61 protein-coding genes, 1 tRNA gene and 1 pseudogene (1 of these 63 cut by a window edge) are annotated in these 56,455 nt (G+C 52.7%); 44 read left to right on the forward strand and 19 right to left on the reverse strand.

The features are described 5' to 3' along the window. On the forward strand, positions 1-1,165 hold a 1,165-nt coding region (locus AACZ86_RS08720), incomplete at its 5' end, for a M48 family metalloprotease (protein ID WP_339691471.1). Between the two features lie 80 nt (positions 1,166-1,245). Here AACZ86_RS08720 and AACZ86_RS08725 read toward each other — a convergent pair. Further along, a complete protein-coding gene (locus AACZ86_RS08725; protein ID WP_339691473.1) occupies positions 1,246-1,413 on the reverse strand; it encodes a Flp family type IVb pilin in 168 nt (55 codons plus the stop codon). Positions 1,414-1,524: 111 nt separating this feature from the next. Further along, positions 1,525-1,698, reverse strand: a complete 174-nt coding sequence (locus AACZ86_RS08730) for a Flp family type IVb pilin (RefSeq protein ID WP_339691474.1) — start codon at positions 1,696-1,698, stop codon at positions 1,525-1,527. Positions 1,699-1,790: 92 nt separating this feature from the next. Here AACZ86_RS08730 and AACZ86_RS08735 point away from each other — a divergent pair, with 92 nt between their 5' ends. Further along, positions 1,791-2,213: a (deoxy)nucleoside triphosphate pyrophosphohydrolase gene (locus AACZ86_RS08735; RefSeq protein ID WP_339691475.1), complete on the forward strand. Its 423-nt coding sequence runs from the start codon at positions 1,791-1,793 to the stop codon at positions 2,211-2,213. Between the two features lie 8 nt (positions 2,214-2,221). Here AACZ86_RS08735 and AACZ86_RS08740 read toward each other — a convergent pair whose 3' ends face one another. Next, positions 2,222-2,980 (reverse strand): methyltransferase domain-containing protein, encoded by a 759-nt coding sequence (locus AACZ86_RS08740; RefSeq protein ID WP_339691477.1) that lies wholly within the window; start codon positions 2,978-2,980, stop codon positions 2,222-2,224. 175 nt (positions 2,981-3,155) lie between these two features. Here AACZ86_RS08740 and AACZ86_RS08745 point away from each other — a divergent pair, with 175 nt between their 5' ends. The 13 genes from AACZ86_RS08745 to AACZ86_RS08805 all read left to right on the forward strand — a co-directional run bounded on the left by AACZ86_RS08745 (position 3,156) and on the right by AACZ86_RS08805 (position 12,027). Further along, entirely contained in the window at positions 3,156-3,866 is a 711-nt protein-coding gene (locus tag AACZ86_RS08745) for a ComF family protein (protein WP_339691478.1), read from the forward strand. Positions 3,867-3,944: 78 nt separating this feature from the next. Next, positions 3,945-4,202, forward strand: coding sequence for a glutaredoxin 3 (grxC, locus tag AACZ86_RS08750; protein ID WP_339691480.1), 258 nt, complete (start codon positions 3,945-3,947; stop codon positions 4,200-4,202). Positions 4,203-4,208: 6 nt separating this feature from the next. After that, the gene (locus tag AACZ86_RS08755; protein ID WP_339691482.1) at positions 4,209-5,042 is read left to right on the forward strand and encodes a carbon-nitrogen hydrolase family protein; all 834 of its coding nucleotides are present in this window, start codon (positions 4,209-4,211) and stop codon (positions 5,040-5,042) included. Continuing rightward, positions 5,039-5,533 (forward strand): DUF1178 family protein, encoded by a 495-nt coding sequence (locus AACZ86_RS08760; RefSeq protein ID WP_339691484.1) that lies wholly within the window; start codon positions 5,039-5,041, stop codon positions 5,531-5,533. The genes AACZ86_RS08755 and AACZ86_RS08760 overlap by 4 nt, the downstream gene beginning before the upstream one ends. A 237-nt stretch (positions 5,534-5,770) precedes the next feature. Next, on the forward strand, positions 5,771-7,066 hold the full coding sequence (locus AACZ86_RS08765; RefSeq protein WP_339691487.1) for a tyrosine-type recombinase/integrase: 1,296 nt from the start codon (positions 5,771-5,773) through the stop codon (positions 7,064-7,066). A 166-nt stretch (positions 7,067-7,232) separates the two neighbouring features. Continuing rightward, on the forward strand, positions 7,233-7,427 hold the full coding sequence (locus tag AACZ86_RS08770; protein ID WP_339691490.1) for a helix-turn-helix domain-containing protein: 195 nt from the start codon (positions 7,233-7,235) through the stop codon (positions 7,425-7,427). A gap of 358 nt (positions 7,428-7,785) precedes the next feature. Further along, positions 7,786-8,154 carry a hypothetical protein gene (locus AACZ86_RS08775; RefSeq protein WP_339691493.1) on the forward strand — a complete coding sequence of 123 codons (369 nt, stop codon included), beginning with the start codon at positions 7,786-7,788 and terminating at the stop codon, positions 8,152-8,154. After that, positions 8,151-9,101 carry a hypothetical protein gene (locus tag AACZ86_RS08780; RefSeq protein ID WP_339691495.1) on the forward strand — a complete coding sequence of 317 codons (951 nt, stop codon included), beginning with the start codon at positions 8,151-8,153 and terminating at the stop codon, positions 9,099-9,101. The genes AACZ86_RS08775 and AACZ86_RS08780 overlap by 4 nt, the downstream gene beginning before the upstream one ends. 89 nt (positions 9,102-9,190) lie before the next feature. Further along, entirely contained in the window at positions 9,191-9,640 is a 450-nt protein-coding gene (locus AACZ86_RS08785; RefSeq protein WP_339691497.1) for a DUF5681 domain-containing protein, read from the forward strand. A gap of 21 nt (positions 9,641-9,661) precedes the next feature. After that, positions 9,662-9,835 carry a hypothetical protein gene (locus tag AACZ86_RS08790; protein WP_339691498.1) on the forward strand — a complete coding sequence of 58 codons (174 nt, stop codon included), beginning with the start codon at positions 9,662-9,664 and terminating at the stop codon, positions 9,833-9,835. A gap of 25 nt (positions 9,836-9,860) precedes the next feature. Next, positions 9,861-10,049: a hypothetical protein gene (locus AACZ86_RS08795; protein WP_339691501.1), complete on the forward strand. Its 189-nt coding sequence runs from the start codon at positions 9,861-9,863 to the stop codon at positions 10,047-10,049. A gap of 1,276 nt (positions 10,050-11,325) precedes the next feature. Beyond that, positions 11,326-11,535, forward strand: a complete 210-nt coding sequence (locus AACZ86_RS08800; RefSeq protein ID WP_339691503.1) for a hypothetical protein — start codon at positions 11,326-11,328, stop codon at positions 11,533-11,535. Between the two features lie 415 nt (positions 11,536-11,950). Further along, positions 11,951-12,027: transfer RNA gene (locus AACZ86_RS08805), tRNA-Arg, on the forward strand. Between the two features lie 38 nt (positions 12,028-12,065). Here AACZ86_RS08805 and AACZ86_RS08810 read toward each other — a convergent pair. Further along, complete coding sequence (locus tag AACZ86_RS08810) at positions 12,066-13,370, reverse strand: sugar MFS transporter (protein ID WP_339691506.1); 1,305 nt, start codon at positions 13,368-13,370, stop codon at positions 12,066-12,068. Between the two features lie 496 nt (positions 13,371-13,866). On the opposite strand from AACZ86_RS08810, the gene AACZ86_RS08815 reads away from it, so the two are divergent. The 6 genes from AACZ86_RS08815 (at position 13,867) to eda (ending at position 20,608) form a co-directional block, all read left to right on the forward strand. Then, entirely contained in the window at positions 13,867-14,895 is a 1,029-nt protein-coding gene (locus AACZ86_RS08815; protein WP_339691509.1) for a LacI family DNA-binding transcriptional regulator, read from the forward strand. A 222-nt stretch (positions 14,896-15,117) separates the two neighbouring features. Further along, a complete protein-coding gene (gene zwf / locus AACZ86_RS08820; RefSeq protein WP_339691512.1) occupies positions 15,118-16,560 on the forward strand; it encodes a glucose-6-phosphate dehydrogenase in 1,443 nt (480 codons plus the stop codon). Beyond that, positions 16,553-17,197, forward strand: coding sequence for a 6-phosphogluconolactonase (locus tag AACZ86_RS08825; RefSeq protein WP_339691515.1), 645 nt, complete (start codon positions 16,553-16,555; stop codon positions 17,195-17,197). The genes zwf and AACZ86_RS08825 overlap by 8 nt, the downstream gene beginning before the upstream one ends. Continuing rightward, positions 17,194-19,029 (forward strand): phosphogluconate dehydratase, encoded by a 1,836-nt coding sequence (edd, locus tag AACZ86_RS08830; RefSeq protein WP_339691517.1) that lies wholly within the window; start codon positions 17,194-17,196, stop codon positions 19,027-19,029. The genes AACZ86_RS08825 and edd overlap by 4 nt, the downstream gene beginning before the upstream one ends. Further along, positions 19,029-20,000 carry a glucokinase gene (gene glk / locus AACZ86_RS08835; RefSeq protein ID WP_339691520.1) on the forward strand — a complete coding sequence of 324 codons (972 nt, stop codon included), beginning with the start codon at positions 19,029-19,031 and terminating at the stop codon, positions 19,998-20,000. The genes edd and glk overlap by 1 nt, the downstream gene beginning before the upstream one ends. Further along, positions 19,997-20,608: a bifunctional 4-hydroxy-2-oxoglutarate aldolase/2-dehydro-3-deoxy-phosphogluconate aldolase gene (gene eda, locus AACZ86_RS08840; protein WP_339691523.1), complete on the forward strand. Its 612-nt coding sequence runs from the start codon at positions 19,997-19,999 to the stop codon at positions 20,606-20,608. Before glk ends, eda begins: the two co-directional genes overlap by 4 nt. A gap of 36 nt (positions 20,609-20,644) precedes the next feature. Here the strand turns inward: eda and AACZ86_RS08845 are convergent, their stop codons facing one another. Beyond that, on the reverse strand, positions 20,645-21,745 hold the full coding sequence (locus AACZ86_RS08845; RefSeq protein WP_339691525.1) for a hypothetical protein: 1,101 nt from the start codon (positions 21,743-21,745) through the stop codon (positions 20,645-20,647). A gap of 82 nt (positions 21,746-21,827) precedes the next feature. Between AACZ86_RS08845 and cysD the strand changes: the two genes are divergently transcribed. From cysD to AACZ86_RS08885, 8 genes are all read left to right on the forward strand, one after another. Further along, on the forward strand, positions 21,828-22,742 hold the full coding sequence (gene cysD, locus AACZ86_RS08850) for a sulfate adenylyltransferase subunit CysD (protein WP_339691527.1): 915 nt from the start codon (positions 21,828-21,830) through the stop codon (positions 22,740-22,742). After that, entirely contained in the window at positions 22,742-24,667 is a 1,926-nt protein-coding gene (gene cysN, locus AACZ86_RS08855) for a sulfate adenylyltransferase subunit CysN (RefSeq protein WP_339691529.1), read from the forward strand. Before cysD ends, cysN begins: the two co-directional genes overlap by 1 nt. Further along, positions 24,664-25,407 (forward strand): 3'(2'),5'-bisphosphate nucleotidase CysQ, encoded by a 744-nt coding sequence (locus AACZ86_RS08860; protein WP_339691531.1) that lies wholly within the window; start codon positions 24,664-24,666, stop codon positions 25,405-25,407. The genes cysN and AACZ86_RS08860 overlap by 4 nt, the downstream gene beginning before the upstream one ends. Positions 25,408-25,671: 264 nt before the next feature. Continuing rightward, positions 25,672-26,187: a helix-turn-helix transcriptional regulator gene (locus AACZ86_RS08865; RefSeq protein WP_339691533.1), complete on the forward strand. Its 516-nt coding sequence runs from the start codon at positions 25,672-25,674 to the stop codon at positions 26,185-26,187. A 521-nt stretch (positions 26,188-26,708) separates the two neighbouring features. Continuing rightward, entirely contained in the window at positions 26,709-27,476 is a 768-nt protein-coding gene (locus tag AACZ86_RS08870) for a JAB domain-containing protein (RefSeq protein ID WP_339691534.1), read from the forward strand. A gap of 252 nt (positions 27,477-27,728) precedes the next feature. Beyond that, a complete protein-coding gene (locus AACZ86_RS08875) occupies positions 27,729-28,325 on the forward strand; it encodes a hypothetical protein (protein ID WP_339691535.1) in 597 nt (198 codons plus the stop codon). A 462-nt stretch (positions 28,326-28,787) separates the two neighbouring features. Beyond that, on the forward strand, positions 28,788-30,209 hold the full coding sequence (sthA, locus tag AACZ86_RS08880) for a Si-specific NAD(P)(+) transhydrogenase (RefSeq protein ID WP_339691537.1): 1,422 nt from the start codon (positions 28,788-28,790) through the stop codon (positions 30,207-30,209). Between the two features lies 1 nt (position 30,210). Beyond that, entirely contained in the window at positions 30,211-31,320 is a 1,110-nt protein-coding gene (locus AACZ86_RS08885; RefSeq protein WP_339691540.1) for a diguanylate cyclase, read from the forward strand. 537 nt (positions 31,321-31,857) lie between these two features. On the opposite strand, the pseudogene AACZ86_RS08890 reads toward AACZ86_RS08885, so the two are convergent. The 13 genes and pseudogenes from AACZ86_RS08890 to flgB form a co-directional block, all read right to left on the reverse strand. Beyond that, positions 31,858-32,703: pseudogene (locus AACZ86_RS08890) on the reverse strand (flagellar motor protein MotB); the annotation flags it as partial. Positions 32,704-32,706: 3 nt separating this feature from the next. Next, a complete protein-coding gene (motA, locus tag AACZ86_RS08895; protein WP_339691542.1) occupies positions 32,707-33,570 on the reverse strand; it encodes a flagellar motor stator protein MotA in 864 nt (287 codons plus the stop codon). Positions 33,571-33,705: 135 nt separating this feature from the next. Beyond that, positions 33,706-34,551, reverse strand: a complete 846-nt coding sequence (locus tag AACZ86_RS08900) for a flagellin (protein ID WP_339691544.1) — start codon at positions 34,549-34,551, stop codon at positions 33,706-33,708. Between the two features lie 25 nt (positions 34,552-34,576). Beyond that, complete coding sequence (gene flgK / locus AACZ86_RS08905; RefSeq protein WP_339691546.1) at positions 34,577-35,908, reverse strand: flagellar hook-associated protein FlgK; 1,332 nt, start codon at positions 35,906-35,908, stop codon at positions 34,577-34,579. Then, the gene (locus tag AACZ86_RS08910) at positions 35,901-36,200 is read right to left on the reverse strand and encodes a rod-binding protein (protein ID WP_339691547.1); all 300 of its coding nucleotides are present in this window, start codon (positions 36,198-36,200) and stop codon (positions 35,901-35,903) included. The genes flgK and AACZ86_RS08910 overlap by 8 nt, the downstream gene beginning before the upstream one ends. After that, positions 36,197-37,330 (reverse strand): flagellar basal body P-ring protein FlgI, encoded by a 1,134-nt coding sequence (locus tag AACZ86_RS08915; RefSeq protein WP_339691549.1) that lies wholly within the window; start codon positions 37,328-37,330, stop codon positions 36,197-36,199. The genes AACZ86_RS08910 and AACZ86_RS08915 overlap by 4 nt, the downstream gene beginning before the upstream one ends. A 20-nt stretch (positions 37,331-37,350) precedes the next feature. Then, complete coding sequence (locus AACZ86_RS08920; RefSeq protein ID WP_339691551.1) at positions 37,351-38,031, reverse strand: flagellar basal body L-ring protein FlgH; 681 nt, start codon at positions 38,029-38,031, stop codon at positions 37,351-37,353. Positions 38,032-38,060: 29 nt separating this feature from the next. Continuing rightward, the gene (flgG, locus tag AACZ86_RS08925; RefSeq protein ID WP_339691553.1) at positions 38,061-38,849 is read right to left on the reverse strand and encodes a flagellar basal-body rod protein FlgG; all 789 of its coding nucleotides are present in this window, start codon (positions 38,847-38,849) and stop codon (positions 38,061-38,063) included. 21 nt (positions 38,850-38,870) lie between these two features. Continuing rightward, a complete protein-coding gene (gene flgF, locus AACZ86_RS08930; RefSeq protein ID WP_339691555.1) occupies positions 38,871-39,617 on the reverse strand; it encodes a flagellar basal body rod protein FlgF in 747 nt (248 codons plus the stop codon). A 26-nt stretch (positions 39,618-39,643) separates the two neighbouring features. Beyond that, entirely contained in the window at positions 39,644-40,474 is an 831-nt protein-coding gene (locus AACZ86_RS08935) for a flagellar hook basal-body protein (protein WP_339691557.1), read from the reverse strand. Positions 40,475-40,516: 42 nt separating this feature from the next. Beyond that, positions 40,517-41,185, reverse strand: a complete 669-nt coding sequence (locus AACZ86_RS08940) for a flagellar hook capping FlgD N-terminal domain-containing protein (protein ID WP_339691559.1) — start codon at positions 41,183-41,185, stop codon at positions 40,517-40,519. Continuing rightward, on the reverse strand, positions 41,185-41,571 hold the full coding sequence (gene flgC / locus AACZ86_RS08945) for a flagellar basal body rod protein FlgC (protein WP_339691760.1): 387 nt from the start codon (positions 41,569-41,571) through the stop codon (positions 41,185-41,187). Before flgC ends, AACZ86_RS08940 begins: the two co-directional genes overlap by 1 nt. Before the next feature lie 11 nt (positions 41,572-41,582). Continuing rightward, positions 41,583-41,936 (reverse strand): flagellar basal body rod protein FlgB, encoded by a 354-nt coding sequence (gene flgB / locus AACZ86_RS08950; protein WP_339691561.1) that lies wholly within the window; start codon positions 41,934-41,936, stop codon positions 41,583-41,585. Between the two features lie 257 nt (positions 41,937-42,193). On the opposite strand from flgB, the gene AACZ86_RS08955 reads away from it, so the two are divergent. From AACZ86_RS08955 to AACZ86_RS08990, 8 genes are all read left to right on the forward strand, one after another. Continuing rightward, complete coding sequence (locus AACZ86_RS08955; RefSeq protein ID WP_339691564.1) at positions 42,194-42,877, forward strand: MotA/TolQ/ExbB proton channel family protein; 684 nt, start codon at positions 42,194-42,196, stop codon at positions 42,875-42,877. Between the two features lie 3 nt (positions 42,878-42,880). Continuing rightward, positions 42,881-43,357 carry a hypothetical protein gene (locus AACZ86_RS08960; protein WP_339691566.1) on the forward strand — a complete coding sequence of 159 codons (477 nt, stop codon included), beginning with the start codon at positions 42,881-42,883 and terminating at the stop codon, positions 43,355-43,357. 80 nt (positions 43,358-43,437) lie between these two features. Then, a complete protein-coding gene (locus tag AACZ86_RS08965) occupies positions 43,438-43,935 on the forward strand; it encodes a flagella basal body P-ring formation protein FlgA (protein ID WP_339691568.1) in 498 nt (165 codons plus the stop codon). A gap of 131 nt (positions 43,936-44,066) precedes the next feature. Continuing rightward, positions 44,067-44,357, forward strand: coding sequence for a flagellar biosynthesis anti-sigma factor FlgM (gene flgM / locus AACZ86_RS08970; RefSeq protein WP_339691570.1), 291 nt, complete (start codon positions 44,067-44,069; stop codon positions 44,355-44,357). Beyond that, positions 44,354-44,665, forward strand: coding sequence for a hypothetical protein (locus AACZ86_RS08975; protein ID WP_339691572.1), 312 nt, complete (start codon positions 44,354-44,356; stop codon positions 44,663-44,665). The genes flgM and AACZ86_RS08975 overlap by 4 nt, the downstream gene beginning before the upstream one ends. A 97-nt stretch (positions 44,666-44,762) precedes the next feature. After that, positions 44,763-45,590 carry a transglycosylase SLT domain-containing protein gene (locus AACZ86_RS08980; protein WP_339691574.1) on the forward strand — a complete coding sequence of 276 codons (828 nt, stop codon included), beginning with the start codon at positions 44,763-44,765 and terminating at the stop codon, positions 45,588-45,590. 69 nt (positions 45,591-45,659) lie between these two features. After that, complete coding sequence (gene flhA, locus AACZ86_RS08985; protein WP_339691575.1) at positions 45,660-47,705, forward strand: flagellar biosynthesis protein FlhA; 2,046 nt, start codon at positions 45,660-45,662, stop codon at positions 47,703-47,705. Positions 47,706-47,725: 20 nt separating this feature from the next. After that, positions 47,726-48,445: a sigma-70 family RNA polymerase sigma factor gene (locus AACZ86_RS08990; protein WP_339691577.1), complete on the forward strand. Its 720-nt coding sequence runs from the start codon at positions 47,726-47,728 to the stop codon at positions 48,443-48,445. 102 nt (positions 48,446-48,547) lie between these two features. Here the strand turns inward: AACZ86_RS08990 and AACZ86_RS08995 are convergent, their stop codons facing one another. Continuing rightward, complete coding sequence (locus tag AACZ86_RS08995; RefSeq protein ID WP_339691579.1) at positions 48,548-49,363, reverse strand: flagellin; 816 nt, start codon at positions 49,361-49,363, stop codon at positions 48,548-48,550. Positions 49,364-49,634: 271 nt separating this feature from the next. Here AACZ86_RS08995 and AACZ86_RS09000 point away from each other — a divergent pair, with 271 nt between their 5' ends. The 7 genes from AACZ86_RS09000 to AACZ86_RS09030 all read left to right on the forward strand — a co-directional run. Then, positions 49,635-50,936 (forward strand): sigma-54 dependent transcriptional regulator, encoded by a 1,302-nt coding sequence (locus AACZ86_RS09000; protein ID WP_339691582.1) that lies wholly within the window; start codon positions 49,635-49,637, stop codon positions 50,934-50,936. Positions 50,937-50,950: 14 nt separating this feature from the next. Further along, positions 50,951-51,310 (forward strand): flagellar hook-basal body complex protein FliE, encoded by a 360-nt coding sequence (gene fliE / locus AACZ86_RS09005; protein ID WP_339691584.1) that lies wholly within the window; start codon positions 50,951-50,953, stop codon positions 51,308-51,310. Positions 51,311-51,313: 3 nt separating this feature from the next. Next, the gene (fliF, locus tag AACZ86_RS09010) at positions 51,314-53,062 is read left to right on the forward strand and encodes a flagellar basal-body MS-ring/collar protein FliF (protein WP_339691586.1); all 1,749 of its coding nucleotides are present in this window, start codon (positions 51,314-51,316) and stop codon (positions 53,060-53,062) included. Further along, positions 53,055-54,107, forward strand: coding sequence for a FliG C-terminal domain-containing protein (locus AACZ86_RS09015; protein ID WP_339691588.1), 1,053 nt, complete (start codon positions 53,055-53,057; stop codon positions 54,105-54,107). The genes fliF and AACZ86_RS09015 overlap by 8 nt, the downstream gene beginning before the upstream one ends. Further along, on the forward strand, positions 54,100-54,783 hold the full coding sequence (locus AACZ86_RS09020) for a hypothetical protein (RefSeq protein ID WP_339691590.1): 684 nt from the start codon (positions 54,100-54,102) through the stop codon (positions 54,781-54,783). The genes AACZ86_RS09015 and AACZ86_RS09020 overlap by 8 nt, the downstream gene beginning before the upstream one ends. Continuing rightward, the gene (locus tag AACZ86_RS09025; RefSeq protein ID WP_339691592.1) at positions 54,776-56,134 is read left to right on the forward strand and encodes a FliI/YscN family ATPase; all 1,359 of its coding nucleotides are present in this window, start codon (positions 54,776-54,778) and stop codon (positions 56,132-56,134) included. The genes AACZ86_RS09020 and AACZ86_RS09025 overlap by 8 nt, the downstream gene beginning before the upstream one ends. A gap of 71 nt (positions 56,135-56,205) precedes the next feature. Further along, a protein-coding gene (locus AACZ86_RS09030) for a hypothetical protein (RefSeq protein ID WP_339691594.1) crosses the window boundary here: on the forward strand, positions 56,206-56,455 show its 5' portion. It continues 116 nt past the right edge of the window; the window shows 250 of its 366 coding nt (coding positions 1-250); it begins with the start codon at positions 56,206-56,208; the stop codon falls past the right edge of the window.

Consider the following 56,455-nt stretch of genomic DNA (forward strand, 5'->3'; position numbering starts at 1 on the left):
TTATGTCTATCTCACGCGTCAGTTGATGGCGCTGATGAACGACGAAGCGGAGATGGCTGGCGTTCTGGGTCATGAAGTCGGTCATGTTGCCGCAAGACACAGCGAGAAACGGCAGAAGGCTGCGTCCCGCAACAGCATTCTGGGCATTCTGGGCCAGATAGGGACTCAGGTCCTGCTGGGAGATTCCGCCATTGGTCGGATTGGACAGGAAGTTTTTGGAACCGGCAGTCAGTTGTTGACGCTAAAATATTCGCGTAAACAGGAATATGAAGCCGACGATCTTGGAATCCGTTATCTAGCTTCGGCGGGATATGATCCCCAGGCGCTCTCGTCGATGCTATATTCCCTCGCCGCACAATCGGCGATCGATGTGCGCGCTGCTGGCCGTGACGCCCGTAGCTCGCCCGAGTGGGCAAGCACACACCCTGATCCAGCGCGCAGAGTATCTCGCGCCGCAACGAACGCCGGTAAATTGACCAGATCTGGTGGCGTCCGCAACCGAGACCAGTTTCTGCAAAAACTCGATGGAATCCTCTACGGCGACGATCCCAAGCAAGGCGTAATCGAAGGAAATAGTTTTCTCCACCCCGACCTGAAGCTGAAATTCACGATCCCGAGCGGTTTCGCGATGCAAAACGGCGCGCGGGCGGTCTCGATTACTGGTTCAAGTGGACAGGGACAATTTACGACTGCAGCCTATAACGGCAACATGGCATCCTATATTGATGCTGCGTTCCAGAGTCTTGCAGGCAAAGGTAAATCGATTTCTCACGGGACGATCGAAAGAACAATGGTGAACGGCCTGCCTGCATCCTATGCGACGGCGCGGGTCGACAGCGAAAATGGACAAGTGGACGTGACGGTCTTCGCCTATGAATTTTCAAAAAACAGCGCTTATCATTTCGCAACGATTGTTCCCGCCGGAAGCGCTTCGGTGTTTTCGCCGATGTATCAGAGCATCACAAGAATTTCAGCAACCGAAGCGGCGGCGATCAAGCCACGCAAGGTTGATGTTGTGACGGTAAAAAGCGGCGATACGATTTCAAGTCTGTCTTCAAGAATGGCGTATTCCGACTACCAGCAGGAGCGCTTTCTGGTTCTCAACCGGCTCCGTGCGACGGACGGGTTGCGGGCTGGGCAACAGGTAAAAATCATTACCTATTGATTATAGCGGACACAAAAAAGGACGGCAGCTATAAGCTGCCGTCCTCTTGTTTGGAATAATCCGAAGATTAAACCGAAGCTTTAGCTGCCCTGCATGGAGCTATCGACTTCGCCGAAGGTGTTGCTGAGGGTGTTGCCCAGCGAACCCATTGCAACAATAGCTGCAACAGCGATCAAAGCAGCGATCAGGCCATATTCAATAGCCGTTGCGCCTTCTTCATTCTTAAACATTTTACGTACGAGTTTCATGTCTGGTCTCCTAGATTTGACAAATTCACTTACCCAATTGAACAAATTTATGTTCAATATTCATCGGCTTATAGTAGAAACCTTATCAAAGTATTAAGTGCGGCAGCATATTTATGAAGCTTCAGTTACCTCGCCGGCAACTCCAGTCCACATATTGGTTGTTGTATTGGCAACACCGGAAATCGCAACCAACGCGGTCAGCGCGATGAGAGCCAGTATTAGGCCATATTCAACAGCTGTCGCACCCTTGTCAGAGAGATATAATTTTTTGAATAAGTCAATCATGTCTCTCTCTACGCGGATAAAGTTCTGTTAAGTCGTGAACAACACCGTTTTCACAGAAAGGGATTAACAAAATCCTTACACCGCATAAAATAATGGAAAAAAATCCGACATATCTGTTTGTGACCGCCGCTGCGCTGATTGACCAGAATGGCAGAATTCTGGTCCAAAAGAGGCCAAAAGGCAAACCGATGGCTGGGCTATGGGAATTCCCGGGAGGTAAGGTTGAAGCGGGTGAAACACCGGAAGCCGCGTTGATTCGCGAGTTGAATGAAGAACTGGCTATCAGCGTCAAAGAAGCGGATATCGAGCCTGTGGCTTTTGCCAGCGAGGCGCTGGAAGAACGGCACTTGGTTCTCCTTCTATATATATGTCGTAAATGGTCGGGACATGTCCAGAGCCCGGATTCCTTAGATTTGCGATGGCTGTCGGTGGAGGCAATCCGAGACCTTGAGATGCCGCCGGCAGATGGTCCCTTGGTTCAAATGCTGGCTAACGCGCTTCGGGATCCGGGCTAACCATTTGATCAGTTCTCGCTCGGCCGGGAAAGTGTTGTTTTGAGCGATACCTGCCCACTACCACGACGCGCCGGTTTCGGTTGGTCGGGGTGAGCTGCCCATGCACAAAGATACAATATAGTGACGCTTTCCGAGAATTTTCCGTCCGTGCCGGAATGAGATGCGAACAACGAATATATGCGATTATAGACATCTCGTCCAATCAGGGAGAGGCTACCGGTCATGATATTGCTTCCGCCGACATCTCTTATGTCGGAAATCAGACGATGGAGGCTTGAATAGTTCAGGCGCAGGTGGTCGCTGTCCGCCACCGGCAAGGTCAACCCTGCGCGCGCCATTAGATCGCCGGCCGTTCGGACATCGATTTGGGGATGAATATGGGCTGAAACCCGGTCGCCCTCGGCCTGCATGATGATAGATTTGAGGGAGGGGAAACTCTCTGCACTCACTAAAGCGGCCAATAGGAGTCCATCCGGAACCAATATCCGCCGGCACAAAACTAGCGCGCCAGGCAGGTCATTGATGGTGTCCAGAGAACCCATATTGATAATCAAATCGAAGCTATGATCGGCGAATGGCAAGCGATCATCATCGCATATTACACCGCCGAGTGCTTCTGCAGCCCGTGCGCTGGAGTCCGCGAACACCACTTTCATGCCACGCGTTTGTAGCTCTTTTCCAAGTCCTTCCGCAGGCAACCCGATAATCAAGGCCCGTTGAAATGTGCGTTTGACCACATCCAGCCGTTCCATAATTTCTTCGACCATGATCTGCGACAGAAAATCCTTGCCCTTTGCTCTTGCATAGGCACGATCGCGGACGATACGCCTGCGTTTGCGGTTAAAAACTTCGGGAACATTGACTGTATCGGTCATAGGGTCTTGTCGCTTTAGGAGCGCTGGACAAAAAGATCAAATGCCGTCGCTACCCATCTTTCGTTCGTTGATCGATTTTGCGTTGCCGCCAAGATGTCCGTTGTGCGGCGTCACGGTAGAAACAGATAACCGGTTCTGCCTGTCGTGCTGGCGACAGCTGGATTTTTTGGCAAAGCCCTGGTGCGTCGCCTGTGGGCTGCCTTTCCCCTTTGATGGTCCAGACAATAGCCTTTGTGGAAAATGTCTTGCCGAACCGCCGATGCACGATGGAGTCAGGGCTGTAGTGCGCTATGATGATCAGAGTTCGTTGATCGCGATGCGCTTGAAATATGGTACCCGGTTGGGGCTGGCAAGATTGATCGCTGAACATCTGCAAAAATTTGTCGGGGAGTGTTCGGACAAGGCAATCATCGTTCCGGTGCCGCTGCACCGGTCACGGCTATGGCGTCGCGGTTTTAACCAGTCGGTGCTGATTGGCAGGGAGCTTGCCCGATGTACAGGCATCAGAATGGACTGTAATGCCATTATTCGTCTTAAGGCTACTCCTCCTTTGAGAGGTATGAGCGGAAAAGAGAGGCGTAGGACGGTCGACGCGGCTTTTGCGCTTCACAGCGATGCGCGAATGACCGTCGCCGGGAAGTCGGTCTTGCTCGTCGACGACGTTTATACGAGCGGATCGACCAGCAATGCCTGTGCCCGGCTGTTAAAAAGAGCGGGTGCGGAACAAGTGCTCGTTTTCTGCTGGGCTAGGGTTATAAGCAACTTCGAAAATGATTGAATTCTTGAACAGAAAGCATTTGCTTGAAATCGTTCCGCCTGCAACCCATTTTCAGAGTGATGGTAGAAAGATCGAAACATGTCGAAAGTTGAAATATATACAAAATTTACCTGCGGTTTCTGCTTCCGGGCCAAGGCCTTGCTCGAAAAAAAGAATGTAAGTTTCGAAGAGACTGACATCACAATGGGCGGGGAGAAACGGACGGAAATGATCCAGCGCGCCGGTGGCAGGACAACCGTGCCCCAGATATTTATAGACGACCGCCATATCGGAGGGTCGGACGATTTGTCCGCCCTCGACCGTTCCGGCGAACTTGATGCGCTTCTGGCAGGCTGAACTGATTTGAGAATCGCGCTTGCCCAATTGCGCAGTGGCATTGATCCAGCTGAAAATGCCAGGCTCCTCACTTCGCTCATAGCAGAAGCTGCCGCTGGCGGCGCCAAAATGGTTTTTACGCCCGAGATGAGCGGATTGCTGGACCGGGATCGATCGCGGGCGGCTAACGTGATTCGCGATGAATCGGATGATGTCGTACTGTCGACAATTCAAACCGAAGCCAGAAATGCCGGGATCTGGGTGCAGCTCGGGTCTCTTGCAGTGAAAACCTCCGACAATCGGGACGAGAAATGGGTCAATCGTTCCTACCTGATCAACCCTGACGGTGAAATTACCGCGCGATACGACAAGATTCACTTGTTTGATGTCGATCTTGATCCCGATGAGTCGCTGCGGGAATCGTCCGCATATGCCGGTGGCCACAACGCGATTGTGGCGGCGATACCCGGTGCAATGCTTGGATTGTCTATATGCTATGATCTTCGTTTCCCTGCCTTATACGAAGCGCTGACCAACGCGGGTGCTGACATATTGTCTGTTCCTGCCGCGTTTACGGTTCCGACCGGAAGAGCGCATTGGGAAATATTGTTGCGAGCGCGCGCGATCGAGGCCGGTGCCTTTGTTGTGGCGGCTGCGCAATATGGCTTGCATGAGGACGGGCGCTCTACCTACGGTCACTCGATGGTGGTTGATCCCTGGGGTGCAATATTGCTCGATATGGGTGAGGGGATCGGGCTAGGTTTTTGCGACCTTGATTTGGGGAAAGTGGTGGAGGTGCGGTCGCGTGTCCCCGCTGTTGCCAATCGCAAGCGGTTCGAACCACCGGTAAAAATCACATGATAATTTTCGATTTGATATGCGCCGATGGCGCGCATCGCTTCGAGGGCTGGTTTGGATCCTCGCAGGATTATGCGGAACAACAGGAACGCGGATTGCTGGACTGTCCGGTCTGCGGCAGCAACAATATTGCCAAGGCCGCCATGGCGCCCAATGTGGGCAGGAAAGGCAATCAGGAGCCGGTAGCGGCTAAACCGGAGGATAATCGGTCCGCACCACAGACGTCAAAACCGGTGTCCAACACGGTTACGGTCCCGGCAGAATATAAGGAAATGATCGGCAAGCTGGTCAAGGCGCAAGAAAAATTGCTCGTCAATTCCGAATGGGTAGGCGATAAATTTGCCGCGCGTGCCCGCGATATCCATTATGGTGATGCGGATGAAAAACCCATTCATGGTACGGCATCACCAGAAGAAGTTGTTGATCTGGCGGAAGAGGGTATCGCAGCACTGCCTCTGCCCATCCCGATTATACCACCTGAATCGAAAAATTGATTCTGGCAAGCGTCCGCTTATGTGGCTAAACGCGCAAACATAACGCGCCCGTAGCTCAGTCGGATAGAGCATCAGATTCCTAATCTTAGAACTTTTGCTGCCGGTCTTACTCATCAGTCGCCGAGAGGCATAAAATATACTGGTTATACGTTGTTTATCTATCCGCACACATTCATTTGTAGTTACATGATGTCTAAAACATGGTAATCCGGTGCTTATCTGAAGTGAGGGCAGGCCATGGCTGTTGGGAAGATTACGAAGACAACTGTTGATGCTGTGACGGTTCCTGAAGCAGGGAAGCGGGCCTATCTTTGGGATGATACGCTCAAGGGCTTTGGCCTGATGGTGACGGACAAGGGCAAGCGCTCGTATATTATACAATATAGGATCGGGGGCAGGGGCAAGCCCTCAAGGCGCGTTACCATCGGAGGCCATGGCAATCCGTGGACAGCTAAAACCGCTCGGGATTATGCTGCTGAACTGCTGGAACAGGTCCGGCGCAAAGTGGATCCTTTTGAGGCGCGCAAAGCTGTCCAGGAACAGGAGCGCCAGAATAAGGCCGCTTTAGATGTTATCGCCGCCCAACATGACAAGTTGGCCTTCAGCGTCATTGCAGACGCATATATTGAGGCCGCGAAAGCTGGAACGCTACCGGGCAAGAAGGGCCGCGTTCTGAAGTCATGGGCGAATATCAAGGGCGTGATCGACAAAGACCTTTCCCCCGCCTTCGGAAGCAAGCCGCTGCCTTCTATCTCGGCTGATGATATTAACGAGCTGATCGAACGGGTCGGGGGAAGAAGCCCATCCTCTGGTCGTCATGCCTATAGCGCGGTTTCTGCTGTGTTTGCATTCGCGACAAAGCAGCAAAGGCGAATATTCCCGCCTTCGGCGTCTCCTATGGCCGACGTCTCGCCTCCTGCGCCTGCAGGTGAACGCGACCACTATTTGAATGACAACGAATTGCGGGTTCTGTGGCTGGCGACGGACGACCTCGGCTGGCCGTTCGGTGAAGTCTACAAGCTGCTGATCCTGACGGGGCAACGGCTCCGCGAAGTGGCGGAAGCGCCTTGGACGGAATTTGATTTGGATAAGCGGCAATGGTTGGTGTCTGGCAACAGGTCAAAGAACGACAGGCCGAACCTTGTTCAATTGAGCGACACGGCTTTAGAGATTGTCACGGCGCTTCCTCGCTTGGCATCTGACGGGCAGTTTTTGTTTACGACTACGGGCGATAGTCCGGTTTCGGGCTTCTCACGCGCAAAGGCTCGGATCGATGTTCTGGTAGAAAAACGAGCTAAGAGCGAAGGCTTCAAGTTCAGGCCGTGGCGCGTTCATGATTTGCGGAGAACAATGGCTAGGGGCTGTCAAGAATTAGGCTTCAAGCTGGAAGTGATTGAAGAAGTCATAAACCACAAGTCCGGCTCTCGTGCTGGCATCGTTGGGACATATCAAGTCTACGAATTTCAACCGGAAAAGCGTGCGGCGTGGCAAGCTTGGGAAGAAAAAGTTCTTTCAATTTCCGGCCGCAACTGATCGCCGAATAAGACCGCTATCTGGCGTCGAACCGCGAAAAAATACCTCTAATTTTGAGTACATGAACAGTCCGTCTGTGTCCGTTATTTTCGAACCGTCGCCGCAACAATCATGTGCGGCTGATGCGGTTCCAAGCGCGTTCTTGGTACAGAAAGGCAAAATAGCAATGCAACAATATCTTCGCACCCCTGAATCAGCAAACTATCTAGGTATCGGACAATCAACACTGGCGAAACTGCGCGTGGCTGGTGGCGGCCCCAAATTCAGACGGCTCGGCAAGAGAACGGTCGTTTATTCGACCGATGACCTGGACGCTTGGACAGCCGAGCAAACGCACTTCTCTACCAGCGAGGCCGCTTAGTGCGCGCAAGCTTCCCCACAAAAGAAAAAGGCCGCTCCGTGCAGGAACGACCTTCTCACAATATCTTTGTAGACAATTGCTTTACCACAAGCCGCGCTATCATGGGCCAAATTGCCCGACTAATCAATAGCGGTTTTGGCTTTGTCTGCATGGATTCCATCAAAGGAATATTATCCATGGACTATGCAACTCGGCGCGCTGCTGCGCTCGAAATCCTCACGACAAGCGAAACCTTAACAAGGAAGGCGGGAAGCTTTTTAGGCCAATGCGTTGCTGATGAATGTCCTTTGTCTGAACGGCAAGAGACTTGGCTGGGGCAATTAGCTAGCCGCGCTGGCGTAGAATGGGAGGCCGCGTAATGACCGATCGTATAGAACCTGCCGCATATCCAGACGGCCCAGGCTATCGCAAGGACAGCGAATCTTCAAAGGACGGGGCTATCATGGCCGCCGCGGATAAGGCGACACAAGAACAGATGCTGATGCCGCTGGTTGTCAAGGCTGGTCCTCATGGTGTGACTTGGTTTGAAGCGTCCGAGACGGTTGGCGATGCTATCCGGCCTGACACGGTACGCGCTCGGCTGTCCAGCTTGAAAAAGGCTGGTAAGCTGGCGATGCTGCCGACGCGCCGAATGGGTGGTTATGGGGTCCGTATATCGCCCTATGTCCTGCCTCAATTCGTGACCAAGCCTGACAATCGCCAAGCTGATCTGTTGGCGTCGATATGAGTCAGAAACACAAGAACGCACCCCATCGCGTAGACAGGCGCGGTGGGCTTTATTTAATGGTCCCCCAAGCCGTCTATGACAGCGTAGCCTATCGAACGGCCAGCGTTCGGGCAAAGGTGCTGTTATTCGGCTTCATGCGGCGGCTGAACGGCTTTAACAACGGCAAGCTGACTTATTCGGCGCGGGAGATGTGCGACGACCTTGGCGCGCATTATTCGCGGGTGCAGGAAGCCTTGGAAGAGTTGATTGCTGGTGGCTTCGTTGTCCTGACAAAATCGCATCCAAAAGTTAGCAGGCTGGCGAATGAATGGCGGTTGACCTTCGCGGCTTATGGACTGCACGAAAACCCTATTCCGGCAACGAATGAATATAAGGATGTCAGCCCAAAATCCATAAAGGCAGTGCGGCGTCATCATGCTGAAAAAAGGAAACGTTTCCAAAAAGGGAAACAAACCCGCGTTGATACTGTATCCACAGTCAGGGCCGTTTCTGTTGATACTGTGTCCACAGAAGGGAAACACTCTGTTGATACTGTATCCACAGTCGATAACGGAAAAGTGCCAAAAACGTCTTCCAGCTCTGTGGATACTGTCGCAACACATATATCTAACCATGATGGGGGCCATAGTTCATTGCCTGCGACCATTACCAAAGCGGCTGAACATTTCCCTGACGCCTCGCCATACATGGACGTGACCGAGTTAAGGGATTTCACACTGGCTTATCTCTCGTGGGCTGGTACCGGATCGCAAACCAATTTGGGCAAGGCGGCAAAAATACCGGGCGGCACGTTGTCAAAGTTCCTTGGTGGCCGTGGCATGTCGACCGATAAATTGGCGGCGCTCCATTTGGCGGCGCATCGAGCATGGCCGGTTAAAGACCGTAAAGGCTATTGGCCTCCTGCCTCTTTAACGCTCGTGGCCATGGATGGCAGGCACATTGGCTGAATGTCTGCAAGAGTGTGAAGCGTGGCAAAATGCGGAAGTGCCTCGCAATTTTGGATTATGATATTGTGAACAGAACGGAAGGCAATCGAGTGACGAAAACACCTGCAAGTGCAGACGAAAAGCAGGATGGGAAATTTCGGCCAGGACAATCGGGCAATCCCGCTGGCAAGAAGCCCGGAACGCGTAATCGTATCACGCTGGCCGTTGAGGGCCTGCTAGGCGACAAGCACAAGGAATTGACCACGGCGGCAATCGATGCGGCCCTAGCTGGTGACGTTCAAGCCCTGCGCCTGTGCCTCACCATGATAGCCCCGCCGCGCAAGGATTCCCCTATCACAATGGAGTTGCCAAAGATTGAGACGGTGCAAGACGCCGTAGCCGCTTCGCAGAATGTTCTAGCGGCTGTCGCGGCTGGTGAGGTGACGCCGGACGAAGCGGCTCGGGTCATGGCCTTGCTGACCGCTCACAAGCAGCTTGTTGAAACCGGCGACATAGAACGGCGGCTGGCGATAATCGAGGAAAACAGGGCCGCGAATTAATCAGTTAGGAAGGATTGGAAAATGAGAAACTTCGGAAGTCGGTTAGACAAGATTGAAAAGGGCAGGGGCAAGGCGTTCGCTTTCCTGATCCGTGACGAAAACGAGACGCAGGAAGACGCTATTGCCAGGTACCGCGCCAAACATGGGAACGAGCGGGCGGTAGTCTGTGGTGAACCACTAGACGCGCTGCTTTAGAAAGCAATGAACGGGAGTTGATAAAATGAGATCCATTGAACGCAGATTGAAGCTTGTCGAGCGCCGAACGATTGGTGCGTTTACTCCGTCGGTTGTTGTGCTGTGCAAGCCAGCCGAGGAAACGGAAGCCGAGGCCGTGGCGCGCTATGAGGCCATCAACGGCCCTGTTGCGAATCCCGATGATATTATACTGGTTAGGTTTATTGCGGCCTGATTGCCGAATAATTTTGTCAGGCCCTAAAAGGGTACGCTCCTGAATTATGCGAGGCCCTAAAAGGGGCTGGATTGCAGGCACAAAAAAGCCCCGCCACCTTTCGCTAGTGACGGGGCTTTGTGTTGCCGGTTCGGTTTAGGCTTTTTCCAGTTCCTCGAAGGCATTTCTCAAGGCGGTGGCGTCCCCTAGATCAGTTGACTTGCAGGCGGCGAACGCTGCGGCCTGATCGACGGCAAGACATTCGTTGCCTGCCTGCATTAGTGCCAACGTGTCGGCAACCCGATGACAAAATCGAAAGTGCGCGGACAAAAGCTTACATGGCGACGCTCGTTTTCGGGATTCTATCGATTGTAGCTTTCGCAATCGGAACTGTCTGCGTTTTCATCAACTAACGCGAATCCGCTTCCCATTGCGTTCTCTTTCTGTTCTCATGCTCGAATGGGTATGAGCAAACATAAACCGATTCTGCCAAAGGCGTACCAGACGGTCGGGCAAATGCGCCTGCAGGGAGTAAATATAAAGGCTTACTGCGAGAAGTGCCGCAACACGTTCCGCGTTGACCTAGTGGCCCTGATAATGGTCAGGGGGCCGGATTATAGTCTGATCGACCAGCACCCGCCTTGCCGGATTATTGATTGCAAGGGCCGGTGCAGCTTTCTGGTGTCGGCGGATACCAATACGCCAATGATTACTCTGGACCGATGGGGAGCTAATTAGTGGGGGTGCTTCACCGGTTTGGGAGCGCCTGCCTGGCTCAACAACAGATTATATTCTGAACGGTGCATCGATAAAACCTTTGCCAGCCGGCCATTTAGCCGTCTTGTCATGTCGGTTGTGCCCATTTAATTGATGATGATCCCAACATAGACGCTGCAAATGTTGACTATGATTTCGGAGCGCAGTTCCATCCACCTTCACGCGATACTCAGGTAACGATCGCAGAGTATGGTGCGTTTCTGTGGCTAATTGAGAGCAGCCCTCAATTGCCCCGCAAAGCGTACCCTCCGGAATTAATCTCCATGCCTTGGCCATAGCTTATTCTCCTAGTTAAAATTTATTACTATTTGTGAGAAATAAGAAATTTGCATTGCCGCATGGTTAAAGTTTAGCAATTATTACAGATGCTAATTGTAGCCGTAGGAGCAACGTCAATTTTGACTCAAAAGGTGCAGGCTCTCAAGCAATGACTAGGCCAGCCTCCATATGCTCATGGATTGTGCTACGATTGTTGATCGAGCAGGCGTAAACCAAGATTTTGACGCTATCCGGCTTGGCAATGGGCGGAACTGAAAGCGTTGCTCGCTTTGGTGAGAGCATGGCCAACAATGTATCAGGCATTTACGACAAGCAAGGTGATACCAAGGCCAGCGGGACCCTATTCCGCTCAGGCATCAACGCGCAGAACTGGAATAACGCCGGATCATTCCTTGACGATATTGCAAACGGTCCCGGCGGCATTTTTAAAAAGATGGGGTTGGGTTTCTAATGAGAGCAGCGGTCCACAATACACCAATTCAATTTCGGGCAAATTCGGCGATTGTTGACGCTGCCTATCAAAAGGCGCGGCATGAGGGAATGAGCCTGTCCGAGCTAATCCGTAGCGCGCTGCGCCGCGAAGTTAGCGAATATCTTAACTGCCAGACCGGAGGTTGTGCCTGACAGCCAGCCGAGCCAAGCGCCGTTAGCGTAGAAAGTCGTCGCGCTCACCTAGCATGAACGCAGTAAGCGCTAAGCTAATCCTGCTTTGCCGATTGAATGACGGAAGATATTCTGCTTTACGGATCGCAATGAAGGTACGGCCACTGAATTTTAACCTCGGGCTTAACTGGTGCTTATCCAGTTGGAAAAAGGGCTTTGGCGGTTTCGGGGTTATCTAAATAAATGGCCGTTTCTCTAGGTATGCGCCCGTAGCTCAGTCGGATAGAGCATCAGATTCCTAATCTGGGGGCCACAGGTTCGAATCCTGTCGGGCGCACCATTTTCCTGATCTGATTTCGCCGGGTGCCGCGAACCAAATCAAGCGATTTTTAGTCGCTGGCGTTCGGTGTAGAGGCCGTAGGATGCGATGACCACATAGCAGGTCACTGGCACCAGCAGCGCTGCAGTCAAGCTCGTGATGTCGGCAACAAAACCGTAGCAGGCAGGAAGTATGGCGCCACCGACAATTGCCGTCGCCAATATTCCCGAGGCTTGTGCGGCCTTGTCGGATTTCATGCCTTCGGTCGCGAGGCTGAATATGGTGGGAAACATGATCGAGTTGAACAGGCCGACGAGTGTCAGTGTCCAGCCGGACAGCGTGCCGCTGCTGAATGCGGATATTGCGATAAGCGTGATAGCGACGCCTGCAAAGGTCATCAGCACCTTGCCGGGTTTGAAAATGCGCAGAAGAAATGCGCCAACGAAACGGCCGACCAGTGCGCCGCCCCAGTAATAGCCGAGCAAGGCAGCTGCCGATTCATCGGGAAGGTTCATTACCCGTTCCTGTCCCAGATAGGCGACAAGATTGCTGCCGATCGTTACTTCCGCACCGACATATAGAAAGATGCACAATGCACCAAATCGTAGGCGTTTGTCGCTGATGAAGAGACTCCACGTGCCCTCCACCTTGACCGCTTCGGTTTCGGTCTGGTCCATGACTTTGCGGAACATGAAGAAAAATGCGGCAATTGCGATCATCGCGACGGCCACGGCGATATAGATGTGGGTAATGACGGTCGCTTCCGACACGCGGAATGCCTCGAGTGCGGACCCCGACAGGGTTGTTGGGTCAACGTCGGATTTTTCCCCCAATATGTAGCGCGCACCAAAACTGACGATGAGAAATGCGCCGAGCGAGTTGAACATTTGTGCGAAGGTGAGACGACTATGCGACGTTTCCGGCGGGCCAAGTGTTGTCACCAGCGGGTTCATTGCCACTTGCAGCAGCGTAATCCCGCCCCCGATCAGAAATAACGCTCCGAGAAAGTTTATATATACGCCGCTGTTGGCGGCAGGGATGAACAGTAGGGATGCTAGCGCGATAATCAGAAATCCGAGGATGAATCCCCGAATAAATCCGATTTTTCGCAACAGCATGCCGGAAGGAATCGAGAAGAGGGCGTAGCTCATGAAGAACGCGAATTGCACGAGATTGGCTTCAAAATTGGAAAGCTGGAACATCGCCTTGAATTTGGCAACCAGCGCATCGTTGATGTTGGTCACGCCAGCCAGGAGAAAGAAGACCGCGAAAACCAATAATAATACCAGAGTCGTCTTGCCGCCGGCGCTGCTATAATTTGCTGACGCTTCCACATTTGATGCGTTTGGAATTGGTGCTGCCAATGTCTCTCTCCCGATTTATTTTTTTTGAAACATATCCTGACAAGGTTGTCATTGCAATCAGATTCGCGTCGTCATTTGTGTAAGCGTTTTGGACAATGTCCAAAAACGAAGGTCGATCAGGCGGGATATATGGTTGCTGGGAGAGATGAGGGGGCCGGAATCTGTCGTACCATCTGCCATGCAATTTTGCGTCCCGCATGTCGTCCAGTGGCGGGATATGAGATCATGAATATAATATGGGAACTCGATATCTACGAGTGAGGCGGTGCAGGGCTGCGATTCGGTCAAATCTTGCTCGAGACACATGCCTATAGGCTATATCGGCGGCAAACTTGACTTTTACCTGATATCGCGTTGGTCAAATCAGCGGATAATCGTTGCGCAAATCGACAGTCTCACTAATAAGTTATGACAAGGTTGTCGGTTGGGGGTCCGCGGCTTGACAAGCTGGAGAGAAACGGGGCTATGGGCCACGTAATCAACCGGAGGAAAATGAATGACCCAAACATCACGCCGATCGACAATGGTTGATGTTGCCCGCGAAGCTGGCGTGTCATTAAAGACGGTATCTCGGGTTCTGAACGAAGAAAATTATGTGCGGGAAGAAACGCGACTGGCGGTACTCGAAGTTGCGGAAAAGCTTAACTATAAGCTTAATCAGGCGGCCCGGACCTTGCGCGGCGGGTCGGCCCAGATTGTTGCTCTGCTGGTCGATAACCCGAGTCCCAGTTACCTTGAAAATGTTCACCTCGGTGCCCTTAAGCAATGTCATGATCTTTCCATGCAACTGGTTCTCGATGAATGTTCGGATGGCGTGGAGGGTGTTAGGCGGATATTGCAGACTCTTTCACCCGTTGGGCTGATAGTCACGCCACCGCTTTGTGATAATCCGGAAGTCATTGATTTGCTGGAATCGCAGCATATCAGCTATGTTCTCGTTGCTCCGAGCGACCCGAATGCTGTTCGTTTGTCGGTGAATATTGACGACGTCGCTGCTGCGAGGGAAATCACGGAATATCTTCTGAATCTTGGCCATCGCAGGATCGGTTATATTCGCGGACATCCCGACCACAGTGCATCCGGCAAGCGTTACCAAGGCTATTGCGAGGCGCTCGCCAAATATGGTCTGGAGCCTGATGAAGATTTGATCCGCCAAGGATTTTTTGACTATTCGAGCGGTTTGCAAGCCGCTGAATCGCTGCTCGATATGGAAATACCCCCGACCGCGATTTTTGCCAGCAACGATGACATGGCCGCCGCAACAATTGCAGCGGCCTATCGCAGGCATATCGATGTACCGCAGCAACTGTCGATCGTCGGCTTTGATGATGCCCCCATCGCGGCCATCATCAGTCCTCAGTTGACCACGGTACGCCAGCCCATATCGGAACTTGCTGCACGCGCGGTGAGTCTTTTGTCCGACAATATTTCCCGCCGGTTGACGGGAGAAAAAGATGAAAACACCATTTTTCTCGACCATTCGGTGATCGAGCGGGATTCCGCTGCGCCGCCGCTGGCGCAATAGCTCTATTCTTTTACAGCCTGCCGGCTGCGGATTGCAGCCCTTATGGACAGATGCCGACCTGACTGCGTGAAAACTGTTTCGGTGCCCGCGCCGTTGCAATCCATGTTCAATTGTTCGACAAAATATATTTGCGCGATTGCCTTTTAATGACAACGCTGTCATAGAGTTTGAAAGATGGAAAACCTTTGTCTTGAAACCGTGATAGGGGCTGATTGGTAGAAAATGAACAGTTCGGCTACATTATTGCTATTCGGGGCAACCGGAGATTTGTCCAAGCGTATGCTTTTGCCTTCGCTCTATGCACTGCACGAAGATGAGTTGATCGCTGATGATGTAAGGATTGTCGGCACCGCGCGCAGCGAATTGGACGATCAGAAATTCCGGGACATGGCTGCATCGGCGCTGGAACAATATCTGCCGGATGATCGCAAAAACAAGAACATGATATCCAGCTTTTTGAACCGTCTGTCCTATCAGCAACTGGATGCTTCATCGACGGAGGGTTTTGGCGATCTGGCCGAGAAAATTGGCGATATTTCAGGTGGTCTGGCGATTTTTCTTTCAACTGCACCGTCGCTATTCGAGGCGACGATCGCGGGATTGAAAGCAGCCGGATTGACTGGTGAAAATGTCCGGATCGGTCTTGAAAAGCCGCTGGGCAATGATCTGCAATCGTCCAATGCGATCAACGACGCAGTAGCAGAGGCTTTTCCGGAGGATCGCATCTTCCGGATCGACCATTATCTCGGCAAGGAAACTGTCCAGAATCTGATGGCCTTGCGTTTTGCCAATTTGATGTTCGAGCCGCTATGGAATTCCAACGGTATCGATCATATCGAGATTACGGTTGCCGAAACCGTGGGTCTTGAAGGGCGTCACGGCTTTTATGAAAAAACCGGCGCACTACGCGACATGGTGCAAAATCATATTCTGCAGCTTGTCGGTCTGATCGCGATGGAGCCGCCGGCGAATCTCGACGCCACCTCGGTTCGCGACGAGAAGGTCAAAGTGTTGCGTTCCTTGCGGCCGGTGATCGCCGACAATGTTGTTCGCGGGCAATATGGCGATGGCGCGGTCAAAGGCGAGGCGGTTTCGTCTTATCAGGAAAATCTCGGCGAAAGCTCGGAAACGGAAACCTTTGTCGCGTTGAAGGTGTTTGTAGACAATTGGCGCTGGCAGGGCGTGCCATTCTACGTCCGGACCGGCAAGCGGCTCGCGGAGCGCCGCAGCGAAATTGTCGTACAGTTTAAGAGTGTGCCTCATAATATCTTTGCCGGTGGCGGGACCAAGTTAAACGCCAATCGCCTCGTCATTCGTTTGCAACCGGAGGAATATGTCCGGCTCCAGGTTATGGCAAAAGAGCCAGGACTGGATCGCGACGGTATCGTGTTGCGTGAAGTGCCGCTTGATCTGTCGCTGACCCAGGCATTTTCAAAAACCCGCAAACGCATCGCCTATGAAAGGCTGTTGATTGATCTGATTGAAGGCGACCCGACTTTGTTTGTCCGGCGGGATGAGGTCGAGGCGCAATGGCATTGGATCGATGCGATCCGGAAGGTTTGGGAAGAGAATCATATTGGCGTCAAATCATATGGTTCCGGTAGCTGGGGGCCATCTGCTGCGATTGCGCTAACCGAACGGGATGGAGTGAGCTGGAATGATTGATACAGGAACTGCAATATCCGCTTCCGCCTCGATCAGCTGGGCCGTCAAGACCGATGCGCAAAGCGTGGCGGATCATGTCGCCAAGATCGTCGAGCAACCGGGCAAGCATCGTATCGCGGTGCCCGGCGGCAACACGCCGATCGAGATTTTCGATATCCTCTCCCGCCAGACCTTGCCGTGGGGAACGGTGACAATCACCTTGACCGACGACCGGATCGTCCCGGTAAGGCATCCGGCAAGCAATCAGGCTAAACTCGCGAGAGCCTTCGACGCAACCGCTGCCCATGTCGATCCACTGGTTCGCGGAGAGCAAGTCCCGCCGTTTGATTTGGTCTGGCTGGGCATGGGCGCCGATGGGCATATCGCTTCTCTATTTCCGAATATGACCTGCGATGAGCAGGAGGCACCGGCGGTCATCCACACCGTTCCTGACCCGTTGCCGGTGGAAGCGCCGTTTGAACGGCTGAGCCTGAATATGGCCGCGCTGACGGCAACAAAGGAAATCATTCTGGTGGTTCGCGGCTGCGACAAGAAGAATATTCTTGAAGCAGCCATCGCCGGCGATACCGATGTACCGGTGGCGACGCTGTTCCGCAGAGCGAACTGCCCCATCACGATATTCTGGAGTCGCTCATGACGCTGAACACGACAGTCGAAAAAGTTACCGACAGGATCATCGAGCGGTCGCGATCGTCGCGCAGTGCCTATCTCGACCTGATCGACAAGCAGCGCGAAGCCGGGGTCCACCGGCCCACTTTGTCCTGCGGAAATCTTGCCCATGGGTTTGCCGCTAGCGGCGACGACAAGGCCGCTATTCGCGGCGGCAAGGCGATGAATATCGGTGTGGTCACCGCCTATAATGACATGCTTTCAGCCCACCAGCCTTATGGTCGCTATCCGGAGCAGATAAAGATATTCGCCCGCGAGAAAGGGGCGACCGCCCAGATTGCCGGCGGCGTTCCGGCGATGTGCGACGGTGTAACCCAGGGCCAGGACAGTATGGAGCTGTCGCTATTCAGCCGCGATGTGATCGCGATGAGCACCGCGATTGCGCTCAGTCACGGCATGTTCGAAGGCGCGCTGCTGCTCGGCATTTGCGACAAAATCGTGCCCGGATTGCTGATCGGTGCGCTCCGTTTTGGTCATCTGCCGACGATTTTGGTTCCGGCCGGACCGATGCCTTCCGGTCTTGCCAACAAGGAAAAGATTCGCGTTCGTCAGCTGTTTGCCGAAGGCAAGATCGGCGAAGAAGAACTGCTCGATGCCGAGAGCGCCAGCTATCACGGCGCCGGAACCTGCACCTTTTTCGGAACAGCCAACTCCAACCAGATGATGATGGAGATGATGGGACTGCATATTCCGGGCAGCAGCTTTGTGAATCCCGGCAACAAGCTTCGCCAGGAACTGACCCGTGCGGCGGTGCATCGGGTGACCGAAATCGGATGGGGTGTTGGGGAGGATGCTGCTGCGGACTACCGACCGTTGGGCCATTGCATTGATGAAAAGGCGATCGTCAACGCGGTCGTAGGATTGCTTGCAACTGGCGGTTCCACCAATCATGTGCTGCATCTCCCCGCGATTGCGAGAGCGGCCGGCATCATTCTGGACTGGGATGATATGGATGAACTGTCCAAAGCGGTGCCGCTGATCGCGGCGATTTATCCCAATGGTGCTGGCGACGTGAACTATTTTGCGGCGGCGGGCGGCATGCCCTTTGTCATCCGTGAGTTGGTCGATGCCGGGCTGGCGCACGGTGATATCAAAACCGTTTACGGCGCATCGCTGAGAGACGGCGCGCAGGAGCCTTATATTGCTGAAGATAAGCTCGCGTTCAAAGATGCTCCCGCCGCCAGTTTGGACGAAACTATATTAAAGCCTGTGAGCGATCCGTTTAAACCCGACGGCGGCCTGCGTCTCCTGAAAGGCAATTTGGGCAGAGCAACGATGAAAACCAGCGCGGTCGATGAATCCCGCTGGACCATCGATGCGCCGGCTCGGGTTTTTGACGATCAGAATGATGTGATGACCGCTTTCAAGGCAGGCGAACTGGAAAGGGACGTCGTGGTCGTCGTCCGATTCCAGGGGCCTGCAGCAAACGGGATGCCGGAACTTCACAAATTGAGTTCGCCATTGGGTGTCTTGCAAGACAGGGGTTTCAAAGTTGCCTTCGTCACAGATGGAAGAATGTCCGGCGCCAGTGGCAAAATTCCGTCTGCGATCCATGTCTCTCCGGAAGCCTATAAGGGCGGACCACTGAGCAAATTGCGGGACGGCGATCTGATAAGAGTTTGCGCGCAAGAGGGGGCGCTCGAGATATTGACCGACGAAGCAGATTGGGAAAGTCGCCCCATCGCGCCGCCGCCCCCGCGACCACTGGGCACAGGGCGAGAGCTTTTTGCGATGCTGCGGCACCATTGTGACGAGGCTGAAAAGGGCGGCTCTGCGATGTTGAGCGAGGCAGGGCTGTAATGACCCGGGAAATCATGGTGGCCGATATTGGAGGTACCCACGCCAGATTTGCCATTGCTGTCGTAGAGAACAGGCATATCGCGCGTCTCGATCACCAGATCACAATGAATAGCGCAGATCACGCGAGCCTTCAAATCGCGTGGGAGGCTTATGGAGAGCAGGTAGGACGCAAGCTGCCGTCGGATGGCGCCATAGCCGTGGCTGGGCCGGTTGGCGGCGATGTGCTGCACCTGACCAACAACAGCTGGATGATCCGCCCCCACTTGATCAAGGAAAAACTGAGGCTGGAGCGTTATAGTCTGGTCAATGATTTTGGTGCTGTCGGTCATGCCGTCGCGTTATTGGCGGATCAGCATTTCGAGCATATTTGCGGACCGGACATAGCGCTCAACGACAAGGGATTGATAACGGTTCTCGGTCCCGGCACCGGAATGGGTGTTGCCCACGTTATGCGGCTGGACGGTGATTACCAAGTGACCGAAACCGAAGGCGGACATATCGACTTTTCGCCGCATGATGAAGTTGAAGATCTTTTACTAAGGCATTTGCGGAAAGAACATGGGCGCGTCTCTGTTGAACGGGTGGTCGCGGGACCGGGTCTGCAAACCATTTACCACGTGCTCGCCGAAATCGAGGGCCAGGCGTCCAAACGGATGGACGACAAGGCTCTGTGGCAACTGGCGCTGTCGGGCGAAGATAGTCTGGCATCGGCCGCGTTTGACAGATTCTGCCTGTGTCTCGGCGCATTCGCCGGTGATATCACGCTGGCGCAAGGTGCGCGGTCGGTGGTGATTGCGGGCGGACTTGGTAGCCGGATCGCTCATCGCTTGGCATCATCCGGATTCCGCGAACGGTTCAAAGCCAAGGGCCGCTTCCAGTCGTTGATGGAGCAGATTCCGGTCAAACAACTGCTGCATGAACAACCTGGCCTCTATGGCGCCGCCGGTGCCTTCATCAAGGAACATCAATGAAACCGATCGAGCGGATCATGCGGACGGCGCCGGTCATACCGGTGCTGGTGATCAATCATGTCGCCGACGCCATGCCAATAGCCCGGGCTTTGGTTGAAGGCGGTCTCAATGTTCTGGAAGTCACCTTGCGAACCGATGCCGCGTTGGAAGCGATCGCGGAAATGACGCAAGTAGAAGGCGCTATCGTGGGTGCCGGTACGGTGACAAACCCGGCCCAGATGAACGCTGTATTATCTGCAGGTGCCGAATTCATCGTATCGCCAGGCCTGACGGAAAACCTCGGTCGAGCCGCAGTTGCAGCGGACATACCGTTTCTCCCCGGTATCGCCAATGCCGGAGACATCATGCGCGGGATGGATCTCGGGCTTGAGCATTTCAAGTTTTTCCCGGCGGTAGCGGCGGGTGGCATTCCATCACTAAAAGCGCTCGCTGGACCATTTGGCGGATGCAGATTCTGTCCAACCGGCGGTATTGCCGAAGCTTCAATGGCCGACTGGCTGGCGCTATCGCAGGTCCTCTGCGTGGGCGGAAGCTGGGTTGTACCAGCGGGGCCGGTTGATAGCGATTTGATAAGAGCGAATGCCAAGGCGGCCTTGCAAGCCAGCTGATGTATTTGACGCGTTGCAGTTCCGTCAGTCTGTGTCCTAGGTCAGCGCCACGATACTCGCCAGAATGAGGCGCACAAGATCGGCCTGACCGCGCGTGCCGGTCTTGGCATATATCCGCTTTGAATAGAGCCTTGTGGTTTCATGGGTCAGGCCCAGCAGAATTGCTGCTTCCCTGATCGTCACGCCGTGGCTGATATGCAGGGCAAGCCGGGCTTCCTGAATGGTAAGGCCGAAAAGATTGGCCAGATGGTCGCTGCGCTCGGCGCTGTTGGATCGCTCGCCGTGGACAAAGGCGATGGCAACCGGCTGAATCGCGCCCGGTAGGTCTGCTGGTGGATTGGTGAGCAGCATATCCAGCCATGGCTCGTCCGACAGATGCACGGTCCGCACCACGCTTTCCCCAGCCTGACGCATTTTCAGAAATTGGCGCAAGACTCCCTGGGCATCGGCGCGCTCGGCTATCAGCCGCCCGTCGGGCGATTTTCGCAGGGTTTGCCCTTCTTGCACAAAGGCTTCCGCCTGCTCGCTCATGTCAATGATCCGGCCGGAGCCGTCGAGCATGAACCAGCCGAAATTGAGCCGCATGATTGCATCGGCGGATATTCCTGCCTTCAATCTTTGCCGCTCGAGTTCGGAATGGGTGCCGGCGGCAATTGCCAGATGACTGGCGAGGGCGCCCAGCAGCGCGCCGTCGCTGGCAGAGAAATTGCTGTCCTTGCGGCCAAGAGAAATCCAGATTTGCCCGCCATTGGGTTCTGCCACCCGCATGATGCGGGCAAAGCGAACATCGGGGTCCCGCAGGAACAGCGCTTTGAACCGGCTTTGGCGCGGGTCATTGGGATCGAGGAACTCGTCGAGGGAATAGACCCGGTTGAGCCGCATGACATAATGCGGAAGTGCCGCGACCTTCCCGAAGTCCTTCTGGTATATTTCATTTATATCGCCGGAACCCTGTTTGGCGGCCGGAATCTGGACTGATTGCAGCCAGTCATGGTCACCCTGAAAAAACAGATTGGCATAGTCCGCTGCGGTTCTGCGCTTTAGCTGCGCGAGAAAATTTTCCCATGGCGGCGCGCCCAGCGTACCGCGGTGCAGAGCCGCAATCAGATCATGTTCTTCGCTCAATATCACCGACATTCGTCACGCATATCCCATATGGGAACTGCATGCAAATCAGAAGCGCGTAATAAGCTTCCAATCCTTCCAATTGGACGATCATATGACCCGTATTTTGACCCATTTAGAACGGCTTGAAGCCGAAGCCATACATATCATGCGTGAAGTCGTCGCCGAGGCGCAAAAGCCGGTGATGATGTATAGCGTCGGCAAGGATAGCGCGGTTCTGCTGCATCTCGCGAAAAAGGCCTTTTATCCATCTCCTCCTCCATTTCCGTTGCTCCACGTCGATACGACCTGGAAATTCAAGGACATGTACGCGCTGCGCGAAAAGGCGGCACAGGATGCGGGGATGGAATTGATCGTCCATCATAATGCAGAAGCCAAAGAACGCGGCATCAACCCGTTTGATCATGGCCCGCTCCATACCGACATGTGGAAAACTGAAGGCCTGAAGCAGGCGCTCGATCTATACGGTTTTGACGTTGCTTTCGGTGGCGCGCGGCGTGACGAAGAGAAGAGCCGCGCGAAAGAGCGCGTATTCTCTTTCCGCACTGCCAGCCACGGCTGGGACCCCAAGAACCAGCGCCCCGAATTGTGGAATCTCTACAACGCCAAGAAAGCCAAGGGAGAAAGCATCCGCGTTTTCCCGATCAGCAACTGGACCGAACTGGATATCTGGCAATATATCATGGCTGAGAATATCGAGATCGTGCCGCTCTATTTTGCCGCGATGCGCCCGACCTATATGCACGAAGGCAGCCTGTTCATGGCCGACGATATCGACCGTCTGGAGCAGGTGATGGGGCACAAGCCCGAAATCACCAGCCGGTCGGTCCGTTTCCGCACGCTGGGATGTTTCCCGCTGACCGGAGCCGTCGAAAGCACCGCATCGACCCTAGCGGAAGTGGTGCAGGAAATGCTGCTCACCACCACCAGCGAACGGCAGGGCCGGGTGATCGACAAGGATGAAGGTGGCGCCGGCATGGAGAAGAAGAAGCAGGAGGGCTATTTCTGATGACCGATGGAACCGGAAAAGACCCGATCTACAAGACCGATGCGCTGATCGGAGAGGATATTGACGCCTATCTCGCCCAGCATCAGAACAAGGAGCTGCTCCGCTTCATCACCTGCGGCAGCGTGGATGACGGCAAGAGCACGCTGATTGGCCGGTTGCTCTACGACAGCAAGATGATCTTCGAGGACCAGCTGGCTGCGCTGGAAGCGGATAGCAAGAAGTCGGGCACCCAAGGCCAGGAGATAGATTTCGCGCTGCTGGTGGATGGTCTCGCTGCCGAGCGCGAGCAGGGCATCACCATCGATGTCGCCTACCGGTTTTTTGCGACGGAAAAGCGCAAGTTCATCGTCGCCGATACCCCGGGCCACGAACAATATACCCGCAATATGGTGACCGGTGCGTCGACCGCCGATGCCGCGGTCATATTGATCGATGCGCGCAAAGGCGTGCTGGTCCAGACGCGGCGTCATTCCTATCTTGCCCATCTGCTCGGGATCAAGAATCTGGTTCTGGCGGTGAACAAAATGGACCTGGTGGATTATGACCAGGACATTTTTGACAATATCGTCAGGGAATATGGCGAGTTTGCTGCAGAAATCGGCATAGACGGCTTCACTGCGATCCCGATCTCGGGCTTCAAGGGCGACAATATAACCGACGCGCCATCGACAAATATGCCTTGGTACGACGGGCGGGCGCTGATCGCCCATCTCGAGAATATCGAGATCGCGACCAATGCCGCGCAGGAAAAACTGTTTCGCATGCCGGTGCAATGGGTCAATCGCCCCAATCTCGATTTTCGCGGCTTCTCCGGCCTGATTTCCTCCGGTATCGTCAAGCAGGGCGATCCCGTCCGGATCGTACCGTCGGGCAAGAACAGCGTCGTCAAAAGCATTGTCACTCTGGATGGCGATCTGGATGAAGCGGTAGCTGGACAGTCCGTCACTATTCTCCTTGAGGATGAAGTCGACTGTTCGCGCGGTGACGTGATTGCTTCCGCTGGCGATCCGCCCGAAATTTCCGACCAGTTCGAATCCACTATTGTCTGGATGAGTGACGAAGCGCTCAAACCCGGGCGTAGCTATTGGCTCAAACTGGCCACACAGACGGTCAGCGTATCGGTGCAGGAACCAAAATATGAAATCAATATCAACACGATGGAACGGCTTGCTGCCAAGACACTGGAGCTGAACGCCATTGGTGTTGCCGAAGTGCATACCGACAAACCGATCGTGTTCGAACCTTATGCCGACAGCCGGGCGCTCGGCGGCTTCATTCTGGTCGACAAGATCACCAATGCGACGGTAGCTGCCGGCATGTTGCATTTCAGCCTGCGCCGCGCCGCCAACGTCCACTGGCAGGCGACGACAATCACGCGGGAAGAACATGGGGCGCTGAAAAACCAGACACCGCGCGTCTTGTGGTTCACCGGCCTCTCGGGATCGGGCAAGTCGACCATCGCCAACGAGGTGGAAAAGAGCCTCAATCTGATGAACCGCCATACGTTCCTGCTCGACGGGGATAATGTACGCCATGGCCTCAACAAGGATCTCGGCTTTACCGAAGCGGACCGGATCGAGAATATCCGGCGCGTCGGCGAAGTAGCAAAATTGATGACCGATGCTGGCCTGATCGTCCTGACCGCCTTCATCAGTCCGTTCCGCGCGGAACGGAAAATGGTGCGTGAAATGCTGCCCGAGGCCGAGTTTATCGAAATTTTCGTCGATACGCCGCTGGCTGTTGCTGAAGAACGCGACGTGAAGGGCCTCTACAAGAAAGCCCGCAGCGGTCAGCTGAAAAACTTCACCGGTATCGACAGCCCTTATGAGCCGCCGGAAAATCCTGAAATCGTGGTGAATACGGTTGAGATGACGCCCGCAGAAGCGGCCGAATATATCATCCGCCAGATCATGCCGCTGAAATGAGTGATATTATGACCGACGCAGAGCTTGCCGCCGATCTCGCGCTATCAGCCGGCCGGATTTTGGTGGAATTACGCGAAAGCGGCAAGTTCGAGGGTAAAGCTCTTGGCAAAGCCGGGGACGAGGCGGCCAACGCGTTTCTGGTCCGTGCCTTGCGCGAACAGCGGCCAGACGACGGTCTGCTTTCGGAAGAAAGCAAGGACACCGCCGCTCGGCTAGATAAATCGCGTGTCTGGATCGTCGATCCGGTCGACGGCACACGGGAATATGGGGAAGGGCGGTCGGATTGGGCCGTCCATGTTGCCCTGGCCATCGATGGGGTTGCCACGATCGGTGCCGTCGCCTTACCCGGTCTCAACGATGGACTTGTTCTCCGCACAGATAAAATTGATCAATTCCCGGGCTATGACGGTCCGCCACGTCTGGTAGTCAGTCGGACGCGTCCGGCAGCCGAGGCGGTATCGGTTGCTGAGCGGCTTGGCGGGGAACTGGTACCCATGGGCTCCGCCGGTGCCAAAGCGATGGCCGTGGTTCGGGGAGAGGCTGAAATATATCTTCATTCCGGCGGCCAGTTCGAATGGGACAGCTGTGCGCCGGTTGCGGTTGCACTGGCTTATGGCCTACACTGCTCGCGGATCGACGGTTCGCCGCTCGTCTATAATCAGCAAGACACCTATATGCCCGACCTGTTGATATGCAGGTCGGAATGGGCAGACAAAGTGTTTGAGTTGTTAAAAGACTGAGTGAACGGACGGTCCTAATTCCTACAGGTTCGGCCTTCTTAGGAGCGATCTCCTGCAATATAGAATAACCACCAGGTGCAACCTCACAACAAGTTCGTCTGTCGCCAATATACCGGGCAGCATTTCACCCATCAATTGATCCTCTTTATCTCCTTGATTTTCGAGTTCCATTTTGCGCTTGGCATTTCCGCGATTACGCGCTGTGTTAGTTGCGTTCATTTCATCGTGTGGGTATAGGCGGGAAGAACTTATGGGGCAGTAGTTTTGGAAGATTTTGCGCTAGAATCCTCGCGTGTGGCAAATCTGACGGCCAAGCAGCGAGAATGTTTGCATCTGGTGGTTCTTAGAAAGTCCTCCAAGGAAATTGCGCGAATTCTGGATATCTCCAAACCGGCGGTCGATCAACGTTTGGTCAGCGCTCGACGCGTGCTGGGGGCATCAACCCGAGATGAAGCCGCATTAATCTATGCCAGAGCATCTGGTGCCTATGACCGGATACTATATGATCCGGTAGGTGTTCCCTTCGATGCTACTTTCGGTGCAGAAGAACCTCAGGACGAGTGTTCAGGTTCATCCATGCTCGAAGAATTATCAAGTCCTTATGACTTTGATGCCGCGCATGATGTGAACTTTTGGCCGCAAATCCTGAAGGAACCCGAGGGTAGCTGGGGCACTGTTCAGAGAATTGCCATTATTGTGGTTTTGACTATCGGAATTTTGGCAATTGTGTTGATCGGCCTGTCAGTCTCTCAGTCTCTTTCTAGTCTGTTGGCAGCATAACCAGCCATTAGGCTCTTACTTTTTGAAACAGCAAAAATCCGCGATTTGCGGAGCGGGGAAATTATGCCTTATCAGATCAGAATAGCCTCCCGTCAAATCATGCAATATCTGCCGAAAACAGAGGCTTCCATTGATCGGGTTCTAATCTCCGGATCGGGATTGGATGTCCGTGAAACATATCCGCCAGTTCAGGCATCTGGTGACACGGCAAGTGGAGTTTTGTTGCCCCTTGAACGATCAAAGGTTGACTGCGATGCTTCGGAATGTTTCCTTTAGGGGATGCGAACATCCGTTTTTTTTCTCCTCTTCTGTATCATCTGCTTTTATGCATTGTATCGGGGAGGGGCGCCGGAGCGCTGGGTCGCGTGTGTCGTCATTTGCATGTTGGTATTGGACCCGGTCGTCCATATCGTTACTCCGCTGGAATATGCCAAACTGGATCCCGGGCATTTGGTCATCGATTTGGCAGCGTGGATCGGCTTTCTCGCAATTGCACTTCGTGCAAATAGGTTTTGGCCATTATGCGTAGTTTCACTTCAGACAATCGCGCTAGTGGCTCACGTCACAAGGATGCTCGACGTGACGATTCAACCAAAAGCCTATATGATCATGCAAATAGCTTCTTCCTATCCATTGCTGGTCGCGCTGATGATCGGGACGTTTTACCACCGGAAAAGACTGACGGCCATCGGGACCGACATATCCTGGCGCAGCTCATAGAGATTCTCGAGCCGGACGATGCCGCCAGACTGTCAACCGAGTTGCTTGATGAATTTGGCTCAATCGGCCGCTTGATGGGTGAGTCTGAAGCCGCGCTGGCTCGGGTTCTCAGGGACAATAGAGCCATAATAAGGTTGCTCAAGGCAACAGAAAAAATCACGCTCGTCAGTCTTCAAAATCAACTACCTCGAAAACTGATTTCCGCTACCGATCAGAGGCTTGTGAGATATCTAAGGGCCTGTATGGGTTCGCGGACTACAGAGATAATGCGGGTATTATTCTTGGATAGTTCGAACCACCTGCTGGGGGATCAAGAATTTGGCGCTGGATCTCCGCAGCGGATGTTTGTTCAGCCCCGGTCTATCGTGAAACGGGCGTTGGAGTTCGACGCTAGCGGCATAATATTGGCGCACAATCATCCTGGCGGAACCATAACGCCAAGCAAGTCAGATATAGAATTCACAAAGTCCATCAAAGCATTGTGCATGGAACTCGAAATTCGATTGCATGACCATATCATCATTACACGCGATCAGTGGGCCAGCTTTAGAAAGTTACGGATAATATGACTCTCGAGGTGCAAGCCAGAAAGGCTGCCTTTGCGAAGACAGAGCTGAATAAGCGGCTGAACTGAAATCCATTTTTCTCGATTCGCATATTTGCCGATGCTCTGGCATGGGCAATCCGGCTTGAAGTCTATGTCACGGCAGTCGAAAATCACGGTAATTTTGATAATAATTGATTCTCGCATACTTCTTGCTACCTCAATATGAGATTTTGATGTGCATATCTGAATATTCCGCTCAGCTTCAGGAATGATAATGGAATTTACCTATAAAGAGATTCAGGATATCCTGTCGCATAAGCACCATATTGCCAGTACCAGCCGGACTGCGTTTCGCGGGCGGATTCAGCACATGCAGCGTCTTGGTTTTCCCTCTGGCGTCAATACAGGCAAGGGAAGGCCGGCGTCCTATACTTGGCGGGAGCTGTTGCTCATGGGACTGGCTTTTGAATATCTCGAAATCGGATCGACCCCCGATCGCTCGATTGCGGAAATCATCAAGATTGAAGACATGTTACTGACGGGACTTTCGAAGGTTATTTTGGCAACCGAGCAGCCCGATGCATCTGAGCAGGCCAATCATTTTCTATTTGCGGAATTGTCTGCATTGCTGACGTTGAGGGCTGAAGACAGCTGGCATCAACAATGTAAAATACTCTCGTTCGGAGATATTAAGCAGATATTGTCTTCAGAAGGGAACGACGCATATAGATCTCCCTACGCCATAATTGATTTGCGACAATTTTTGGGCGGGATGTTCACGAGCGTCGGAGAAATTTGCGGATTAAACAATCAGATTATGGCAAAAGACATAAAATTATGGGCATCAAGGCAATTGTCTGACGTTTTGTAACTAGGGCATGCTTTGCTTTCTGTGAGCGCCATTACCATGAGGTTGGCGAACCATTCATCAACAGACTTCGGGAATGACGGGCCGGGGTCTCGCTGCGCGCAGCGCTATTGACTCTGCGTTTTTGATTCAAGAGCAGTGCCGGTGGAGTGGGCCTGCATTACACAATAATCTCTATCGGATCCATATGAGCGCGCTTGAGGGTGCTTCTGAGGCACGCAGAATAGAAGCAGAATGAGCTTCTTGAATTTATGAAATGTAGTGACGGTTCAAATAATCAGCATCTGGCCAATATTATGAGGCCCATGAGCGGCAACCTTGTCGGTTTAGACGCCCGATTTCTCTGCTTCTGAACTATCCAGCGCTAGTTGTTTCAATCCGTTGATAGCTTCTTGAATTTAGATTGCCGTATTATTTTAAGATTTTTCCCATTCGCCGTTAACCACAACGGGAAGGGAACCAAATATGGTTAAATTTGACTATGATTTCGTGGTGATCGGAGGAGGACCCGCTGGTCGCCGAGCAGCGATCCAGGCCTCTAAGCTTGGAAAATCCGTTGCCCTGGTCGATGATCAAAAGTCGATCGGTGGCGTGTCGGTTCACACCGGTACACTGCCATCGAAAACCATTCGGGAATCGGTCCTCTCGGTCACTGGTTGGCGAGATCAGCATTTTAAATCCCGGCAGCCCCGCAACGGAATCAAGATGATGCAGGATTCCATCAATTCTCGCCTTGTCACGACATTGGGAGATGAAGTCGAGGACATCGACAGCCAGCTTGCGCGGAATAATGTCACGATCCTGCAAGGGAAAGCGAAGTTCTCAGGCCTCCACAAATTGGCGATCCAGCAGAACGTCAGAGGTAGAAAAACAAGTTTTTCGATCTCGGCCAGCAAGTTTCTGATCGCCGTGGGTACCAAGCCGTTCCGACCCAAAAGCATCCCATTCAATGGGACTACCGTGATAGATAGTGATAGTGTCGCCGCGAATTTGCCGATGCCGAAAAGCATAACGGTCGTTGGCGGGGGCGTTATCGGTCTGGAATATGCAACAATTTTTTCGACATTGGACATTCCGGTAACGGTCGTGGAAGCACGCGAACGGATTCTGGAGTTCATCGATCACGATATTGTCGCCAATTTTGTCCATCAGCTTACGGACCGTGGCATCGGCCTTCGATTAGGTCGAACGATCGATAAGATATCGCTTGATGACCACGGTCATCCGAATATTTTATTGGATGATGGTCGACAACTTCGTTCCGGAATGCTCTTGTTCACTGCCGGCCGCGTAGGCGCGGTGGACAGCCTTGGATTGGAAAAAGTAGGGCTAAAATGCGACAGTCGTGGCCGGCTGGTTGTCAACAAAGAAACCCTGCAAACTAGCCAGCCACATATTTATGCCGCCGGCGATATCATCGGCTTCCCGGCATTGGCCTCCACATCGATGGAACAGGGGCGGCGCGCCGCCTGCCATGCTTTTGGCGAACCAATTAACAGTTCGGCCAACAGCTTTCCGTTGGGTATATATTCGATTCCTGAAATAGCCAGTATCGGTCTGTCGGAAGAAGACGCAAGACAACAAGGGTTCCAGGTAGAAATTGGTATTGCACGTTTTCAGGAAACGTCTCGCGGACATATTCTGGGCAGCTGTCAAGGGATGCTCAAATGCATTTTTGATCTCAACAATCGAATGCTGCTCGGTGTCCATATCGTTGGAGAAGGTGCAACCGAATTAATCCATATCGGACAAGCGGTGATCAATCTAAACGGTGGAATTGACTATCTGTCTGACAATGTCTTTAATTTCCCGACGCTAGCCGAAGCCTATAAAGTGGCGGCTCTGGATGCCTACAACCGAATGCCAAAGCCCAGATTGAGGGCGTGACGTGAAAATTGATATCAAGAATATACTGAGCTCGTACCGACGCGAACAACGTCATGGCCAAGCATGTCCGGTCTGTACTGACAATGATAGCGAATATGCGCCGTTGGTGGAAATCACCAATTTTCTGGCGCACCATAATTTGTCGTTGAACGCGAAAAATTTCGAGCAGGCATGGGAATATATTTGCGGTAACAACAAGGAATTAAAGGCTGAACTGGACAAGGCGTCATCTGCGTCTGAACTAAATAATCAATCCGCACTCGAAATATATGATAAATATTTTAATGTTGATATCAATGTGCGGATCGAGAAAATCTTTCAGGAAGCGATCGTCCAAATTCGTAGCACGACGCAAATTATCAGTGTCGGCAACGACAACGCGATCAAACACGAAAGTCAGTTGATCGAACAAGCCGACAATATCCGGGGCGAAAGCGGTGGTATTGATAAAGCCATTCAGAAGCTGCTCGACCTATCCCGTATGATGGTTGAATCAACACGCGAGAACCGCGAACAGATATCACAAACAAACGAGAAGCTAGCCGAGCTGCAAAAAGACCTCGAAGTTGCCAGGAACGAAGCCGACCACGACAAATTGACGCGACTTCCCAATCGTCGGAAATTTGACCGGGATCTCGATGCCGTTTTCCAACGGTTGCACGATGATGAAGGGGCATTTGTCTTGGCATTTGTCGATGTCGATCATTTCAAACGCATAAACGACACTTTCGGCCACGAATGCGGTGATCGCGTGCTTCGAATGATCGCAAACCAGTTGTCTCAACTTTCCGATAATCGTTGCAGTATATCCCGTTACGGCGGTGAGGAATTTGCAATTTTGATCGAGGACGATGATGTCGACAATATATTCCGGAAGATCGATGACTGCCGGAGCGGGTTGGCGAGCAAGTCACTTGTCGACGTGGCATCGGGGCGTCCTATCGGCCAGGTCACATTCTCCGTAGGGATGGCCCAATGTCTGCCCTCTGATACGAAACAGTCAATTCTCAGAAAGGCTGATATCGCGCTGTACAACGCGAAGTCAGGCGGCCGGAATATAGTGCGTAAATTTTCTAGTGAATTTGAGGAACGTCGGGTTTCCGACAGCTAATATTAACAAAGCTATATTCCTACGGATTGTTGACGCCTCATCCTGATTTCAGGGATATCTCCCTAAACTCTGAACTTCTCCGCCAGATATTGGAATGGCGATGTCGCTCGGGCGCTGGAAGGCAAGGTCGCCTTATGTTCACGCCAAGGGCCATCAGATCTCAAAATGCCGGGTTCCCGGAAAGACCTCTGTCGGCAAATCACCGCGCGTTTCTGGAACGCCAAATATCGCATGTCCGGAAGCAAGATAGACTGGATGGCAGGGTCTCCATATGCAATTGGGTAGGACGAGAAAATCGTCCTACCCAATCCTGAAGAGCGCATACCAGGTGCACTGCATTCACCAAGGCTGGGGCCTGCGGGGGCCGGACAACCTCGGTAGAAAGTTTTCAACCTTTCCAAGTCCACGCTATCCGAATCCACGCGCCTTAGATCAATTGTTATCCAACCCGATTTGGTGAGATACAGAGATATTATACCCAAAATGGAGATAAGCTTGCAGGCCCCTTGATAGCGCTGCGTTCTATTAATCCCGTTTCATCGTAATGGAAATGCGCCTGTTTCGGTCGTCCATACGGTCATTCGGGTTATAAGGCTCAGTGTCCGCCACACCTTCGATTCGAGCCATTCGGGTATTCAGTACACCTTGATGCACGATTTCCTTGCGGGTCGCTTCAGCTCTGGCCGAAGAGAGCAGCCAGTTGTTCATGCTTTTTCCGCTTGCGTAGGGCAGGCTGTCGGTATGCCCCCTGATAACCAGAAGATTGTCGACAGTATCGATGATTTTGGCAACCTCTCCGATTAGTATTCTGGCCTGCGGGTTGAGTTCGTCGGTGGCTAGCGCAAACATGCTGAAATCCGCCTCATCGATCAGATCTATTCGCAACCCTTCATCGGTATCGGTGAACCGGATGTTTTTGAGTAAAGCCAGCCTCTTTGGGTTATCCTTCAACCTATCCCGGATTTTCTTTTCGAATTCCCTTGCATCCAAGGCTTTGCTGTTCCTGCTTTTTTTGCCTTTGTCGTCCAGAGTGCCCGTTGCATCACGTGGAATGTTGATTGACTGCCTGCCGGTTTGAGCGGCTTTGTGCGGCAAATTGTCTTTATCAGTCAGGGATTGTCCGCCGAATATCCCGTCGGAACCAGCACCATTCTCCTGCATCTGAACAAGTGTGGGTGCGAAATAGTCCGCCAGCGCCTTGCGCTGCTTTTCGTTGGTTGCTCCCAACAGCCACATCAGCAGAAAAAATGCCATCATCGCGGTCACGAAATCGGCATAGGCCACTTTCCATGCGCCGCCATGATGACCGGCATGCGCCTCCACGATTATTTTTCTGACGATGATTGGGGGTTGATTGGAGCCCGGAGTAGCGTTCTTTGCCATGGATCAACGCGCCCTTATCGCATCAAATACGTCAGCAAAACTGGGCTGGTTGGCATGCTGTAGACTGGTGCGCGCCGCTTCGATGATCAAAGGTTGGGGGTGTCCATGCAGGCTGGCAATTATGATCTGTTTTGCAACGTGATAGATGGTGCCATCGCTTTCTATCACCGACCGCGCACGCTGGGCCATCGGCCCAGCAAAGCCGTAGGCGAGCAGAACACCTAAAAACGTTCCCACCAGCGCAGAGCCAATCATCGCGCCGAGAACTGCAGGCGGCTGGTCGATCGCACCCATCGTTTTGACCACGCCTAGAACAGCCGCAACGATACCAAGGGCTGGCAACGCATCGGCTAGACCCTGCAGGTTGTCTGCGGGAGCAATGGCTTCATGATGATGGGTTTTGATGCTTTGGTCCATAACGTCTTCCACCGCATAGGGATCCAGTGTGCCGGAAGAAACCACGACCAGGCGCAAGCTGTCCGCGATCAAATGGACAAGCGTCTCATCTTTGAGCAGCTTTGGATATTCGCTGAAAATCGGTGAAGCCTTTGGATCTTCGATGTGCGGTTCCAGGGCAACGGGCCCTTCGCTTTTTAAGATCTTCGTCAGCTTGGACACCAGCAAAATGCAATCCATGAAGTCCTGCTTGACGTAGGTTGGTCCCTTGAACACTTTCCCGAAACCACCCAGAAGTGCTTTCAATTGCGCACCGGAATTGCCGATGATCAATGCACCCACCGCAGAACCGCCGATAATGCCCATTTCAATTGGCAACGCATGCAAAACCACGCCCATGTCACCACCTGACAGCGTGAAAACGCCAAAAACCATGACAAGTAGAACAACAATACCAACTGCGGCAAACATATATTAATTCCCCATCAACGGATCCGGATTGTGATGCTGGCCCCCATTCCAGCCGATGCAGGAAGCAAACATTATAACGATGAACGGAACAAACGGCCTTTGGTTAAGGGCCAAATAACAATGAAACCCGGGCGCTTAGCTGATCAGCCGAATAAGCGAGATGCTGCTAGAAGTGGCATATAGTTTCTGTGCCGCTTCCAGATTAATCAACAGGGATTGGAAACGGGAGATTGCCTCTGGAACATCGGTGTTTTCCAGTGCAGACCGTCGCTCGGTCGATGTGAGCTGCGATTGATGCAGTCGGTCTTCTTGCTGATCGAGGCGATTGACCATCAAACCTTGGCTGGCAACCAGATTCGAAAAATGGTTGATCAGTGAGTCTCCTGCATCGAGTTGCAAGGTTCGGTCGCCTGCTGTGCCGGTCCGGACGGCATCAATCATTGTGGTCATAATGGTGTCGAGATCACTGGTGACTCCACCGACATCTATGGACTGGGTCACTGTTTGGAAATTGGGCGATGGTGTTACCAACACGTTCGTATCAATCCTCATCTGGATCGGATCACCAGTGTGAAATAATTTCCCGCCATAGCTATCTTCAGCCTGAGCAAGTTGATTAAACTGATCACGGAGACTCTCGAGTTCAATTGCAATGACTTCGCGATCTGTTGCGGAGAGAGTCTCGTTGTTAGCCAAGATGACCAGTTCTTTGACGCGAATGGCTCCGCTGGCCATAGTGTCCAGCGAGGATTCTGCTTGCTGTGCCATGATGCCAGCACGGCCAATGTTGTTGAGCCACGAACTTTCAATCGCGGACTTGCGACCGAGGCTCGATATCTCGAGCCAACTCGAGGGCGCCTCTGATGGTCGTGTGAAGCTCTTGCCACTTGCAATGGATTCTTCTGCCTTGCCGATAAGCGCAGACAGATCGGCTTGTCTTTGAATGCTATCGTTGGGTCTGTTTCTGTTGATAGATTCCATGTTTTGTTCCTTCTCGCGGGACCAACTAAAAGATTCCCAATATGGTTTGCATCGTTTCCTTTGCGACTTGAATGATGCGGGCCGCCGCTTCGTAAGATTGTTGTAACCGGATAAGGTCCGCTGCTTCGCGATCAAGATCGACGGTCGCAATATTGTCACGTGCTTCGCGCGTGGCTTGGTCGAAAGCTGTTGAGGCTGCGCTTTCGCTGCGGGCAGCTAACAATTTCTGCGCTTGTCCGAGCGCTATTGTTTCATAGCCTTGCTCTGTACCCGTCGCGGTACGCAAGTCTACAAACGCCAGAATATTGCCATTTGCCGCGCCGCCCGGGGAAGCCAAAGCCAAGCTGTTTGCCGATAGTCCGGTTGTCGACAGGGATGCGGCGGTACCGGCATGGGCGATGACCGCTGCGCCGGGCACTCCTGCATCGGTCAATCCGTTGGCTTGCCAGCCATTGATCTCTGCGGCAAATTGCACCGCCAGGCTGTCCAGATCATTGTTGAGGCTGACCAGGCTTGATTGTGCTCGTTGTAGTCCACCCAAGGTTCCATTGCTTGGTGCTGCCTGCACGATTCCACCAATTTCGATATCAAAACTGGCTCCAGCACCAGCGACAAATGTAACTGGGCTGACGACATTGAACGCCACCAAACTGGTGCCATTGCGGGAAATATCTGCGGTGCCTTTATTACCAAAGCTGATTTGAACATCCAGCTTTTCGGTAATGACGGTCAGGGCAGCATCGCGCTGGTCGAGTAATACCGCTTGCTGAGAAGTGCCGATCCCTGCGGGGAGCAATTTCTGATTAATTTGTGCGAGTTCGTTTAGCGCCGTGTTTAACTCAGCGGCCTCCTGAGATGCAGCGCCATTGATCAGATTGACGGTGGACGACAGATTGAGAGCTGTTTGATTGAAGCGCTCTACGGTGGCTTCAATATCGGTTACAAATTGATTGCGCAACGCCGGTTCAAATGGAATTGCGGAAAGTTCTTCCGCGGTACCAAAAAGTTTTGTCAACTGAGTGCCGAGATCGGCATCATTGTTGGAAAGTGCGATTTCTCCCTGGTTGAGCCATTGCACTAGAACTTCACCGCTAACGCGATTGGCTCCGGTTTGCCGTGTCGCCGCTTCCAGGAACTGGTCGCTGGAGCGGGTTATCCCATTGACTGTAACGCTGCCGGTTCCGGTAGAATTGATATAAATCGGATTATTGGCGGCCGAGATCGTCGTATCACTGATGTTCAGCGTCCGTCTGACGTAATCCGGATTGTCTGCATTGGCGACGTTGGATCCGACGACGTCCAATGCGCGAGAGCTGGTCAAAATCGCTGATCGACCAATATTGAGAAGGTCAGACATCCTTGTTCTCCAAATCGCGAGTTAGCAGCTGTGCTATGCCGAAAACTCCCTTTTGGGCCATGGATTCAGCAATCTTGGCATCTTGCATGTCGCGAAATTGCTCCATTCCCTGGCCGTCAAATAGCCCTTCACCCAGCGACGAGGTTCGCATCGTTGTCAGCATCTGCCGCACAAATATGGCTTCGAAGTCAGCCGCCATTGACTGGATTTCTGCTTGTCTCTTGTCGGCCACAGGATTTGCTGACGCCGTGGAAGAGGCTGCGGAACTCGGGGTGGGTAAAATCGCGGTCATATGATGATCAACTCTGCTGACAATGCACCAGCCTGCTTCAAGCCCTCCAATATTGCTGTTAAGTCAGACGGTGGAACACCGAGAGTATTAATAGTCTCGACGATTTCAGCTAGAGAGGCGCGTCGTCCAATTTCGAATGCAGGGTTGGTGTGTTCATCCACGGTAATGTCGCTGTCCTGTTCCGTCGCGGTCTTGCCACGGCTGAATGGTGCAGGCTGAACGACTGTCGGATTTTCCTCGACGCGTACGGTCAGTTTTCCGTGACTGACTGCTGCCGGACCGATACGCACGGCACCATTGATGACGACCGTTCCGGTTCGCGCATTAACGATTATCCGGGCGGGTGCATCCGCCGGTTTCACGATCAGATTTTCTATTTTTCCCATCAACATCACGCGTTCCTGTGCGCCGAGTGGTGCGGCAATTCGTACGGTTACAGCGTCAGCTGCAATCGCCAATTGTGCATTCAGGGCTTCGTTGATGGCATCGGCGACACGCAGCGATGTGGTCAGGTCGGCGTCGGTCAGATTGAAGCTTAGAAAGGGCTCGCTTTCAAATCCCGTGGCAACAGTTCTTTCGATCGAAGCTCCGCCGGAAATCCGGCCGACAGAAGGGATGTTAATCGTGACCTTGGAACCATCTGCAGCGGTCACACCCAAACCACCGACCGCTAAATTTCCTTGTGCCATGGCGTAAATCTGCTGATCGGCACCATAGAGCGGCATCAAGATCAATGTACCGCCGCGCAGCGATTTCGCCTTGCCAATAGCAGATACGGTAATATCGAGGCGCTGGCCGGGCTTTGCAAAGGCAGGCATTTCCGCCGTGACCATTACCGCCGCTGCATTTTTGGAAGCCGGATTGACGCCGGGGGGCAGGGCCAGACCAAAGCGGTTAGTGACACCTTTCAGGCCAATTGTGGCATATTCCAGACTATCATCTCCGGTTCCGGCAAGTCCGACGACGATGCCGTAACCAACCAGCTGGTTGGTCCGTAGACCAGCAAAGTTTCCGATGTCTTTAATCCGTTCGGCCTGGGCGGGCTGGGTGACAATCACAGCTGCCGACACCAGCGCCAGCAAGGTAGCAAGCCATCGGATCGATCGAAATATTGTTGATGATTGGGTCATATGATCTCTTCTGGCTGGAGCTAAAATGGAGATACGAACGAGAAGAATTTCTGCAGCCAGCCCTGTTTGCTTGCGGATGCAATTTCTCCGGTACCGCCGTAGACGATCTTGGCATCGGCGACTTTTGTCGATGGGATGGTATTGTCAGAGGACACGTCAATGGCCCGGATAAGTCCGCTAAATTGGGTATGTTCTTCGCCGCGGTTCAGCGATGTGAGCTTTTGACCTCGGACCAGCATTGTTCCGTTCGGATAGCTTTCCGCAACCGTCACGCTGATCTGGCCTTGCAGGCTGTTCGATTGACCGGCGCTGCCGCTACCGGAAAAATTCTGGCTGCCGCTTGTTGCCACATCACTGGGTGAAAATAGCGAGAAGAGGCCAGTTGTCGGTGGGGCTAGGGAAAAGCCGCCATCACGATCCTTGGACGCGCTGTTGGATTTTGAAGCGCGTGTTTGTTCGACAAGCAATATGCTGATTATGTCACCTTTCCGGCTTGCCCTTGTTCCACTTGTCAGGGCGGAATAGCCGGAAGTCACCTGAAAGATCGCGCCGTTTGCAGCGACAGGTTCCTGCTGCGGAGTAGCTACGACGGGAGCAAAGTCTTGCGTTGAGATTCCCGAATTTGAGCCCATGCAACTGACCAGCAGAAATGGCGTCACACCGATCAGCAAGCTTCGTTTTGAAAACGGATTATATGTCATGATGGATACGCTTCTTTCTTGCACTGAAATTAGATTTGCTGGTTCACGAACTGCAACATTTCGTCGGTCGCAGAGATCATTTTGGAATTGACCTCATAAGCGCGTTGTGTCTCGATCATGTTGACCAGCTCTTCGACAATATTGACGTTGGACCCTTCGAGAGCACCTTGGCGGATATTGCCAAGTCCTTCCTGTCCACCTGGGCCCACTTGGGGTGCGCCGCTTGCCGCTGTTTCGGTTAGGATATTATTGCCAACCGAAAGGAGCCCGGACGGGTTGGTAAAATTAGCCAGCTCAATCTGTCCGAGTTCGCTTGGTTCACTTTGGCCGTCCAAAGAAGCCGAGACCACACCATTGTTACCAATGGTCACTGCCGTCGCGCCTTGTGGAACCTGGATCGCGGGTATCAGAGGCAAACCATCGCTTGTGACCATATTGCCTTCTGCGGTCAGGCTGAAATTGCCAGCTCTGGTATAGCCCGTCGAGCCGTCCGGCCTTTCGACCTGGAAATAGCCGGATCCTTCGATTGCCAGATCCATGGCATTTTCTGTAGTCTGCAGCGTACCTTGAGTGGCGATCTTGCCTATGCCGGCAAGCCTGACCCCCGTGCCCAATTGTACGCCGCTGGCAAATCGGTTCTGTGCGTCCGAAGGTGCTCCTGGCGTGACTATATTCTGATAGGCAAGCGTTTCGAAATCGGCTCGATCTCTTTTGAAGCCGGTGGTGTTTACATTCGCTAGGTTGTTGGCGATCACGCGCATTTTGGTGTTCTGCGCATCAAGTCCGGTGCGCGCAACTTGTAGGGCAGCGTTACTCATCTTATCTTCTCCTGCATGGGATTATCCTTGCGGTAAGGACATTATGCCCGCGCCGCTTTCATCAAGTTCCTCTGTCATTTTGAGTAACCGTGCCTGGGTTTCCCATGCACGGCTGGTTTCGATCATGTCTACGAGAGCGCTGGTCATATTGACGTTTGACTGTTCCAGAGCACCGGAAATGACTTTGGCATTTTCATCAACTGGCAACGTGCCATTATCGGCGACGTGAAATAACGTATCTGAACCCTTCGACATCTGGCTGCCGGTCGCGCTGACGAGTTTTAACTTGCCAAGCTGTTGCGGCAAGGTTGGATCGCCGCCCAGCGGCACATAGGAAATTGTGCCATCCGCACCAATGTCAACGCGATCTGCGGGTGGTAATGTTACCGGACCGCTTTCACCCAAAACCGGGAAACCGTCGCCAGTGAGCATTGCTCCTGACGGACCGATTTGGAGGTCGCCGCGTCTTGTATAGGCTTCTTTGCCGTCCACGGACTGAACCGCGAGCATAGCATCGCCCTCGAAGGCAATGTCGAGTGGGCGATCGGTTTGAGTGATCGCCCCCCCGTTCATATCCGCTTGCATATCCCGTTCAACAGCCATCGCCCGGCTGTCGTGGCCTGGACCAGTCAAATATTGGGCCTTTGCCGAGACCATGTCGGCTTTGAAGCCGACTGTGTCCGAGTTGGCCATATTATTGGCAATGGCAGTTTGCCGGTTCATCAGCGATTTCATCGCGTTGACGGCGGTATATGCGAGCTTATCCATGTTCTATTCCTTCAACTGATCAATATCTAGATCTGAAGGTTCATGATCGTCTGCGTGAGCGTACTGGATGTTTCAATCGCCTGCGCATTGGCCTGGAAATTTCGCTGTGCAGCAATCAGGGAGACAAGCTCTTCTGTAATGTCGACGTTCGCAAGTTCCAGATAGCCGGACCGGACTTGTCCGAGTGGACCGCTCCCGGCTTGGTTGATTTGTGGCGGGCCGGAATCACCAGTCGATTGCCAATGTGCATCGCCCATGGGCCGAAGGCTTTCCAAGGCTGAAAAACTTGCCATCGCGAGGGCACCGATATTCATCTGGTTACCATTCGAGAATGTCGCAGAGACAACGCCTTCATTGTTGATTGCTATGTTTGTAAGTAGGGCTGCTGGGTCGAGAGGGTCGAACTCCGGTACTACGAAGTCGAACATGTCGGCAGCGTTGGTAGATGTCGCCACGCCATTTGCATCAACTGGCAGCAACTGGGCTTTTGAACCAATAGTGTCGACCACTTCGCGATCATCATTCACGGTGAACGCGCCGTTCCGGGAAAAAGTCAATGCATCACCGGGTGGTTGGCTTTTCACCGCAAAAAATCCGTCGCCAGCAATCGCCAAGTCCAGTGTTTTGTCGGTCGGCTGCATTGTACCCTGTGTAAATTGTTGCGTTATGCCATTGAGACGCACGCCTTGACCGGCAATAGAGCTGGTCGCCTGGGTTGGAGAGGCTGTGAAAAGGTCTCCAAATAGCGCGCGGCTTTTCTTGAACCCCGTCGAATTTGTATTTGCAACGTTGTTTGAAATTACGTTCAAATCAGTCTGGGCCGCTTTCAGGCCGCTTAGTGAGGTAAAGAAGGACATATTATTTTCTCCTGTGCTGAATTAGATGCTGGGTGCTAGAAATTATCCGATTTTGAGCGCCTCGGACGGGAAAACATTACCGATGGGCGTGACAAGAATAGGGGGCCCATTGCTTTCCGATGTTTTTACCGACGCTACCGGTACCCATGTTGCCAAATTGGAGGCAGGCCCGCCGTTGACGCGAACCCGTAAGCGTCCTTGGTCAAGCGGTTGTCCGGCGTCGTCTTTGCTGTCGAAACTAAATTCTACTGGACCGGCCTCTTGCCGCCCAAGCTCTGCAAACATTACGATTTCGCCGGCTTCGTTGAGTAGATCAATCGAAAGATTGTCGGTGGCGCTGGTGAGTTCGAACTCGCCGGAATATTGGCCATTTTTGTCTGCCACCGAAATGTTCCCGGGCACCAGAACCGAATGGCCAATCCATTCTTTTGCATCAGAAAGCTGATTGTTTCCCAAAATGGAAGCAATGTCCGACAAAGACTGTTTCATTTCGGAAATGCCAGCAACGCTCGAAAACTGGGCTAGTTGGGCAACCATTGCCTGGTTGTCGAGCGGATCAAATGGGTCCTGAAATTTCAGTTGGGTTGTCATCAAGCGAAGAAAGGAATCCTGGTCCAGTGTATTATCACCCGTGGCATTTTCCGGTTGCGCCTGTGAAAGGCCAGCAAGATTTGTTTTCGGTGTCTGTAGAACGTCTGATAAAGCGGCCATTATTGATTCCTCACTGTTTCTAGAATTAAAGTCTTGGCAGTTTGCAAAACCTGCACGTTATTTTGGTAATTTCTGGCGGTTTCGAGCATGTCGATCAGCTCAGCAGTTTCATCAACAGCAGCCTCCCAGACATAACCTTCTTTGTCCGCAAGAGGATTTGTCGGATCATGACGTTTCTGTGGCGCGGCATCAGTTTTGACGATGCGTTCGACGTCCACCGTAGCGAGATTGTCTTCGACCACTGAACGGAATACCGGACGCATGGCACGAAATGCTTCGTCTTCGCTGGCATAGTCCGTCCGGGCATTGGCCAGATTGGACGCGGTGGTGTTTAACCGGACCATCTGGGCCGACATCGCTCTGCTAGCGACATCAAATACACTCATACTACCCATGATCATTCTCCTTTCAAGGCGCGGCGGATCGCAGACACTTGCGCCTGCATGAAGGACAGGGTCGTGCGATACTGAATGGCATTTTCGGCAAAGAGTGTCTGTTCGACGGAAAGCTCCACCGTGTTTCCATCCAGTGATGGTTGCAGGGGCACCCGGTAACCGGTGTGGTCACTCATTGCCTGATTGAGCGATCCGCCATCTTGAGCTTGCTTCATGGCTAGATCAAAATCGAGGTCCTTCGCTTTATACCCGGGGGTCGAAGCATTCGCGATATTTGATGCCAGCATATTTAGGCGTTGCGAGCGAAGCTGTAACGCGTCGCCGTTCAATGCAAATATCTGATCCAAACTAGGCATTGTTTCTAATCCCGTATTAACTCTCCGGTCCGATGACCGTTCTAGTTCTTGAGATACACCGCTATTGGAGTACTCGAACATGACTATGCAAAGGGTGTGCCAGTTTATCTAGATCGTTCTGTAAATGTCGGTTTAACCGAGCTCGCAGCCGATGTTTTGGGGTATTTCATCCAGGGTTTTGTCAAAGCGGCAAAACCCTGCCGCTGACCGGCAAATTTTTGCCGCTCAAATCAGGATTGGGATCAATGGACATTCTAATGACGAACATCTGGCGGTTTTTCGATCCAATGTTATTCGGCGTGGTATTGAGCTGCGTTCTGATTATGGCGTGGGTTCAAACTGGCCGTCACTCTATTGTGCGGGCATTCGCGGCACTCGGCAACAGCAGTAGAAATCCGTTTGAGGCTAGTGGCGAAAACGCAACCTATATGTGTCGGAGAATTGATTTTACTCTACGCGAACAGGGGCTTTCTGGTTTGGAAACCGTACGTAGCCAAGATGCGTTTATCGTCCGCATTCTCGGCTATCTGGCTGATGCAAAGGATTCAAAAAGTTTTGAGGAATGGGTTCGGCTCGAAGAGCATACTGCCGAAACCAAACAAAATATGTCCGCTAGCTATTGGTTTTCGGCAGCGGAGATAGCCCCGGCAATCGGTCTCATCGGAACAATTACTGGCCTCATCCAGCTTTTCGCTACCGGGATTGATCCATTGAAAATGGGCCCAGCCATGAGCTTCACGTTGCTCACCAGTCTATATGGTCTCTTCATTTCCCATATAGTTGCCTTTCCGATCTATATCCGCCTGCATTCCAGAGCTGAGGTGCTGAACGCATATCGATCAAAGGTTGTTCAGCATATGATCAATATAGCAATCCGGGAACTGGAGCCTGTCAGCCCAGTCCATTTCGTACCAGCCAATCCAATCATGAAAAATGCATGACCGATGAACGCCGGGCGCACCACTCTATCGTTCCTCGATCTCGCGCTGATGTTGCTCAGCGCGTTTGCCTATACGCATTTTGTAAATATTGCTGATGCGGAGACCCAAAGGAAAATGGCGAAAGCAAACGTACAACCCGCTGTGACGTTGGGGTCCTATAGCTATACTGCATCGGACTTTTTTGGTGATAGTAACGCGATGCTCACGGAATTTGCCAAAACTGAGATTGCCGAGATATTGACGGTTCAACAGAAGCAATTGCTGATCATTGATGTTGCTGCAGCGGCAGAAGGGCAAAGCAGATCGCGCCTGCGGCAATGGGAGACAGTGTCTGCGCGAACGGCTGCTATAGCAGATGCTTTTGAAGCGGCTGGCCAGAACGGCAAGATGATAGTGCTGAAAGTACCGGATAAACTGGTTTCCAAACCTAGTGAAAAACAAACGGTAAAACTGACTTTTCTGTCGCCGGATATAAATTGAATGCCACCGAACGTGGAATTATAATGAAACTGGCACGATATCTGCTTGGTTCCTACGATTAGAGAACAGGATCAAATTTCATGTCCCACTATCATTTCGTACTGCCAATCGTTTCTATCTTGTCGATGGGCGCCGGCTCGCCCTTTGAAGATACAGCATCGCTTGATCGACAGGTTGCATCATATCTCGGCGCTGAAGTGGGAGATGTGGGTGGTGCTCACGCTGCGATAGATTCCAAGCTCAAGCTCAAGCGCTGTGCGAATGCTATCGAAATATCGGAGACGAACAGGAATGCATTGCAGCTTAGTTGCCGGAATATTGGCTGGCGGATATTTGTACCCCTTCGCCTTGGCAGACATCGGGATAGCCTGGAAGACAACGCTCCTGCCGAACCGCTGGTGCAAAGAAATCAGCCTGTTACTCTCGTGATCCGTCGTTCAAACTTTAGTATAAGTTATGGCGTTATCGCGCAAAAAAGCGGGGCGATGGGAGAATATATTCCAGTCCGCTCCGACCGGAAGGCGAAGGAATTAATGGCGAGAATTTCAGGCCCGGGTGAAGTCGAAATGATCAATTGAAAACTTTTTTCGGAAGAACTTAATTTTTTCCCAACAGGCCGTAAATGGTTATGAAAGAAGTTATAAGCACCGCCGGACAGGATACGGCATAACGCAAATTTGCCAGTCTGGCGCACTAAGGATGGAATGATATGAAACCTGTTGATAGCTATTCGGCGATTAATACGCGTTTGGATCGGCCAGCGATGAACGACGTTGCGGCAAAAGCCAGCAATGGAGTCGTCGAGAGCGGAATTACAAAGGCGTCCAGTGCGATTTCGACCACAGCATCTCAGCTGGCGACCGAGAAACCACCATTTGATGCCCAGAAGGTTGCGGACATAAAACAGCAAATTGCTTCGGGTACTTATAAGGTCGATACCGATGCGCTGGCGGAAAAAATGCTTGATTCCGGTGTGCTCGGAGTGGATTCAAAAAAATGAACCAGATAGTTGAGTCTTTCCGAAATTCGCAGAATACCCTGGTCTCGGCATTAGACGGACATGATAGCGATGCTATTTTTCAAGCGAGCAAAGAGCTCGGCAATGCGGTTGCGAAGCTGGGTATGCTGGAATCGGCCGACATTGAGCGTTCTTTGCGACCGATCCTGTCAGAAGTCGACGAATTGATGCAGGCATCAATCTACCGGCTGCGTTTCCTGCGCGACCATAGCTCATCGAGGTTGCAACTCTTGTCCGGGTGGCGTGCAAATCAGGCAGATACCTACTCTAATGCCTCGGGCGGTCGCTAGACTGCGAAAATCGTGAAATAAATTCGGAATAAGTTCCGCAATCAAAATATTGGCATGATCATTGCTTCTCTCTTTGGCAGGAGAATTCGAGCAAAACATGTCAAACCTATCCATCACTCAAAGCTATGAACGGCGCAGTTTGCCGAATGTGATTGCGCAATCCGCGCAACGCAATGGCGTTGATTTCAAATATCTGATGGCGCAGGCGCAGCTCGAAAGCGGGATGCGTCCAGATGCCAAGGCCAATACCTCCTCCGCGACCGGTCTTTACCAGTTTGTCGAACAGACATGGCTTGGCCTCGTTAAGCAGAAAGGTGGCGATTACGGTCTCGGCTGGGCGCAAGATGCGATCTCCCAGAACCGGAATGGCAAGTTCACCATCGCCGATAAAGACCAGAAATCAAGCATTCTGGCGTTGAGAAACGACCCGGCTCTTTCTGCGAATCTGGCGGGCGAATTCGCGCGGGACAATAGCGATTATCTGGAAAATCGTATCGGGCGCGAGCCGCAATCCGTCGATCTGTATCTCGCGCATTTCCTGGGACCAGCCGGCGCCGGTAAATTTCTGAATGCATTTGATGCCAGTCCCGACGCACCAGCCGCGCCGTCTTTTGCAAATGCCGCGCAATCGAACCGGTCTATATTCTATGATAAGTCCGGTGATCCGCGAAGCTTTCGGGAAATCCGCAACCTGTTCGCCAGAAAACTTGACGATGCTTCCATGATGGCAGGCGGCGGCAATAGTTTTCCGGCTGCTGGAAAAAACTTGCCGCAATCGCAAAAGCCGCTCCCGATGGTCCAGCCAGCGGATTATCTCCGGATCGCCAAAAACCACATCAATGATCAGAGCTCCCCAGACAAGTCCAAGCCGTTCGATGAATCGGCTCGGGTAGCTTATCTGATGCTCGCCACTCTTGGATTATAAATGAACATGTTACAGAATATTTTCGCATTGGATAAAGTTGCCGGCCATCTGAAATCTGGATTGCTGCCGATGGCTACACTTTTACTGGTCATCTTCTTCTTGCTGCCGTTGCCGACAATAATGCTGGATATCGGCTTCATCTCCAATATCATGATCTCGCTTGCCATTCTGATGGTTGCGCTCAACGCGCGCAAGCCGCTCGATTTTTCCAGCTTTCCAACCGTTCTGCTGTTTGCGACGCTTCTTCGATTGGGACTGAACGTCGCATCAACCCGAGTGGTGCTGGTAGAGGGCCATGCGGGTGGCGATTCCGCCGGGCAAATTATCGAAGCCTTTGGCGGATTGCTTCTCGGCGGTAACTATGTGGTCGGGATCTTTGTGTTTTCCATTGTGATGATTATCAATCTGATCGTCATTACCAAAGGCGCCGGAAGGGTTTCGGAAGTTTCCGCACGGTTCACCTTGGATGCCTTGCCCGGCAAGCAAATGGCGATCGACGCTGATCTTAACGCCGGTCTCATCGCACCGGAAGAAGCTAAGACACGGAGATCTGAAGTCGCCACCGAGGCTGATTTTTACGGATCAATGGATGGTGCGTCGAAATTTGTAAAAGGGGACGCCGTTGCCGGGATCTTGATCCTGGCTGTGAACATCATCGGTGGTATTGTTCTGGGTCTGACGACCCATGGGCTGTCCTTTAGCGAAGCCGCGAGCACATATTCGATGCTCGCAATCGGTGACGCGTTGGTTGCACAGGTTCCGGCCTTGATATTATCGATCGCCGCCGCAGCGATTGTTACGAGGGTTTCATCGACCCAGAATCTGGCAGATCAGATCACCGGCCAATTCGGTTCGGGAGCGGCCTGGGTTCCCGTCGCCGTTATCCTTACGATTCTCGGTGTATTACCAGGGATGCCTCACGTTGTCGTCCTCTCGGCCGCAGCGGTCGCAGGCGGAATTGCCTTTTATCTGATCCGCAAGCCGAAGCCTGTGGAAGTGACCGCCGAACCGGTCGTAGAAAAACATCCGGAACAGATAGATTGGGAAGATGTCTCCGAAAAGGCGCGTCTTGGAATCGAAATCGGGTATGGTCTTGTTCCGCTGGTGGAAGACCGGAAGGGCGCGCCGTTGATGAAACGGATTACCGGTATCCGTCGTCAAATATCCAAAGAACTGGGTTTTGTAATACCGCTTGTCCGGATCAAAGACGATTTGTCTCTGGAACCCAACGGTTATCGGATCATGATGGGGGGAATGGTCCTGGGCGAGGATACTGTTTGGCCGAATGATTTTATCGCGCTTGATGACGGTCACGTGGATTCGGTAATCGAGGGTCGGCCGTGCAAGGACCCCACATTCGGAATGGACGCCATTTGGATAAGCGCCGATAAAAAATCCCAGGCAATCGCCGAGGGTTATACAGTCGTAGATGCACCTACCGTTATCGCGACCCATCTCAATGACGTTGTGCGGCGCAATGCAGCGCAGCTATTCGGTATGGATGAAGCGCAGAAGTTGCTCGATTTTCTCAAGGAATCATCGCCGCAACTGGTTGACAGCCTCACACCGCAACCTCTGTCGCTATATACGATTACCGCAATTTGCCGTGATCTTCTCGCCGACAAAGTACCAGTGAAGGACTTTCAGAAAATTTGCCTGGCAATGTTGGAAGCATCCAGTCTGCACACTGATACGGCACAAATGGTTGATACTATACGACAGAAAATCGGCAATCTGATCGTTCAAACCATGGTGCCTATCAGCTTGCCCCTTCCGGTCGTGACGCTGGATGCAGAACTGGAAAGCCTGCTCGTTAAGGCGTTGAAAGTGGGCGAAGATGCTAGCTATCCTATCGAACCGCAATTGGCTCAGAAGATAATTGAAGCCATGGATGAAGCTGCCCGCAGCTTGCCATTGGAAGCCCGTAACGTGGCCCTTATCACGTCGCCGGTCGTGCGGCGTCCGCTTGGCGCTTTGCTCAAACAGCGGTTCCCGGACCTGACGGTTCTTTCCTATCAAGAATTGCCCGATGACAAGTCAATTGAAGTGCTGAGCAAGATCGGGGTTCCGCAGTCCAGCCACACAATGGCTGTCACAGATGCAAATCAAAACTAACTACCAATCGGAAGTACGCTATGTTGAAAACAAAGAGCCGCGCATCCCAAGCCTACGGCGCGATGAGAATAGACGAAAATCGGCTGATTGAAGAAAATCAGTCGCTGGTTACAAAGATTGCATGGCAGGTAAAATCGTTTGCGCCCGACCAGATGGAAATCGAAGACCTGATTCAGGTCGGACTGGTCGCAATGGTCGAGGCGGCAAAGAAATATGTCGATCAAGGGCATAGTTTCAGTACCTATCTATACGTCCGTGTCCGCGGCGCAATGATTGATGATTTGAGATCAACGTGCAATTTGCGCAGAACCTCGGTTGATTGGCATAAGAAAGTGCGCAGGTGTCGGGACAAGCTGGTGAAGGAACTTGGTCGGGAGCCCGACGAGTCCGAACTGGCGCTGGGCCTGGATATGGATCCTTCCGATTTTCGTAAACATGCAGACAGGGCGATCGATGTCCATCTTGGTTCACTCGACGAAGTTTATTGCGACTCCAGTAGCTGGTTCACCGATCAAGAGGACGATCAGCATGAAAAATTGGAAAAGTCGCAGATGGTGGAACTGCTGTCTGCAAATCTGAAGCAGCTAAACGAACGTGAACAACTCATACTCAATTGCTATTTTGTGGAGGAGATGCAGCTTGATGAGATTGGGGAGATACTTGATGTATCTTCAGTTCGCATATGCCAGATCAAAAAGCGGGCATTGGAGAAACTTCAAGTTGCCATGACTATGAACTAGTTTTCTCTGTGGCATTTACCCACAAGTCATTGCTGGATCTGACCAATAAAAAAGCCTCCTCCCAACCGGGAAGAGGCTTTTTCGTATCGGTGGAGTCTGATATTACCGGAGCAGGCTGAGAACAGACTGCTGAGACTGGTTCGCCTGCGACAACATCGCCGTCGAAGCTTGGCTCAGGATCTGGTTTTTTGCCAGCTCGGTTGTTTCAGCAGAGAAGTCGACGTCCATGATACGCGAACGCGATTCCGAGATGTTCGCAACACGGTCAGACAGGTTGGAAATTGTGGTTTGCAGACGGTTCTGGTCGGCACCCAAAGAAGCCTGTGCGGTGGTGACCGTATCGAGAGCGGTATCCAGAAGGCCCAGTGCAGTGGTTGCGCCAGCTTCGGTGCTGATGTCCAGGGCGTCAATACCCAGAGTTGCGGCCGTGACATCTGTCAAAGTGACCGCCACCGTCTGACTGGCGTCGCTGCCGGTCTGGATGTTGATTGTGGCGTTGGTTCCGTCAAGCAATGCAACATCGTTGAAGGTTGTCCGCGACGCAACATCACCGATCTGTGCAATCAAAGCGGTAACTTCGGTCTGAAGGTTGTCGCGGTCGCCGGTCGAAAGCGTACCGTTGGCAGACTGGACAGACAGTTCACGCATACGCTGCATCATGCTGGTGATTTCGTTCATGCCGCCTTCAGCGGTCTGCGCCAGCGAAATGCCGTCGTTCGAGTTACGAATGGCCATGTTCAGTCCACGTACTTCCGAGGTCATACGTGTGGCGATCGAATAGCCAGCAGCATCGTCAGCAGCTGAGTTCACGCGGCTGCCGGTTGAAAGGCGTTCGATAGATTTTGCGAGACCCATTTCAGCTTGGTTAGAAGCATAGCTGGTGCGCATAGCGGTTACGTTAGTTCCGATTACAGTCATGGTGTTATCCTTTTCACAGTTCAAATAGTCGTTTCATCTAACGGGTCACCTCGACAGATGAAGCGGCCTCGAGGAAGTTAACGGCGGGCCCGAAATATAATTAAGCGAAAAGGTGTCGGCTTTCCGACAAGCTATGGAAAAACCGTCCATTTTCCGACACAAATGACGGATTTCCGACAGTTTTGTCGGCAATAATCGGCAGATTCTTGCCGATCATCGAACTGGCACGGCCATTGCAAAGTAGTTGGCGAGCACAGGGATATTAGATCCGATGCTCGGTGAACAACGTAAGGGAATGGCCATGATCAACGATAAACTGAAGCCTAGCCTGGTCTCTAGGTTTCCAGAACTTGTCGATTTGCTAGCGAGTGTTGAAACAATTCACTCGCACCCGCTACATTCATCCTCCGCTGAGCAACCACCCCGCACAACCCGCGAAGCATCCAAAGATGAATGCAAAGGAGCAAAAGATCCCGTCGTGGTTTACCGCGATGGACCATTCCACTTCGTTCCGGCTACCCTCAGCCAACCACTGCGCATCGAATTCGGCAATGCGGACAGAGAATTTGGTCTGTCTTGCATTGTTGAATCGATGCGCGGTGGCAAGGGGCCGGCTTATGCAGACCCCAATTCAATAGCTTTATATAAATATGCCGCTCGCGTGGCGCGCAGCGATGCTAACGTCATGATCACCGGCGAGACCGGTACCGGCAAAGAAGGCATGGCTAGGTTCATTCACGAAAATAGCGAGCGGGCAAACAAGCCGTTTGTAACCGTAAACTGCGCGGCCATCACAGAATCAATGATTGAGTCCATCTTGTTTGGGCATAAAAAGGGTGCCTTCACTGGTGCCTATAACAGCGCGGTCGGCTTGTTCAAGGAAGCTGACGGCGGCACGATATTCCTCGACGAGATTACCGAGATGCCGCTGGAAAGTCAGTCCAAACTGCTTCGTGTGCTCCAGGAAGGCGAGATCCTTCCAGTCGGCGCATCCCGCCACGAAAAAATCGATGTCCGTGTATTTTGCGCAGCCAACCGTGACTTTGCAGAAGAAGTCGGGGCAGGGCGATTCCGTGAAGATCTATATTGGCGATTGAACGTCATGCCAGTTGATCTTCTCCCTCTTGCTCAAAGGCCTGCCGATATTGTTGCCATTGCTGCATTCATGATGATCGGTTTTCAGAAGCGGAGCGAAAGGTTCATTTCGCTTTCTCGCTGCTGTGTCGAGCGACTGAAAGAACATAAATGGCCGGGCAATGTGCGCGAGCTGTCCAATGTTCTGCAACGCGCTCTGGTGATGTGCGACGGTGATCGAATTAAGGCCGACGATCTGGTCTTTTCGGGCGCCCGGTTAACAGCAACGCCGAAGCAGGATGATGTTTCTGCCAGTCATTCCTCGCGATTCATTCGCGGACGTGATTTGCACTCGATTTCCAAAAATGTCGAATATGAAGCAATTAATCAAACATTGGAAAAAACCAACGGCAATCGCCGTGACGCCGCAAAAGAGCTTGGCATCTCGGAGCGCACCTTGCGTTACCGGATGGCCGATATGCGCGCGCTGGCAGCATAGAGAGGAGCTAAAAAATGTCTTCAGTCAATATGAATAGCCTGATGGCCGCACGTAATGCCATCCTCAACCAGAACAACGCGCTGCAGGACATCGCCAAGAATGCCGGCCTGGCTGGACCGGGGCAGACCTCTGCTCCCAAAGAAACGGCGGGTTCGGACAGCTTCTCGACCCAACTCACTAACGCGCTGCAAGAAGTCAATAAACTTCAAATAGCAGCAGATGAGGAAACGAAGGCCTATCAGATGGGTGAAAGCAATGACGTGGCGGCTGTTATGCTTGCGAAGCATAAAGCATCCTTGGGATTTGAGTCCACTTTGCAAGTTCGTAACAAATTATTGTCGGCCTACCAAGACATAATGAACATGCAGGTATAATAGATGGCCGAGCAATCATCAACCGGTCAGGCGCTGACACCCGCGAGCCGCAATGCACTGCAGCCGGCAATCGGTAGTTATGCAAATGCGAGCGGCCCGATGGGCTGGCTCAGTGCATTTATCAAACAGCCCGCTGTCGCGCGGGCAATGCCGCTAATCATAATGTCTGCTGTCGTTTTGGCGGCGATTACAGTGTGGCTGGTTCTTCGTGAGCCACCTCAGCGTGATCTATTTCGCGGCCTGCCCGACAATGACAAGTCCGCGGTGATGCAAGCATTGCAGGTCGCCAATATAGCCTATGAAGTCGATGATGATACCGGCACACTGACGGTTAGCAAAGAAGACTACCATTCGGCCAAAATTGAACTGGCGGGCCAAGGCTTGCCAAGATCCGCGCCGAGCGGTGACACTATTATGTCCAGTATGCCAATGGGCGCAAGCAGGGCGGTTGAATCGGAAAAGCTAAGAAATGCCCGTGAGATGGATTTAGCGCGTTCGATCGAAGCCATCGATAGCGTTGTATCTGCACGGGTCCATTTAGCCGTCGAACAGCCCAGCATATTCCTGCGCGACAGAAATGAACCTTCCGCCTCCGTAATATTGCATCTCGCGAGTTCAACCAGGCTTGATGAAAAAGAAACGCAGGCAATTTTGAATCTGGTTGCCAGTTCCGTGCCTGGGCTTTCAGCATCCAACGTATCCGTGATCGATCAAAACGGCCGGCTATTGTCGAGCAACAGCGAGGGCCTATCCTCCGGCAGCGATACGCAACTGAAAGTGAAGGCGGCAATCGAAGACCGCTACCGCCAGTCTTTGGCCAGTTTGCTGACACCACTGGTGGGTCCCGGAAACTTCGTTGCAGAGGTCACTGCTGATGTAAATTTTGACGAAAAGCAGGCGACAAGTGAAACCTATCCGCTCGATGGTTCGGTATTGCGTTCTGAACAGGGACAAAAGTCGAACGAAATTGCTGGAAACGCCGCAGGCGGGATTCCAGGCGCACTGGCTAACCGTCCCCCTGATGCTGCTGAGGTTGCGGAACAACCCGGAGGGGCCGAGGAGGAAGGTGCGAATGCAGCCGAACCCCGGAGAACCAGCGAAGAATATCGCCGAAACTTTGAACTTGCCCGTGAAGTGGCGGTGACCAATCAGGCGCCGGGGCAGGTATCGCGATTGTCCGTTGCAGTGGCAATCGACGACCGTGCACTAAAAAACAAAAAATCTCCCAAGGAAATTCAGGAGATTGAAAAACTCATCAAAGGCACTGTCGGCTATAGTCTTGGCCGGGGTGACCAGATTGCGGTGACGGCGCGTAGATTTAAAGCAGTAGCCGACGATCCGATCGCAGAAACCTGGTATGAAACTTCCTGGTTCAGCATGTTGATACGTAATCTGTCTGCGTTGTTGGTCGCCCTGCTGCTTATTTTCGGCATCGGACGTCCGGTTTTGAAACGCTGGCAGACATCTGAAAAAGCTCTGCGTTCCGACAAGAATCAAAAAGCTCTCACCAGTGATGGCGTGACCACCGACGGCTCCAATCAAGATGGTACCGAGGATGGCGGATCACTCGAAAATCAAACAGCAGGCGCGCTTGGTCCGCCGGTGACCATAGACATGATCACTTCGGCCAAAAGCTATCAGGAACGTGCTGTTTTGACTCAGAATTTCGTCAAACAGAACCCCGATCACGCAGCTCTGGTTGTGAAGGAGTTGCTCAAAGAATCCGATAAACTGGAAGAAGTAGATGGCTGATATCGCAGAAAAAGATGATGTTGAAATCGCCGAACAAGGTAAGCAATTGGAGCTGATCACCGGACGCCAGACCGCAGCGATATTGATGCTGTTGTTCAACGACGAGGAAGCTGCCCAGATACTTGAGCGGCTCGAACCTCATGAAGTGGAGGCATTGGGTGAAGCGATGTTCAGCGTTGCCAATGTTGATGCGACGCAAATTGATGGTTCCCTGGATCGCTTCCTGTTGCTGACGATGAACCAGACAATGTTGTCCTACAAGTCCGACGAAAAAGTCAGCCGGGTTTTTCGTAAGGCTTTGGGTACGCCGCGCGCAGAGACAATTATGAATCGTTTCGCGCCCAAACGACCCAGTAATATTGCTGAAATGCTAAAATGGATCCCGGCAAAGGATATTGCCCATCTGATAACGAACGAACCGCCTCAGATCTCTGCGGTGCTCATGTCGTTTCTAACGCCGGAAGTCGCCGCAGAAACAATAGAATTGCTGCCGCCAGAGATTCAGGCAGATTTGATATATCGGGTAGCGACGCTCGGACCGGTCAGCGGCAAGGCGCTCGCTCACATTCAGGCTCTTTTGGAGAACACGACACCTGGTGAAGCAGACACTGTTCCGCCGATGGAGGTCGGAGGTGTGCTCGACAGTGCAACGATCATCAACAATCTCCCGAAAGAACGGGGGCGGTCATTGCTCAAGGAATTGATGAAGCGCGACAAGATAACCGCAAAACTGATTGAGGACGAGATGTTCATCTTCGCGGATCTGATGAATTTGAACAAAAAGGATATCGGTTCTGTTGTCCGGAAAATTGATGCCAGTATCCTGGTTCCGGCACTGCGAGGAGCTCCGAATGATCTCAAGGCCAAGATTTTTGGGGCTATGTCAAAACGGGCGGCGGAAACCATTCAGGACGATATGGCTGAAGCGCCACCGCAACCGATGGACGCCGTCATTGCCGCACAAAAAGCCATTATTGCGGTCGCCAAAGTCATGCTCGACAACGGCGAAATAAACATGGCCGGAGCCGGAGCTGATTATGTCTGATCTCAATCCTGCAGGTACGTTCGGCTATGAAGACGTAGTCCCTCTGTGGCGAATGACCACTGAGCAACGAGAATTTGCTTCCTGGACCTGCGGACTGGAACCAGAGGCAGAGGCTCGGGATAGCGACTGTTTTAAGAGCTTCGTTGGACGCAGTGCGCCAGAGGAAACGCAGCCTCCTGCCGATCAGGATGCTGATATATTTGGGGTCGCCTACAAGAAAGGATGGGAAGACGGTCAGTCCGCTTTGGCGGATGAACATGCTTCGTCGAACCGGGACAGCGATGCACTGGCAGCAGCTATCCAGCATTTGAACGATTTGTCTTCGCCTGACAGTTTTGCGTTTATTCTTTCGGCGGTGGAGTCCCTCTTCAGACGTTGCTCGGAATTGGCAGTTCCCGATCCGGTCCTGTTACAAGCTTGGGCGATGCAATTGGCCGAGCTCGTGGATCAGGACCAAAAAGGTGTCACGCTTGTACTCCATCCGGATGACGTCGAACTGATTGATTCCACCGTGTGCAAATTGGCCCTGCGTAGTGACGAAGCCATGCAACGGGGTAATTTGAAACTCAGTCATTCTGGTGGCTGGATTGAAAAAGGCTCGGCAGTGGTGCTGGATGAGCTGCGAACGCTGATCGACGAGTTCAGCGGCGTCAAATCGGTGGCTGGCCATGAGTGATCTTGCCGTCTCGAACCCGGACACAACCGGATATCCGTCGGCTGCCTGCGACGTGCTTGCGCGCCTTGATGATATTGGAAATGAACCGCGATATGTCGGCAAGTTGTCGGCGCATGATAACGGCATGCTGGAGGTCACTGGCTTTGAATATCCGATCGGCTATTCGGGTCGTGTGATCGCGACCGATGGCCGAGAGATCAGTGCCGAGGTAGTCGGTTTCAAGGGTTCCAGAACGCTGATGATCCCGATGGTGCAAGACGCACCGTTGCGCAGTGGAAGTCGTGTGCTGCCCTACGCGAAATCCAATCAAGCGGCGGTCGGTGAAGCCCTCTTTGGCAGGGTAATCGGACCCATGGGAGAACCGATTGACGGCAAAGGTCCTATATTGACGACCGAAACCGTTCCATTGGCAGGGCAGGAAGGGAATGTCCTTCGGCGCGCCAGTGTTTCGAAACCGATCGACATTGGTATTCGAGCGCTAAATGGTTTGCTTACCATGGGGCAGGGACAGCGAATGGCCATAATTGCCGGCTCGGGAGTCGGCAAGTCGATGTTGATCAACCAGATACTGGACGGTGTCGTGGCTGACGTTGTTGTGGTCGGCTTGATCGGCGAGCGCGGACGAGAGGTGAACGATTTTGTCAGTCGCCGCCGTGAAATTAAGGACGCTGTGCCCACGGTCACGATTGCTGTTCCGGCCGATCACTCGCCATCATCAAGATTGAAAGCCGCATATCGCGCAACGGCTGTCGCGGAATATTTCCGGTCGAAGGGCCTGTCGGTAGTTCTGGTGATCGACAGTCTTACCCGTGTTGCTCATGCGCAGCGCGAAATAGGTCTCGCCGCCGGCGAGCCTCCAACGATGAAAGGCTATCCGCCATCCGCGCTCTCGTTGATCCCGCGATTGATTGAACGAGCCGGCAACGACAGCGATACCGGGGGATCAATAACCGCAATTTATACCGTGCTGGCCGACGGCGACGACTTGGATGATCCGGTCGTTGATAGTGCTCGCGCCATTGCTGACGGTCACATCATATTATCAAGGTCGTTGGCAGAGCAGGGGGTTTTTCCGGCGATTGATGTCGGCAAGTCAATTAGCCGCGTTGCGGTTGATATTATTGATCCCGAACATCAGCAAGCACAACTTCATTTCAGGCGCCTTTGGTCGATTTACGAAGAAAATCGGGACCTTGTTTTGATGGGCGCATATCAAGCGGGCAATGACCCCAATATAGATGAGGCCCTGGCGAGCTGGCCAATGCTGATCGACTATATCAAGCAGAAACCCCGTGAACTGGTGGACTTCCGGACAAGCGTGACTCAGCTTTCCGGTCTGTTTGCATCATGAAGCAGCGGGTCAGAGGGCTGCGACGGGTGTTAAAGGTCCGTGATACACAAAAGCGTCTGAAGGAGCGCGCCTTGATGCAAGCGGGCAGCCATTGTGCGTTAATGGAAGATAATGCGAGGAAAATAAAAAGTCTTCATGCTGAGACCCACAAGAGTGAGGCTGCGGTAACAGCAGGGTCCCTTGCGGCCAAAATGGAAATTTCTGATCGTTTGCTGGAGGCTTCGCATGTGGTCGAAATATCCGTCCAAGCCGCGATGCAGAATCTTGCCGCCGCAGAGCGGCAAAATTTTGCCGCTCAGGCAATTCACGATGGCACCGAGA

Origin of the sequence: uncultured Parasphingorhabdus sp. (genome assembly GCF_963975735.1) — a bacterium.
In the GTDB taxonomy this organism is placed as follows: Bacteria; Pseudomonadota; Alphaproteobacteria; order Sphingomonadales; family Sphingomonadaceae; genus Parasphingorhabdus.

Excerpts from the sequence above, each read along its gene's own strand:
- AACZ86_RS08725 (WP_339691473.1), bottom strand. The coding sequence starts at position 1,413 with ATGAAACTCGTACGTAAAATGTTTAAGAATGAAGAAGGCGCAACGGCT.
- AACZ86_RS08730 (WP_339691474.1), bottom strand. The coding sequence starts at position 1,698 with ATGATTGACTTATTCAAAAAATTATATCTCTCTGACAAGGGTGCGACA.
- AACZ86_RS08735 (WP_339691475.1), top strand. The coding sequence starts at position 1,791 with ATGGAAAAAAATCCGACATATCTGTTTGTGACCGCCGCTGCGCTGATT.
- AACZ86_RS08740 (WP_339691477.1), bottom strand. The coding sequence starts at position 2,980 with ATGGTCGAAGAAATTATGGAACGGCTGGATGTGGTCAAACGCACATTT.
- grxC (WP_339691480.1), top strand. The coding sequence starts at position 3,945 with ATGTCGAAAGTTGAAATATATACAAAATTTACCTGCGGTTTCTGCTTC.
- AACZ86_RS08760 (WP_339691484.1), top strand. The coding sequence starts at position 5,039 with ATGATAATTTTCGATTTGATATGCGCCGATGGCGCGCATCGCTTCGAG.
- AACZ86_RS08765 (WP_339691487.1), top strand. The coding sequence starts at position 5,771 with ATGGCTGTTGGGAAGATTACGAAGACAACTGTTGATGCTGTGACGGTT.
- AACZ86_RS08770 (WP_339691490.1), top strand. The coding sequence starts at position 7,233 with ATGCAACAATATCTTCGCACCCCTGAATCAGCAAACTATCTAGGTATC.
- AACZ86_RS08775 (WP_339691493.1), top strand. The coding sequence starts at position 7,786 with ATGACCGATCGTATAGAACCTGCCGCATATCCAGACGGCCCAGGCTAT.
- AACZ86_RS08780 (WP_339691495.1), top strand. The coding sequence starts at position 8,151 with ATGAGTCAGAAACACAAGAACGCACCCCATCGCGTAGACAGGCGCGGT.
- AACZ86_RS08790 (WP_339691498.1), top strand. The coding sequence starts at position 9,662 with ATGAGAAACTTCGGAAGTCGGTTAGACAAGATTGAAAAGGGCAGGGGC.
- AACZ86_RS08795 (WP_339691501.1), top strand. The coding sequence starts at position 9,861 with ATGAGATCCATTGAACGCAGATTGAAGCTTGTCGAGCGCCGAACGATT.
- AACZ86_RS08800 (WP_339691503.1), top strand. The coding sequence starts at position 11,326 with ATGGGCGGAACTGAAAGCGTTGCTCGCTTTGGTGAGAGCATGGCCAAC.
- AACZ86_RS08815 (WP_339691509.1), top strand. The coding sequence starts at position 13,867 with ATGACCCAAACATCACGCCGATCGACAATGGTTGATGTTGCCCGCGAA.
- zwf (WP_339691512.1), top strand. The coding sequence starts at position 15,118 with ATGAACAGTTCGGCTACATTATTGCTATTCGGGGCAACCGGAGATTTG.
- AACZ86_RS08825 (WP_339691515.1), top strand. The coding sequence starts at position 16,553 with ATGATTGATACAGGAACTGCAATATCCGCTTCCGCCTCGATCAGCTGG.
- edd (WP_339691517.1), top strand. The coding sequence starts at position 17,194 with ATGACGCTGAACACGACAGTCGAAAAAGTTACCGACAGGATCATCGAG.
- glk (WP_339691520.1), top strand. The coding sequence starts at position 19,029 with ATGACCCGGGAAATCATGGTGGCCGATATTGGAGGTACCCACGCCAGA.
- eda (WP_339691523.1), top strand. The coding sequence starts at position 19,997 with ATGAAACCGATCGAGCGGATCATGCGGACGGCGCCGGTCATACCGGTG.
- AACZ86_RS08845 (WP_339691525.1), bottom strand. The coding sequence starts at position 21,745 with ATGTCGGTGATATTGAGCGAAGAACATGATCTGATTGCGGCTCTGCAC.
- cysD (WP_339691527.1), top strand. The coding sequence starts at position 21,828 with ATGACCCGTATTTTGACCCATTTAGAACGGCTTGAAGCCGAAGCCATA.
- cysN (WP_339691529.1), top strand. The coding sequence starts at position 22,742 with ATGACCGATGGAACCGGAAAAGACCCGATCTACAAGACCGATGCGCTG.
- AACZ86_RS08860 (WP_339691531.1), top strand. The coding sequence starts at position 24,664 with ATGAGTGATATTATGACCGACGCAGAGCTTGCCGCCGATCTCGCGCTA.
- AACZ86_RS08870 (WP_339691534.1), top strand. The coding sequence starts at position 26,709 with ATGCGTAGTTTCACTTCAGACAATCGCGCTAGTGGCTCACGTCACAAG.
- AACZ86_RS08875 (WP_339691535.1), top strand. The coding sequence starts at position 27,729 with ATGGAATTTACCTATAAAGAGATTCAGGATATCCTGTCGCATAAGCAC.
- sthA (WP_339691537.1), top strand. The coding sequence starts at position 28,788 with ATGGTTAAATTTGACTATGATTTCGTGGTGATCGGAGGAGGACCCGCT.
- motA (WP_339691542.1), bottom strand. The coding sequence starts at position 33,570 with ATGTTTGCCGCAGTTGGTATTGTTGTTCTACTTGTCATGGTTTTTGGC.
- AACZ86_RS08900 (WP_339691544.1), bottom strand. The coding sequence starts at position 34,551 with ATGGAATCTATCAACAGAAACAGACCCAACGATAGCATTCAAAGACAA.
- flgK (WP_339691546.1), bottom strand. The coding sequence starts at position 35,908 with ATGTCTGACCTTCTCAATATTGGTCGATCAGCGATTTTGACCAGCTCT.
- AACZ86_RS08910 (WP_339691547.1), bottom strand. The coding sequence starts at position 36,200 with ATGACCGCGATTTTACCCACCCCGAGTTCCGCAGCCTCTTCCACGGCG.
- AACZ86_RS08915 (WP_339691549.1), bottom strand. The coding sequence starts at position 37,330 with ATGACCCAATCATCAACAATATTTCGATCGATCCGATGGCTTGCTACC.
- AACZ86_RS08920 (WP_339691551.1), bottom strand. The coding sequence starts at position 38,031 with ATGACATATAATCCGTTTTCAAAACGAAGCTTGCTGATCGGTGTGACG.
- flgG (WP_339691553.1), bottom strand. The coding sequence starts at position 38,849 with ATGAGTAACGCTGCCCTACAAGTTGCGCGCACCGGACTTGATGCGCAG.
- flgF (WP_339691555.1), bottom strand. The coding sequence starts at position 39,617 with ATGGATAAGCTCGCATATACCGCCGTCAACGCGATGAAATCGCTGATG.
- AACZ86_RS08935 (WP_339691557.1), bottom strand. The coding sequence starts at position 40,474 with ATGTCCTTCTTTACCTCACTAAGCGGCCTGAAAGCGGCCCAGACTGAT.
- AACZ86_RS08940 (WP_339691559.1), bottom strand. The coding sequence starts at position 41,185 with ATGGCCGCTTTATCAGACGTTCTACAGACACCGAAAACAAATCTTGCT.
- flgC (WP_339691760.1), bottom strand. The coding sequence starts at position 41,571 with ATGAGTGTATTTGATGTCGCTAGCAGAGCGATGTCGGCCCAGATGGTC.
- flgB (WP_339691561.1), bottom strand. The coding sequence starts at position 41,936 with ATGCCTAGTTTGGATCAGATATTTGCATTGAACGGCGACGCGTTACAG.
- AACZ86_RS08955 (WP_339691564.1), top strand. The coding sequence starts at position 42,194 with ATGACGAACATCTGGCGGTTTTTCGATCCAATGTTATTCGGCGTGGTA.
- AACZ86_RS08960 (WP_339691566.1), top strand. The coding sequence starts at position 42,881 with ATGAACGCCGGGCGCACCACTCTATCGTTCCTCGATCTCGCGCTGATG.
- AACZ86_RS08965 (WP_339691568.1), top strand. The coding sequence starts at position 43,438 with ATGTCCCACTATCATTTCGTACTGCCAATCGTTTCTATCTTGTCGATG.
- flgM (WP_339691570.1), top strand. The coding sequence starts at position 44,067 with ATGAAACCTGTTGATAGCTATTCGGCGATTAATACGCGTTTGGATCGG.
- AACZ86_RS08975 (WP_339691572.1), top strand. The coding sequence starts at position 44,354 with ATGAACCAGATAGTTGAGTCTTTCCGAAATTCGCAGAATACCCTGGTC.
- AACZ86_RS08980 (WP_339691574.1), top strand. The coding sequence starts at position 44,763 with ATGTCAAACCTATCCATCACTCAAAGCTATGAACGGCGCAGTTTGCCG.
- flhA (WP_339691575.1), top strand. The coding sequence starts at position 45,660 with ATGGCTACACTTTTACTGGTCATCTTCTTCTTGCTGCCGTTGCCGACA.
- AACZ86_RS08990 (WP_339691577.1), top strand. The coding sequence starts at position 47,726 with ATGTTGAAAACAAAGAGCCGCGCATCCCAAGCCTACGGCGCGATGAGA.
- AACZ86_RS08995 (WP_339691579.1), bottom strand. The coding sequence starts at position 49,363 with ATGACTGTAATCGGAACTAACGTAACCGCTATGCGCACCAGCTATGCT.
- AACZ86_RS09000 (WP_339691582.1), top strand. The coding sequence starts at position 49,635 with ATGCTCGGTGAACAACGTAAGGGAATGGCCATGATCAACGATAAACTG.
- fliE (WP_339691584.1), top strand. The coding sequence starts at position 50,951 with ATGTCTTCAGTCAATATGAATAGCCTGATGGCCGCACGTAATGCCATC.
- fliF (WP_339691586.1), top strand. The coding sequence starts at position 51,314 with ATGGCCGAGCAATCATCAACCGGTCAGGCGCTGACACCCGCGAGCCGC.
- AACZ86_RS09015 (WP_339691588.1), top strand. The coding sequence starts at position 53,055 with ATGGCTGATATCGCAGAAAAAGATGATGTTGAAATCGCCGAACAAGGT.
- AACZ86_RS09020 (WP_339691590.1), top strand. The coding sequence starts at position 54,100 with ATGTCTGATCTCAATCCTGCAGGTACGTTCGGCTATGAAGACGTAGTC.
- AACZ86_RS09025 (WP_339691592.1), top strand. The coding sequence starts at position 54,776 with ATGAGTGATCTTGCCGTCTCGAACCCGGACACAACCGGATATCCGTCG.